A 55,670-nucleotide genomic window follows, 5' to 3' on the forward strand; every position below is an offset into this window, starting at 1 on the left:
TATCCTGAAGAAAAATTCGGGCGTACCATGTCCGAGACCTTTTATCGCGAAGCCGCACCTCTGGGGGGACGTATCAAGGGCATGCAGTCCTATCCGTCAAGAGAGCTCAAACAGTGGAGCAAGCGTGTGAGCAAGCTGCTCAAGGTGCCTGCCAACTTTAGTGAAAACAAGGATATTCCGTTGGAAATGCCCGATTTTGGGGCTGTGTTCATCCCGGATGGATGGAGTCAGGCGCAGACGCTGCTGCCTAATTTCTTCTTTTATGAAGGCGACCAGCTTGTCTTTCTCGGGCCTGGCCTGTGGAGTCGCGCATTGGATTCCACCAAGGGTATCGATGAGCATTACTATCGACTGGCAATCTGTCCCGGTGCATGGTGGGCGGATTCGGATGGCGGGCGCAACCTTCAGAACGCGCTCACTGAAGAAGGACTCGGCAAGGCCGATTTCTGGGTGGCGTTAGGCTATGACTTTATTCGCTTTGCCGGTCAGTTCGGCGTTCTGCCGTCAAACTGGGATGCCGATGATGTGAATACGCGCATCCAGTCGGCGCAGGGAATGGATTTCAGCATGGCTCCCATAACCTGGACCAAGTCCGGTGTGGCCAGCCAGGAGCTGTTCCTGTTCAGTCCCGTGAGAAACGGCAAACAGCTTGTTGATGTCGAGAAACTCAAGGTGCGTATCGCCAAGGCCAAGGCGCGTCGTGAAAGACGCATGAAAGCCTACGAAAAGCGTATTGATGCGAAAATGAAGAAATCCAGGCGCTCCTCGGCAACCAACCCGGATATTCCGCCGACACACTAGTCGGCGTATTACATAAGGAGAATAGAATGAAAATCAGTCCCGAAGAAGTGGCAAAGGTCGCCAAGCTTTCCCGGCTTGATCTGCCACAGGACAAACTCGAACTCTTCGCCGGTCAGCTCGGCGATATACTGGACTATATGGATAAGCTCGGTGAACTCGATACTGAGAGTGTCGAGCCCATGTACAGTCCGGTCAAACACACCACTGTCCTGCGTAAGGACGAGGTGAAAAAAGAATACACCCGTGATGACGTGCTTTCCAACGCTCCCGAGCAGGATGGCCAGTTCTTCATTGTTCCCCGTATCGTATAATTTACCGATAATATTCAGGATTGATTAATGTCTGAACTCTATACAAAGACTCTCACAGAGATAGCCGAACAGCTCCAGAGTGGTGCCGTGACCTCTGCCGAGGCCGTAAAAAACTGCCTGGGCCGCATCGAAACCACTGAGCCGCAGGTCAAGGCGCTTATCACCGTTTTGGGTGAAGATGCGTTGAAGCAGGCCGAGGCCATGGACGCTGACGGACCAGATGCATCCAGGCCGCTGTGGGGTGTCCCCATCGTCTTGAAGGATCTGTTGGCCGCAAAGGGCACAAAGACCACCTGTGCTTCGAAGATTCTTGAAAATTTCGTTCCCTTTTATGATGCGACAGCGGTTGTCAAACTCAAGGAAGCGGGAGCCATCATAATCGGCAAGGCCAACATGGACGAATTCGCCATGGGGTCCACCACCGAAAACAGCGCCTTTATGACGACCCGCAACCCCTGGGACAACGAACGTGTGCCGGGTGGCTCTTCCGGTGGCTCCGGGGCCACGGTTGCCGCAGGTCAGTGCTTTGGCGCGCTTGGTACCGACACAGGTGGGTCAATCCGCACCCCGGCTTCATTTTGCGGCATTGTCGGTCTCAAACCGACCTATGGCCGTATCTCCCGTTTCGGCCTTATCGCCTACGGGTCTTCCCTTGACCAGATCGGTCCCATGGCCCGCAGTGTCGAGGATGCCGCCCGTATGTTACAGGTCATGGCCGGATACGATCCCAAAGACTCCACCTCGGTGGATGTTGATGTTCCTGATTATCTGGCCGCCCTTGGCCGTGAGAATCTCGACGGCGTGAAGATCGGTTTGCCCAAGGAGTACTGGGGCGAAGGGCTGGACGAGGAAGTCGAAGTCGCTCTCAAGGCAGCCATTGCCAAGGCTGAGCAGCTTGGTGCCACCATGGTTCCCCTGTCCCTGAGCCTGACCGATTACGCTATCGCGACCTACTATATTATCGCCATGGCTGAGGCGTCTTCCAACCTGTCCCGTTTTGACGGTGTCCGTTTCGGTCATCGCAACAAGGATGCCGAAGAACTGATCGACATGTATACGTCCAGCCGTACCGAAGGGTTTGGCGACGAGGTACAGCGCCGCATTATCATGGGTACTTACGTCCTCTCCAGCGGATATTATGATGCCTACTATAACAAGGCCGCCAAGGTTCGTCGTCTCCTGCGGGAGGATTTTGAAAAGGCGTTCGAGCAGTGTGATCTCATCGCCGGTCCGGTGCTGCCCACCGTTGCGCCCAAGGTTGAGGACGAGATGACGCCGTTGCAGATGTATCTCATCGATATCTTTACGGTCTCCGCCAACCTGGCCGGTATTCCCGGTATGAGCCTGCCCGTGGGGCTCGGTAAGGACTCCGGCATGCCTGTGGGCCTTCAGCTCATGGGGCCGGCTTTCTCGGAAGCGGATATGCTTTCCGTGGCCGAGTGTCTGGAGAAGAATCTGGAGCCCATGCCGCTGGCACAGCTGTAGGGATTGATTGAAAAAGAAAAGCCGGTTGCATCTGTTTTGGATGCAACCGGCTTATTTCGTTTGAAAGAAATTATTTGTTTTTGTTTTCAGTCCACCGTTTCCGATTGGATTTGTTGACTGCACTATCTCTTTTGATCCAATTGAAATATGGGGCATACTTTCCCATTCCCCCGTTGTTCACAAAAATGATATCTTGATTGGAAGCGTGTCTGCCTGCCCATACAAGTGGAATAATGATTGCTCCGCAAGCGCTGGCGACCAGACCGGTTCCCAATCCGACATAGATATCATGAAATTGACCAACAAAGATATTGGCTAAAGGGACAAGCAGGGTACCGACTGTCACTCCGAGGAGTATGCGGAATCGGCCCAGGTAGCCAGCAAGAAAGAAGACGGCGAAGTGAAAGAACAATCCAACGCCTGTGTATTCAATGTCCATGGAATATTGTATGCTGGTTTAGGCATAAAGGTCAATCGATTGCTGGAAATGCCGGGCCAAGTCCTATACCATCATCCAAATATTTTTATAGAGAGGAACAGTTTATGATAATCGCCGTGGCCGTATCAGGTGGCATGGACAGCCTGCTCTCACTGGCTCTGCTCAAGGAGCAGGGGCATGATTTGATTGCTGTGCACGGTCATTTCCTGCCGCCCAATCCTGCCTGGCAGTCGGTGATCGAGGGATTGACCAAAGCGTGCGACATCCTTGGTGTGCCATTTCATGCTCTTGATTTACATAAGGAATTTGATTGTCGGGTGGTGGCCCCATTTGTGAAGGACTATCGTGCCGGACTGACACCCAATCCGTGCGCCATGTGTAATCCACGCATGAAATTCGGGGTGCTCTTTGACGCCGCTCGCCAACTCGGTGCAGACAGGCTGGCAACCGGACATTACGTCAGCATGGTGGCGCGGGAGCAGGGGCGTATGTTGGTGCGCGGGGCGGATATGACCAAGGATCAAAGCTATTTCCTTTCCCTGGTTCCCATCGAAAACCTGCGGCAGGCAGAATTCCCTCTGGCTGAAACCTTGAAGAAGGATGTCCTCGAAATTTTGGCCAAGCATGGTTTGACGCCGCCTATTCCCAGCGAGAGTCAGGAGATATGTTTTGTGCCGGATGACGATTATCAGGCCTTTCTGTTGGAGCGAGGTCCCATGCCTGAAGGCGGCCCGGCGATCCTGCCGGATGGGACGATCGTCGGTGAACACAAGGGATTGTGGCGGCACACGCAGGGGCAACGGCGCGGGCTTGGCATTGCGTGGACAGAGGCGCTTTATGTCCTGGACAAGGATGTGCACTCCAATACGCTCATTGTTGGCCCCAAATCAGCATTGCAGTCCGGCGGGTGTGTGGCCGGGCAGGTGAACCTCATGTCTCCCATGGATGCATGGCCGGAAATCGTCATGGTGCAGACGCGGTACAGGCAAAAGGCCAAGCCGAGCCAGGTGAAACTGGTTGGCGGCTCGTTGCGGTTTGAATTTCTGGAATCACACACGCGTCCCACACCCGGGCAGGTTGCAGCGGTCTATACCGAGGACGGCATGGTGCTGGGAGGCGGGATCATAGAGAAGCCCCTGCCGTTATAGGTCGCCGGAGCGCAGCTCCCAGCGTTGTTCCTGGTCGGCCTTGTAACCGTCAGAGCGGTTTTTGTTCAGCACCCTGTGAATTTTTTCAGGCGTCAGCTCCGGTTTTTTTTCAAGGTACGCTGCGGATTTCTGTACTTCCGTATACATGCGGTAGTTGTTTGAATCCTTGTATTGTTTGAGCAGGGAGAAGCCTGCTTCCCGTTCCTCGAGATAGATGAGGGTGATGCCGAGGTAATAGGTCGCGTCAGGGTGGTTGGGGTAGTTCTCCAGCGTGATCTCAAACAGTTCGCGAGCCGCCTGATATTTGCTCTCGTTGAGGGCTTTTACGCCGAGCTTGTTGGTGTCGTATGCCTCGTTCGGCCCGTTGCGCAGAAAGTCTCCATAGGAGTTTAAGGACACGCCAAAGCCACCGGTGGCTATGCCCACGCCGGACCGACCGTTGCCGACACCGACGCCCACACGCGTTCCGCTGCTCCCCATGCCGACGCCCACGGTGCTGTTGCACGCGGACAGCATGAGCATCACGGTCAGGAGTGTGACGGCCACAAGAGCGGGCAGGGCTACTTTTCGTTTTTTACATATGGTATTCGTTTGCGTCATGGGTCGACTCTCGGCTAGACTAAATAAATTCATCAGGAGTACTGCATCGTATCATGATTACCTTCTACACCGCTACCCTGGGGTGCAAGATCAACCAGTATGAGTCTCAAGCTATAGGTGAGGCCTGGGCCGCCAATGCGTCCGAAGGGCGCGCCAGTGAGGTGTCCGATCCCACAAAGGCGAATCTTATTCTGGTCAACTCCTGTGCTGTCACCGCCAACGCCGTGGCCGACCTGCGTCAGACCGTGCGCCGTTTTCATAGAGACAATCCGCAGGCCGAGATCATCATCACCGGCTGCGCGGCGCAGGTGATGCCCGACGAATTGGCCCAACTGCCTGGAGTTGTCCGGGTGGTGCGTCAGGAAGATAAACCCCAGCTGCTGAGCGGCCCGCAGGGCCAGGCCTCTGCCGGAGAAAAGCCCCGGTTCGCACCGTTTTCCATATCTGGATATGGCCGCGCCAGAGCCGTCGTCAAGGTGCAGGATGGCTGCTCCCATCACTGTACCTACTGCATCGTGCCGCTTACACGAGGCAAATCCGTCAGCCGTCCGGTCAATGAGGTGGTGGATGAAGTTGACAGATTGCTGGCTGCCGGGTTCCGTGAATTCATACTGAGCGGCATCAACCTCCGTCATTTTGGTCGTGACCTCGATGGCAAACCCGATTTTTGGGATCTGGTGGCCCGACTCGATACCGAATTCGGGCTGAACTGGGTTGGCAGGGCGCGTTTTCGTATTTCATCGGTTGAGCCGGGGCAGCTGAATGACAAGGCGCTTGCCGTGCTTTCCAACGCCTCCATGGTCTGCCCCCAGCTCCATCTGTCTCTGCAAAGCGGTGATCCGGTGGTGCTCAAAGCCATGGGGCGCGGACATTACAGCCCGCAATCCGCACTACAGTTCATGGAGCGTTTGGCGGAATTCTGGCCGGTAATCGGTCTGGGAGCAGACCTTATTACCGGGTTTCCGGGCGAAACAGAGGAACAATTTGAGAATACCATGGCCTTGTGTCGTGCTTTGCCATTGACATACGGGCATGTTTTTCCCTATTCCGAGCGACCCGGAACGCGTGCGGTGGAGCTGCCCGATGCAGTGGATGTTCCGATACGCAAGGAGCGGGCGGCTCGATTGCGGAAACTGGTGAATGCCAAGAAGCAGGCCTTTTTGGAAAGCCTTCTTGCGATTCCGCACCTTGATGTTCTGGTTCAGGACGACAAGGGACGTGGCGTAAGCGAGTATTATGCCGCCTGCCGTTTCATTTCCCTGCCAGAGAACGCAGAGCCGCGTTCGCTGGTGCGGGCGCGACCGGTCAAGCTGGAGAAGCACGTCCTCCTCGTTGAACCGCTGGAGAATGCATGAGTACGCCGACGATTCCTGATCCCGGACAACTGATCATATCGGTTCTGAGTTCGCAATGGGACGCTTTTTGGCCTGACCTGCTGCATGAGCTTGAAGAGGCGTATGGTCCGGCTGATACAGTGACAGAGCTCTTCGCCTTTGATCAGACCGCGTACTATGATGCTGAGTTGGGAACGCCCATCACTCGTCGGCTTGTCGGTTTCACAGGATTGCGTCCATTGGATGAGCTGGCAGACATCAAACAGTTTACCAACTCTCTGGAGGTCAGGCAGAGTGCTGAGGGAAACCGGCTTTTCAATCTTGATCCCGGTTTTATCACGCTACAAAGCCTGGTTTTGGCCACAGGAAAGAATTTTTCGCACCGGATATACCTTAAAGCGGGAATCTGGGCTGATCTGACATTGATTTGGCAGAAAAAACAGTGGGTTGATTTTCCCTGGACTTTCCCTGACTACGCGGGGGAAGAGATGAAATCCCGGCTGACAAAATTGCGTCAGTCGTATAGAAACAAGCTGAGCAAGCCGCAGACGTAAATCGATTGGAACACCACGCGGCTTCCAACAATAAGGAAGAAATATATGCCCGTTAGCATGACCGGTTTTGGCCGGTTCGAGACCAATGAAGACGCCTGGACTCATGTCTGGGAAGTAAAATCAGTCAATGGCCGCTACCTCGACGTCAAGTGGAGAATGCCCGGCTACCTTCGCTCCCTGGAGAATGGTTGGGAAAAAATCGTCCGCACCTACGCCTCGCGTGGTCGGGTGGATGTCTCCCTGAACCTTGAAGTGCTGGATTCCGGCATTCTCGGCATGACCTTCAACGAGACCATGGCCAATGCCATGTTCGAGCAGATGGAGAAGTTGGCCACAAGTCGTGGAGAGTCTTTCAGCCCCGATTATAACCGAGTACTCGGTATGTCCGCGCTGTGGCGCGACAACGGCTCCGAGCCTGATCCCGGCCTGACGGAGAGCCTGACCAGCGGCCTTGAAGCCGCCCTCAAGGATTGGGTGGATTCCCGTGGAGTGGAAGGGGACGCCATGGTGACTGATCTGACCAGCCGTCTGGAGACCCTGCGCGACCTTACGGAAAAGGTGAAGGTACGCATCCCTGAAATACTGGAGGCCAAGAAAACGGCGCTGCGTCAGCGTATCGTGGATATGCTGGATGCGGCCAATGCCGAATTTTCCGAAGACCGGATGTTGCAGGAAGTGGCCTACCTCACGGATAAGCTCGACGTCTCCGAAGAGTTGACCCGTCTGGATGCGCACCTGGACCGTCTGGACGAGGTGCTGGCTTCCGAAGGCAATGTGGGCAAGAAGCTCGACTTTTTGGTGCAGGAGACATTCCGCGAGATTAACACCTGCGGCAACAAGGCACAGGATACGGCAGTCAGTCGGTTGGTCGTGGATTTCAAGGCAGAGCTTGAGCGGTGCCGTGAACAGGTTCAAAACATCGAATAAAAGACAGGAGTAGCCATGCAGAAACAGGGATTACTCAATGTCGGCTTTGGAAATTTCGTGGTCCTCGACAGGGTCGTGTCCATCGTCAACCCCTCAAGTGCGCCCATGCGTCGCCTGAGGGAGGACGCCCGCGCCGAGGGCAGGCTCATCGACGCCACACAGGGGCGCAAGACCAGAGCGATCATTGTCACGGATTCAAATCATGTGGTCCTGTCCGCCATCCAGGCAGAGACTATCGGTCAAAGGTTCAGCGCAGATGAGGGGGAATAGGTGAGCCAGGACGATCATACATTCAGGCTGGGCGAGGTCCTCGTGGTCTGTGCGCCCAGTGGAACCGGCAAGAGCACGCTTATCAACATGCTACGGGAAGAGTTTCCGGATTTCGGTTTTTCGGTGTCCTACACGACCCGTGCCCCGCGTGGCGAGGAGCAGAATGGGCGCGAGTACAATTTCGTGACCCGCGAACAGTTCGTTGCCATGCGTAGTCGCGGTGATTTCTGCGAATGGGCAGAAGTGCACGGCAATTTTTATGGAACGGCGACCAAGCCTGTGGAAGCCATGTTGGATGCCGGGCGAGACGTGCTTTTTGATATTGACGTGCAGGGCGCGAAGCAGCTCAAGAAGACATTTTACAAGGGAACATATGTGTTCCTGCTGCCTCCGTCCCGCGAGGAGCTGGTGGCCAGACTGGAAGGACGCGGCACGGATTCAGCCGAGTCCATCTCCAAACGGTTGACCAACGCATCCGGTGAACTTTCTCAGGCAAAATGGTTTGACTACTGGGTGGTCAACGACGATTTGGAGTTGGCGTATCAGGAATTGAGGGCCGTGTATCTGGCCGGGCGGTGCAAGCCGTCGCTGCGTCCTGGTATTCTTGGTAATATTATGAAGACATGGGAAGACGATGGCTGAACTGGTAGTTGCGCTTGATTTCAAGGACGCCGAGTCCGCACTGGATATGGCCCGGACTCTTGCAGGATCTGCCCCGTGGATGAAGGTTGGTCTGGAGCTGTTCACAGCCGAAGGACCGATGGTTGTCAGGGAACTCAAGGGATTGGGATACAAGGTCTTTCTCGATCTGAAGTTTTTCGATATCCCCAATACCGTACAGGGTGCAGTCCGGTCTGCTGTCCGGTCCGGTGCAGACATGGTCAACATCCATGCTCTGGGTGGAGAACGCATGGCAAAGGCCGCCATGGAAGGGTGTGCTGAGGGCGTCGAGTCCGGGGCGCAACCGCCCATGGTGTTGGCCGTGACCATGTTGACCAGCATGGCTGCCGGAGACCTGCCGGTGGATAATGCGCCCGCTCCATCTGAAATGGCCCTTGACCTTGCTGTAAAAGCCAAGCAATATGGACTAAATGGAGTGGTTTGTTCCGGGCTTGAAGTGCAGCGAATCAAGGCTGCATGCAGTAACGACTTCGTATGTCTTACTCCGGGAATCCGTCCTGCCGATTCCGAGGCCGGAGATCAGCGGCGGGTTGTAACGCCTGCACAGGCCGTGCGGAGTGGCTCGGATTTTCTGGTGGTGGGGCGTCCAATCACCCAGGCTGTATCACCCAAGGATGCCGCATTGGCGATTATGCTGGAGATGGAGCAGGCCGGATAGGAGCAGTAGATGTCCGATCAGGAACACGGCGAAGCAGAACACGGAATCATCCGTGATGGTGCGGAAAAAATCAAAGGTGTTTTTTCCACTCAGACGGTTGCCAAGGTTGGCACCGGCACTACGCAGCGCAAAACGATCCAGAAGACATACTGGGACGCCGAAGAACTTGATAACGGCCAGATTTCCATCCAGCCTCTGAATAAGAACTATGTTCCGTCCGGTCCCAAGCGTAATATCGAGCGCGACGATTTCCTGACCAAATTCAATCCTGAACCCGAATTTTATGTCTCTACCGTGTTTCCGGCCATCAAGGAGATGGATGGCGCGATCGTGCGTGGCGAAAAGCACCGCGAACGTGGTGCGGCATACTCTGCTGAGTTCGAATATCAACAGGCCATGGACATCGACGAAGAGAACGTCCGTGCCAACTTCGGGTTGGGATTGACCTACCTCGACCGTGGAGACCAGGTGAAGGCCAACGATATCTTTGAGCGGTTGGTCGATCTGGAAGCTGCCTTTGACGTGGAGCACAAGCACTTGTTCAATGATTTCGGCATTAATATGCGTAAGAACAAGATGTACGATCAAGCTCTGCAATATTATCTTCGAGCTGAGGGACTGGTACAGAACGATGAGCACCTCTTTCACAACATCGCCCGTTGCTACTATGAGAAAGGCAACGTGGAGGGATGCAAGGAATATCTGATTAAGAGTCTGGAAGTGAACCCCAAGCTTGAAGCGAGCTTGCAGTTCTGGGAGTTTCTCAAGGGACAGGGACTGGTGAAAGCGGACGAGGGGCCGAATCTCTCCTCTGAACCCGCGAATGAAACGCCGCCCGAAACAGAAGAGGAAGAAAGTCCTCAAACCGACTCCGGTTCTTCTTCGGCCCCCATTAATCTGGACTAACGGCTTTTTCCACCTTTGACAGGGTGACACCTTGGTGTGCGCAGGAGTTCCCATGGACCAGAGCAAGATTCAGAATTTTCTCAAGGAATTGCCCCAGATGAGGGAGGACCTTCCCTTTTCCCCGGAAATACTCCAGCAATTGTTCGTGCAGACCAGTGGATACTCCTATGCTTCTCTGGAGGATGTCGGGGTGACTCTGAGCAGGGATCAGGGCTTGACCACGCGTATACTCAGTCTGGCCAACTCCGCCTATTACGGGCTTCAGGCCGAGGTGCAGTCTGTGCCGCGTGCGGCGGCAGTGCTTGGCATGTCGGAGATCCGCAATATTGTGCTGGCCCTGGGGGTCAATGGGCTGGCCAAGGCCTATGACATGCCGGAAGAGTTCACGTTGGAAGCATACTGGCTCCATCAGTTTAAAGTGGGCGCCGTTGCCAAAGAACTTTCCCGCATCACCGACATTGGCAAGCCGGATAATCTTTTTACCGCAGGGCTGCTGCACGACATCGGCAAGCTGATTACCGCCTTGAAGCGACCGTTTGATTGGGCTGCCATCCAGGATCTCGCAGAAACGGACGATATGCAGGATAATGAAGCCGAAGAAGCATACTGGGGCATGGACCATGCGGTGGTCGGTGCTCTGGTCCTCAATTCATGGGATCTGCCGGTCAATCTGGTGGAGCCGGTCAACTGGCATCATTCTCCGGCTCTGGCGCCGCAACATTCGGGTGAGGCAACGTTGGTCTCTCTTGCCAATGCGGTGGTTCATGTCATGGAAGACCCTGACAGTGCCTACATGGTGCGCGTTGAAGATCTGTGCCATGACATGGACGTTGAATTTGATGATCTGATGGAATTTGCCGAAGAGCTGGTCGAGTCTGATGACATCGAGCAGTTCGTAAAAACACTCTCCTAACATATTGGAATACTAGATTGCCTTGCATTTGGAAACCTCGCGGTGAAGAAACCGCGCCCGCTTGTGCCGCCGCCATGGCAGAAGAGTTGAACGTGTCTGAACTCATCGTGGAAATACTCTGGAACCGGGGATTGACCGATGTTGAGGAGATGGACAAGTTCCTCAGCCCGCTCCTGCGGCATATGGCCAACCCTGTGGAAATACCCGGCCTTGCAGAGGCTGTTGAGGTCATCGCGAAAGGTGTGGCCGAAGGGCGCACGCTGGGCGTGTGGGGTGACTATGATGTGGACGGCATCACGGCCACGGCTGTGGTCAAGGAATTTTTCGGCAGTCGGGGTATCGATATCCCGCATCACCTGCCCAACCGCATGGAGGAAGGGTATGGCATGAACACGGAGGGCGTGGAGCAACTCAGAGAGCAAGGGGTCGATATGCTGCTCACCGTGGACTGCGGCATCTCCGATCTGGAGCCTGTGGCCCGCGCAAAGGAGTTGGGCATGATCGTGGTGGTTTCGGATCATCACCTGCCTGGTGACGAGCTGCCCGAGGCCGATGCCATTTGCAATCCGCGACTCATTGAAGGCGGCTCCTGTGATGATCTGGCCGGAGTCGGGGTGGCGTTCATGCTCATGGTCGCGCTCAATAAATTATTGCCCGGTGATCCGGTGGACGTACGACCGCTCCTTGATCTGGTGGCACTGGGCACTATCGCCGATATCGTCAAACTCACCGGACAGAATCGTATTCTGGTCAAGAACGGCCTGTTGATCATCAAGGAAGCCAAACGCCCGGGCATGGCCGCGCTCAAGGTGGTCAGCGACTACGAGCGACAGGCGGAGCTTGGCGCCGGGCAGATCGGGTACAACCTCGCGCCCCGTATCAATGCGGCCGGCCGTATGGGTGACCCGACCAAGGCCCTCAATTTGCTGCTGGCCGACAGCTTTGACGAGGCCATGCCCATTGCCGAAGAGTTGAATTCCATCAATATGGAGCGTCGTCGGCAGGAGCAGGAGATCGCCGAGCAGGCATTTGCCCAGGCCGAGTCCATGAAACACATGGCCGGATTTGTGCTTCACGGAGAGGACTGGCATCCCGGTATCATCGGTATTGTCGCTTCTCGTGTGGTGGAGAAATACTATCGGCCCACGCTTATCCTGTGCACCTCGGAGACGGGCGAAGGGCTGCTGAAAGGTTCTGGGCGCAGTGTGTCGGAGTACAACCTGTACGAGGGCTTGCAGGCTGTCAGCGGTGTGCTCGAAGGATTCGGCGGACATAAGCAGGCGGCAGGCTTGTCGCTCAAGCCGGAGAATCTCACGGCCCTGCGTGAACAGTTCAATAACCATGTGGTTGATACGCTTGGACCTGAACCGCTTACACCGACCCTCAAGCTTGATCACGAGCTGGGTTTCTCCAACATCAATCACACGTTGCTCAAAGAGCTGGAACTGCTGCAACCCTTTGGCATGGGGAACCCGGAGCCGCTCTTTGCCACCAAAAAAGTGACCGTCGCCGAGCACCGCACGTTTGGCCGCGAACGCGAACACGTGAAAGTGGTCCTCAAGGACGAAGAGACCGGTACCAGATTGCCAGGCAAGGCATGGCGTATGGCCAGCACCCTGACGCATCAGGTGCGCGACAGAAAAATGCGCTTCGCCTTTTCGCCAAAGATCGATCGTTTTCGCGGCATACCCACCATCGATCTTCTGATCAAGGATTGGATTTTTTAAACAAAGTCGGCTGCGTTGTAGCTTGATCGGACCAGCGGCGCGCTGAACATGTGTCTGATGCCGCGCTGCTTTCCTTCTTTCGCATATTCTTCGAATTTTTCCGGTTCCACATATCGCTTGACCAGCGGGTGTTGACGGCTGGGCTGCATGTACTGGCCGATGGTCACGATATCGCAGGCAATGGACGCCAGGTCGTCTAGGACGCGCATGATCTGTTCATCGGTTTCGCCGAGTCCGACCATGATGCCGGACTTGGTGGGGATATCCGGCGCGATGCGTTTGGCGTTGGACAGAAAGTCCAGAGACTGCTGGTAGTTCGCTTGTGGGCGAATGGTGTCGTAGAGGGACGGGACGGTCTCAAGGTTGTGGTTGATCACATCCGGGCGGGCGTTGAGTACGGTGGTGAGGGCGGCTTCATCCCCCTGAAAGTCGGGAGTGAGCACTTCCACCGTGCAGTTCGACAGGACTTCCTTTACCGCACGGATGGTGGCGGCAAAATGCGCGGCCCCGCCATCGGGCAGGTCATCGCGGGTGACAGACGTGATAACCACATGTTTGAGCGCAAGACGTCTGGCTGCTTCGGCCACGCGGGCCGGTTCGGTCGGGTCCAGTTGCTCAAGATCGCCGGAGATGATGTTGCAGAATGCGCAGTTGCGCGTGCACACATTGCCCATGATCAGGAAGGTCGCCACGTTCTTGGAGAAGCACTCCCATTTGTTGGGGCATTTGGCCGATTGGCAGACCGTATTCAGGTTGAGGTCGTCTATCAGGTCTGCCGTGCTGGAAAAATTACGGCTTTCCGGGAGCTTGACCCGCAACCATTGGGGGATGCGTAAAGGCTTTTCTGAATTCGTTGCTGAAGACATATTTGGCGTCCTTCATGGTTATGTCATATCCGGCTTCCGTAGAAAGGGAGGTGGGAACCGCCCCCTGGATGCCACAGAGTGTGATGGCGTTGAACAGGCTGACGTCGCGGCCGACATTGAGAGCCAACCCGTGATAGGTGACCCAGCGGCGTACGCCGATGCCCATTGAGCATATTTTTTTGGTCTCGTCCACCCATACACCGGGGTGCCCCTGACGACGGATGGCGGCAACCCCGAAATGAGCGCAGGTGCGGATGACCGCTTCCTCCATGTCGCAGAAGAACTGCTTCATGCCGCCCGGTCGTTTTTCTACCCGCCAGATGGGATAGGCCACCAGTTGGCCCGGAAAGTGGCAGGTGATGTTGCCGCCCCGCGTGGTCTGGGCAACCTGAATCCCCTGGGCGGCGAGCAGGGATTCGTCCATGAGCAGGTTCTCGGCGCCGCCCTGACGGCCGAGGGTAATGACCTTGGGATGCTCCAGCAGAAAGACGGTGTTTTCTTCGTCTCCGGCAGTGACCGTTTCAAGGGTCTTGAGTTGCAGGGCTTCGGCTTCTTCGTATTCCATCAGCCCGAGATCGATGATCCGCATCAGCCTTTGGAAGCTTTTGGTTTGTAAGGAAGCATGACCGCCTTGGATTTGAGGTCGATCTTGGGATTGTCCGGCCAGGTGGGGGCAAAGATTTCTCCCGGAAAGAGGGCGCGAGACTTGGGCGGAATATCAATGAGCGTCAGTCCTTTGTCGGAGCATGCGTATTGTCCCTTGTTGCCGTGCAGTTTGAACGGCTCGGAGATGGCGCGCACTGCTCCCCAGCTGGCCGTGCCTTTTTGTGAGAGATACAGGAAGCTGAGGGTCACGTTGTCCTTCTCAAGCTGTGCCTCGTTGGACAGGGATTGCAGCCAGTCAGGGACATCCTTGACCGAGAAGTTGAAGTGACACCAGGGCGTTCCCGGCATCATGGCAGGCATGGGACATTCCTCGGCGTGCGGGCAGGGTGCGATGGGCTTGATCCCTCTGCTCAGAAAGCTGGAGCGCATTTCGGAGATGATGCGTCCGGTCAGGCGTACGCCGGTCTCGATAAGGAGAATACGGCCCGTGTCCTTTATGCAATTGGACAGGTGCGCGGTCAGCTTGTCAGCCTGAGGGCGTGTGGTCCGACCCGACCAGTCCAGCTCGTTGAAAGCGTTGCATACCATGAGCAGATCGGCTTTCTTGCGCAGATGGTCGGTGAACCCCGCCTTGACGGTCTTGATGCGCCAGGGGGAGTCCTTGCCAGCCATGGCCGTGAAGAGTTTCAATCCGGCCTGCATGGATTTGGGCGAGAGATCCAGGCAGGTGAAATTGAGCTTGCGGTCGCGCAGGTGAGGGCGCGACATCCACAGGGCGATAATGGCGGTCAGGGGACCGGAACCGAGGTCTGCTATTTCGGCACCATCCGGGATATCCAGCTCCAACCCGGAGAAGAGGCGGGACATACGGTAGAGATTCCATGGAAGGAAGTAATACAGATAGGGCGACAGAAACCTGTCATCTGTCATGTACTCCTTGCGCCGCTTGGTCCGTTCATTGGTTAGGCTGCGCGACATGTCACGGATGTCATATTTGAGTTGATCACGGTGTTTGCCCTTGAGCGGCCACGTCCGTTTCAGCAGTGTGCCGAATCGGGCCAATTCCGCCGCATTGTCTTCCGTAAGGTTGGGAAAGAGTCCATTAATCGACATAGCCAAACCGCATCCTTTTTATAAATTCATCGCCAAATGATGTGTCTCCGGTGAGTTCCAACCGGGTCAGGGTGTCGGCCAGCCCTTCTGCGAACACCCGACTTTCGGGGTCCACTGTCAGTATTTCGCTTCCCTTGAGGGAAGTGTTGCCAGCCTTTATCGTCCGTGCCTTGCCGCCGGGCGGCAGGAAGCCGATGGTTTCGAGATCGTTCAGGCTGACATGCTCGCCCAGTGCACCTGCAATGTGGATGGCCGCCAGCTTGCCCGGTGTCAGATCCGCTTCTTTCAGCAGGGTGGACATGGCCAGGTTGAAGGCGGCTTTGACTTTGAGAATTTCTTCTACATCCGAGGCCGGGAGACAGAGGTCGTCGCTGATGACAAAGGCGGGTTCGTCTCCCTCTGTGGTCACCTTGGCCGCCAGCTTGGCTGCCAGCGGAGTGTTGCCTTCGCCGAATTGTCCGGTGTCGGTCAGGATGCCGTGCTTGAGCAGGATGGCGGTGAGTGAAAGATAGCCCGTACCGGTCATGCCCGGTGTGCCGTCTCTCGGGCCTTCGAAATAGGTCGCCTCCAATCCTTTGGGCGTCAGGGTGAAACCGGTGATGGCTCCCGGTCCGGCTGTCCGTCCAAAGGAGAGTCCCACGCCTTCCAGAGCCGGTCCCATGGGAACGCTGGCGCAGATGCGTTTGTCCGGGGACAGGGCCAGAACGAACTCGCCGTTGGTGCCGAGGTCGGCCAGCAAAAATGGATAGTCCGGGGTGTCTCCGTACTCAATGGCAGTCAGCCCGGCAGACAGATCGGCTCCTACAAAAGGAGCGAGCAGGGGCGGAATGTAGGCTGGCGGCAACCCTGCTCCTATTCTCCGTTCATCGCCCCCCTCATAGGTCAGGGTGTAGGGCGCAGCAGCGAGGTCGTCCGGCTTCTTGCCAAGCAGGATATAGGTCATTGCCGGGTTGCCTGAAACCACCAGAGATGTGCACTGACCGCCGAGGTTGCGGGTCGCCAGCAAGGCCAGCTCCGTGATGCGGTCAGTGATGAGTGCGCGCAGGACAAACCGTCCCTCGGCTGTGGCGGCAACGGCCAGGCGGGACATGATCTCGGAGCCGAGTCCGGTCTGGGGGTTCAGCTCCTGTCCTGAGGCCACAGGGGTGCCGTCGACCAGTGCGGTCCAGTGAATGGAGGTGGTGCCGAGGTCCACGGCCAGGGCGAAGTCGCCGGCTTTTTCAGCCAGAGTGCGTATGGCCCGTTGCGAGCGCATGGGCTCGGGCAGTTCGATTTCGCACGGTTCAGACGGGTGCAGGCAGGCGAGCCTCCAGCCTTCGTCCACCTTTTCCTGACCGAGTTTCTTGCGCTCGTCGGCATTGGCTTCCGGGGCGTCCGAGAGGAAGCGCACGCGGCACAATCCGCATTTGCCGAGGCCGGAACACAGCGGTACGCCGTGCCACAGCCGGGACATGAAAATGGTTCGGGCCAGCGTGTCACCGGATTTGGTTTCCAGGGCAAACCGGCCGCCGTCATGGGTATGTATAAGTATGCTCATTGAATTCTCCGTTGTGCGCAGAGACTAGCTTATGGCCTGTGCCATGTAAATGTCGTTTCCCGCCCTTGGCAATGATGCCGAGTCCTGCTAGTTGCCGTGTTGGGCAGGTACATATATGGGCAACAATTCCTTTTCATTTTCCGTGAAATCCAATGCAGGCAACCGCAAGGCCTATCGCGCCAAGATAGATGGTCTGCACGTCAAGGTGGTCGGGCGTCCATCCGTCTATTCTGCTGTCGATCTCAGCCCTACCGGAGTGGGGTTGAATGGGGCCGCCGGTATGCGGGAAGGCAGAATCTTTGAAATAAGTCTGTTCCATAAAGGCAAGCAGCTTATTTCCGGTCTGCAGGTTCGGGTGATTCGGGCGACTGCGTCATTCACCGGACTGGTGTTTGTCGATCTTGATCCACGTCAGACCGACGCGGTCCATGCGTTGGTGTTGTCGGAGCAGAAACGGCAGGTCGATGAGCGGAACAAAGACCGATTTCGCATGGATTTCTAGCAGCGATTGATCCGCGTCAGGGCATCATCCAGATGCTTGAGCCAGACATCGACCAGTCTGTCGTATTCTCCAGCCCCTTTCAGCACCGCTTCACATTCGATTCCGGCGGCTTCAAGTTGGGTCTTCCAGCTTGTTTCGCCATCGCCGATCATGTCGCGGGCGACATGCCAGCCCGTGCCGAACAGGAAGGGCAGAAGGTACGCCTTTTTGACGTTGTCCGCCTTGAAGCGGTCAATGACGACATCGATTCCCGCCTCTTTCTGATGTTCCATGACGCCCATATGCACGTTGGGGTCGCGTTCTTGAAACGCCCGGTGCAGGGCTTCATAGTATATGCTGCCGTCGTGTCGGGTGCCATGTCCCATGAAGAGGACCGCGTCGTTCTCTCCCTTGCCTTCCTCGGCAATGGACAGGATCAGGTCGGCCACGTTTTCCAGATCAGCTTCGCCTGCCACCAGGGGGAATCCCACTTCCACCCGGTTGAAGCCGTCTTTTTTGAGCATCAGTTCGTTTGCCAGCGCAAGCAGCTCATGAAATTCGATGCCGGGGATGAGGTGCAGCGATTGGATCGCCACATGGGTGACACCGTCGGCCAGGAGCTTTTCCAGCGCGTCTGGCACGGAGTCAACGCTCTGGCCGGCTTTTTTCATATGGCCGCGAATAGTCTTTGACGTATAGGCAACCAGCACGGGCAGATCCGGATGGGCCGCACGTACTCGGGCGGTAATGTGATCCAGGGAGGCCTTGGCGTCCTTGTGGCGAGAGCCGAATGCGGCGAGAACAATGGCTGTTTTCATTATTGGGTATTCTTTTTCACCAGAGCCAGCGAGAAATAGTGCGGCTTGGATGGTGCGTCCTTAATATCCATGAGAATGGATTCGTTGTCCATGCCCAAGCGCGAGACCAGCACGGTTTTATCATTGAGGCGGAGTCGGGTCAGGGTCTCTCGTATTTCTTCAAAATTCTTGTACGCTTTCATGATGACCGCATTGTCAGCCACTTTGAGCTGCTCTTCCAGCTTTTCCGGGTCAGTGACGCCGGACGTGATGAGTAGCGACTCCTTGGATTCGGTCAGGACCAGGCCGATTTTCGCGGCTGCGGCATGAAAGGAGGTGATGCCGGGAATCGCCTGAAGTCGGGTGGACGGATCTGTCTTGAGCAGGGTCCGTTGCAGATAGCCATAGGTGGAATAGGTCAGAGGGTCGCCCAGGGTGAGGAAGGCGGCATTCTGTCCCTTGTTAAGCACTTCGGCAACAATGGTGGCATTGTGTTTCCATGCCGTTTCCAATTCGGTTTCGTCTTTTGTCATGGGGAAACTGAGCTGGATCACGCGCACGTCTTCCTTGAGATGCGGTTTGGCGATGCCATAGGCGGTCGAGTAGTCGTTCTTGGTGGAGGCTGCGGCGAAGATGACGTCAACTTCGCTCAATGCGCGGACCGCCTTGAGAGTGAGAAGCTCCGGGTCGCCGGGGCCGACGCCTATGCCGTAGAGAATACCTTTTTGTGTCACTGTGTGTCCTTTGAACTATGAATGCGGAACAGTGTCCCGTTGTTGTGCCCAGTTAATTCCCGGCTTCCAGATGCAGCAGTCGATGCACGGTTTCTATGCCGAGCAGGAGGCGCATGGTCGGGCGTGATACGAGATGTTCATCCACCAGAAATATGTTGCCGCTCAATGTGGCCTTGATGCGAGAGGCAGCCGGAAAGGTCCTGATCTGTTTGACGGAAACCTGATTCATGGCACCATATTGCGCTAGATACACGTCAATGTCTTTCCCCTTGTTCAGGAGACGTTCCAGCCCGTAGCTGGCGATATTGGTCCCGCGCTTCGGGCGTGCGTCAGTGGCCACGTTGATGCCACCGGCCATTTCCAGCACGAACAAGGGCATGGAACCGGGGGAGAACGTTGAAATATTGCGATGTACAGACTCGAAAAATACGTTGGGGCGGTCTTCCATGGGCACGGTTTCCAGTCGGGCTTCGGCCTGCATGATACGGCTTTTGAATTCTTCCACCATGGCTTCAGCCTGTACTTCCCGACCGGTCAGTCTGCCCAGGGAGCGCCAGTATGCATACATTTCCGGGATGGAGTTTGGCTGGAAAGAGAGAACCGTTATACCGTGTTTTTTGAGGGCAGCCCAGAGGCCGGGATATCCCCGTGACAACATGGGGCGGATAAGCACCAGGTCAGGCTTTGCGGCCAGCAGCTTTTCTACGCCGTCGCGGGCATTCAAGGTCGGTTTTTCAAGGGCGTTTGCAGGGTAGTCTTCGCCTTTGGAGACAGCGATGATCTCACGCTCCAGCCCGAGTTTGAACAGGTTTTCGGTATGGGCCGCATACAGCGAGATGATGCGCTTGAAGGGCGTGTTGAATGTAATGGTTTTGCCGGTACTGTCCGTGACGGTCTGGCCAAAGGCCGTTGTACAGAACAGCAGGGCAAAACAGAGCGAGAGAAAAAAACGGGTCACTATACTTCCTTTACATAGACGATCTGTAGTCCGGCTTTTGTCTCGTGCAGTGCAGCGCGGACTCTGAAGACGGTTTCAATGGAGTCTTGATTGAGCGTCTCGGTGACGTCTCCTTGAGCGTGGACGCGGCCCTTGTGCAGCATGACGATGCGGTCACAGAAACGAGCCGCCAGATTGAGATCGTGCAAGACCGCTATGATGGTCCGATTCTTTGTGTGGGCCAGACGTTTCAGCTCTGTCATGGTCGTCAGTGCGTGACGAATATCCATGGAGGAGGTGGGTTCGTCCAACAGCAGGGCAGGTGTCTCCTGAGCCAGTCCTCTGGCTACGACTGCGCGCTGTTTTTCGCCGCCGGAGAGGTCGGCTAGCACACGGTCATGCAGCTTGTCGAGGTCCATCTTGTCAATGCTCGCAGTGACCATGGCATAATCAGCGTCTGTGGGGCGTGCCAATCTGGGGATATGGGGGTGGCGTCCCATGAGCACTGTCTCATGGACTGTGAAGGGAAAATTGAAATCCAGCTCCTGAGGCACCAGCGCGCACAGCCTTGACAGTGTGGCCGGGGAAAGAGCGGTCAGGGGGATATCATTGAGGTGTATGGTCCCTGTGCCGGGTCTGAGGTGGCCTGAGAGCAAAGCAAGCAGGGTGGATTTTCCTGACCCGTTGGGGCCGACCACGCCATGTACCATCCCCGGTTCAAAGGTGAGGTCGAGGTTGCTCAGGACAGGGGTGTCGGCGTAGCCGAAATGGACCCCGTGTAATTTGAAGGTTGCGTTAGCCACGGCGCATCCTTCGTGTGCGAGTGAAAATCCAGCAGAAGATGGGGCCGCCGATCAGGGCCGTGAGGACGCCGATGGGCACCTCATGCGGCAGGATGGCGCGGGTGCATGTGTCTGCGGCCAGCAGGAGAATGGCGCCACCCAGGCCAGATGCCGGGAGCAGCCAGCGATTGTCCGGGCCAAGGATCATGCGCATGAGATGGGGGATGATCAGGCCCACGAACCCGATGACGCCGGATACCGAGACGCAGACCGCACTGATCAGGGAAGCCGTGATCAGGAGCAGGAGGCGAACCCGCCCTGTGTCTACCCCCAGGCTTTTTGCAGACCGGGAGCCAAGGCTCATGATATTCAGGTCGCGTCCGTAAAAAAGACAGAGTGTGAAGCCGACAAGCGTGATTCCGCCTGTGAGCATGGCATCCAGCCAGGAGCGGGCGGCAAAGCTCCCCATGAGCCAGAAGACGATGGCTGAAACCCGTTCGTCGGCCAGATATTTGATGAAGCTGATACCGGCGGACAGGATGGCCGAGACTATGACTCCGGCCAGAATGAGGTTGGCAGGAGAGAGCTCCCCGTCACGCCCGGACATGGCAAGGACCGCGAACAGCGTGGCGGTTGCGCCCAGAAACGCCATGAGGACCAGCGTGGACGGTCCGAGAAAGGAAAGCCCCAGAAGCAGGCTCACGGCCGCTCCCAGCGCGGCGCCGGACGACACCCCCAAAGTGAAAGGGTCAGCCAGCGGGTTGAGGAGCAAGCCTTGAAAGACCACGCCTGCCACGGCTAGGCCGAAGCCCACGAAGAGGGACGTCATGATCCGGGGGAGCCGTACTTCGAAGACGATGCTTGCCTTGAGGGGATCGACGGAATCCGCCGCCCCGCGCAATCCATCCAAAAATATGGTGATGATCTCACCGGGCGCGATGGAGATGAACCCCATGCTGGTGGCGAGGATCACCAGACCTGCCAGCCCAGAGGCCAGAAGCAGGAGGATGGATGTACGGGAGACGGCGGTCATTATTCGTTAAGGCAGCAGATGCGTCTGGCCCATGGCGTCTTTGAGGTGGCGCACATAGATGTCAGCCCAGGCATCCATCATGCCGAGGCCTTGCAAATCGGTCGTGACCGTGAATTTCTCCTTTTTCAACAACTGCAACCAGGAGTCGTCTTCGGGGCCGGCCATATCGTTGGTGGCGTGATCGCCTGCCACGATCATGAAGGGCTTGAGCAGGATCGCGGTCTTGCCTGCGTCCTTCAGCGCTGTGAGCATGTAATTGAAATCCGGGAATCCTTCGACGCAGGCAATGAAAATGGGATACTCGTAGGTGCGCTGCATTTCACGCTGGAATTCGGCATACGCTCCGGTGGAGTAGAAGTCGTTGCCATGCCCCATATACACGAGCGCTGCATTCATTTTCTTGGCTTTGTCGACATCCTGTTTGAGTGCTTTGGCGGCGATCTTGAGGTCTTCGGTGTACGGATAGACAGTGCCGGAAATGCCCAGCGCGGGGCGGCCCAGTCTCAGGCGTTCAAAGGGGGCGTTTTTGCTTTTGACGGTGCGGATGGAGCGCAGACCGATGAGCATCTCCTTGAGATCGGAGAATTCTTCGCCGGAATACACATGCAGGGATTGTACGGAGATGTCCTTGAAGCCCATATCGCTCAGCTCAGTGACGGTTGCCAGAGGGCTTTTTACGTACATGATGGTTTTGGGGATCCCGGGATGTTCCTTTTGCCAGGCCGGGTCGCCCTGCCGTTCATGCCAGATGTCGCGGATGATGCTGGAAGTGAAGGCCAGCTTGACGGGAATGTCTGGGTTGGCGGTCTGCACTTTTTTCTGAATGTTCAGGATGGACTCCAGCGCGCTGGGGTAGCTGGTGCCAAAGGCAGCCAGAACAATGGCCTTTTTGGTGGGACCATCCGTGCCATGACCGGCGAGAGCCGGGGTCATCAGCAAAAGAACAAGAGCGCAGGCGAGCAGGACTGCAGGGAGTCTGTTGAAGCTCATGATTTCTCCTTGAGGAGTGGGCAAGTAGGAAATGAAAAACCCCTCCCTCTGAATAATACGAGGAAGGGGAACCGTTTTTTCCCTTCAATGCCTGTGAGTGGTAAGCCCTCGTACCACCGAGGCAAAACCTGGACAATCGCACTGACTGCATGGAGATGCAGAGTCATGTCAGTGAGTCTAGGCAGGTCTTCCGGCTGGTTTCTCCTGCTTTCGCCTTCCCGGAATATATCCAGTGGCGCTATGAAAGCGGTTCAACGAAACGTCACGGCGGCGGGTCCGCTCCCGATTTGCACGGGATTCCCTATTAAGCCCACGGGGCACCAAGAAACTCGTAACTATGCTTGTCAGGCTTATGTTGTCAAGGATTCTCGGGCGTCTCGTTCAATGCGTGCCTGGAAGTGTTTGATCATTTCTTCGGTGTCGATGACCAGCGCGTCGGATTCACCCATCATGCCGTAGCCGAGGATGGGAATATGGAAAATCTGTTCTACCGGAACGGTGAATCCGGTGATGACGACCTGCTGTTGCTTGAGGACTTCATCCACCAGGATCGCCCCTTTGTAGTCGCCGACGCGCACGACAATTGCCTGTGTCATTTCGATGTTGTCGATCTCCGGCGTCAAGTCGAGAAGGTCGGCCAATCTGAGCAGGGAGTGAATTTCACCACGCACATCCACGGTTTCGCGGCCGTCCGGCAATTCCACGACATCGTTGAGGCGGGGCATATATATTTCCACGACATCCCGGCTGGGAACGATGAACGTATCACCACCCACCTTGCAGACCAGAGCGTCCACAATGCCTTCGTTGGCCGAGCGGTCCAGGGGGATGGATATGGTAAAGGCCGCCCCGTGTCCCAGTTCGCTTTCGATGGAGACATCACCATCCAGTGTGACCTTGATGGCGTTGACAACAGCATCCATGCCCACGCCTCGACCGGAAACGTCCGTGATTGTTTCGGCAGTGGAGAAGCCGCTTTGGAGCACGAACTGGAGTATTTCCTTGGGATCGTCGTATTCCTTTCCTTCTTCGGTCAGTCCTTTTTCCTCGGCTTTGGCGAGAATCCTGACAGGGTCGAGGCCTTTGCCGTCGTCCTTGACCTGGATATAGGCTGTGTCTCCCTTGCGCCATGCGGACAGCGTAACCACACCTGTCGCGTTCTTGCCGGCTGCCTTGCGACCTTCTGGGTCTTCAAGGCCGTGGTCGACAGCATTTCTGAGGAGGTGAACCAGCGGCTCGTTGAGAGATTCCACTATGGTCTTGTCCAGAGCCAGATCGTCTCCCTTGACCTGGAAGTCGAGTTTTTTGTTGATCTTCTGGCTGAGGCTTTTCACCAACCTGTGCATGGGCATGAAAATTTGTTTCAGCGGCACCAGTCGAATGGAATTGACTTCCTTCTGGAGTTTACTGATCACGTTGTCTAGTTCGCGCAGTGATGAGGCGACCTGACTCATGTTTGTTGCACCACCCTGCGCAATGACAGCGTAGGTGACCATGAGCTTGCCCACCAGTTCAATGACTCGATCCAGAGAGTCGGTTGCCACACGAATGGAGGCGATGGCAGAAGTCCCAGTCTTGGCATCTGCTTTTGGCTTGGGCTTTTCTTCTTTTTGCTTTTCCGGTTCGCTTGTCTCTTCAACCTCTGCTTCAGCCTCGGCTGTGGGCGGCTCTTCAAAGGCTTTTGCGGCTTCCTCTTCCGACTCTTCAATTTTAGGGGCGGCAGTGGACTTTGTCTCGATTTTGGCGAGGGCTTCAGCTCCTTCATCGAGCACGCCGCCCAGAGCGAAGAAAAATTTCTTGTGCGCTTCGCAGATGCCGAGCATGGCGGTAATGATTTCCTGGCTGGGCGGGGTGATACCGTCTTTGAGCATGTCCAGAATGGCAACGACGCCAACGGACGAGAGTCTAATGCTCGACAACCCGAGTGCATCGACGGCTTCTCCGGCTCCGTTGCCGGTAGTTTCCACGTCGAGGATTTGTTTTTCTATGTCCTCGATGCACTGAATAATGCTGTCTTGCATGTCGTCCCCTTATTGAGCAGTAAAATAGGTCTCTTCATCAGTGTAGATGGAGATTGTTTTGTCAAATCTCCACGCATATAAAGTCTGCTTGGCGTCCGGTGAAAGGTTGCAGGCTGCGATCTTGAACGTGGTGCCCATGCTTGCGACTGCGCCCCACGCACCGGACCCGAATGTCAGGACTTGCGCCAGGTCAAGCAAAATGGAGTCGCCCGGTTCGATGAACAGAATTGCCGAGATGATCGGTTTGAAATGCCCGTCCAGATGAACGCGGGGATCCTTGACCCTGATTATGGTCACGCCATCGCGCGTTTCCACATCCACACCGGCACCGAGCGCCTTCTCTTCAACCTGTCCGCTGGAGGAAGCTTCGGTGATAAGGGCAAGGACTTCTTCCTGCTCCTCTTCATCCAGGTTGCCCTCTCGCAATTGTTCAAGGACCTGAAAAATCATGTTGATGCCGCGCTGGAGCAGAGTGATGTTGTGCGAGTTGACCTCAACTTCGCCAGCCTGCACCTTTTTCAGAAAATCCTCAATCTTGTGAGTAAAATGCGAAGCTTCCTCAAAGCCCGGCATGAAGCCGGTCACGCCTTTGATGGTGTGCAACGGGCGAGCAAGAATTTCGATGCCTTCACCGAGGTCATCGCCCTCAAGCATTTCAAGCCCCTCCATCACCTGAGGGTAGTATTTGTCGTTGACCTCGGAGAAGAACTCCTCAACCATCGGGTCTTCGCTCATTTCTGATCCTTGTTTATTTGCTCAAAAGTCCGAGCTTTTCCAGTTCGTTGTACAGTTTGTCCTTGGCGACTGGTTTTACCAGATATGCTGATGCCCCGCCGTCATAAAATGTTTTGATGACTGTCTGCGGGTCATCCAGGGCGGTCGTCATGATGACTTTTGCCTTGGGCGTATAGTTGTTTTCTTCCTCAAGCGTTCGAATCTTTTGTAACGCCTCAATTCCATCAACCTCCGGCATCATGATATCCATGAGGATCAATTCATAAGGCCTGTTTTCGACATGGCTGAGTTTGAAGGCCTCCACGGCCTCCCGACCATTGACCACTATGTCGACATCAAAGAGGGTCATGAGAAATGAGCGCAACACTTTGCGACTTAAAAATTCGTCTTCAACTATGAGTGCACGCATTGCTTTCCTCGTTGGCGATCACTTTATTTAATTATTACATAATACTTTCTTACTAAAAATAAAAAAAAGTCAATATGATGATAAAATTTATCACAGGTTAAGATGGAAGCTGTGCTTTGCAGGTCTCTTGATAAATCAAAACAGATCACTTGCCAATCTACTTCATAATCGGTACCAACCCGTCATGACACGTGAAATCACTGACAAACGCAAAGCGCGTATCGATGCGGTTCTGGCCAAACGTCAGAAGGATCTGACTTTGGTAATAGATAATATATGGGATCCCCATAATGTCTCGGCTGTTTTGCGCAGTTGTGACGCTTTTGGCGTGGCTGGGGTGCATTTGTATTACACCACGTCTCAATGGCCGGACCTTGGAAAGAAGAGCTCCGCATCGGCCAAAAAGTGGATCAATCGCACCCGGCATTTGGATGCCTCAACCATGGTCGCGGGATTGCGCGATCAGGGGATGCAGGTTCTCAGGACCGGTTTTTCCGAAACGGCCCGTCCGGTCATGGATTTTGATTTCACTCGCCCGACAGCGATTATTTTGAGTAATGAACACAGGGGGACTTCCCCTGAATTGGCTGAACTCATTTCAGACGAGATATATATTCCGATGTATGGTATGGTGCAGTCCTTTAATGTGTCTGTGGCTGCAGCGATCATACTTTCCCAGGCTTCCTCACAGCGTGCTCAGGCTGGTATGTATGATACACCCTCATTCTCGGCAGAAGAACTCGAACAACTCAAAGCTGAATGGTACACACGATAGGAGATTGAAATGCACAATTTGCTCAAGACCCTTGAGGCTGGAGAACTGATAATTTATCCAACGGAAACATTGTATGGTCTCGGGTGTGATGCAACCAAAGAAAAGGCCTGTGCCCTGGTGGCGGATATCAAGGGGAGAGCCGGGAGCAAACCGCTGCCTCTGATCATAGGCAGCATGGAAATGCTCAATCTGGTCTCCAACGAAATTTCATCGTCTCTACTCAATCTGGCCAAGAACTTTTGGCCCGGTCCTCTCTCCATTCTGGTCAAAGCGGCTCCTGAGTTGCCCTCCCTGCTCTCCGATGAGGATGGGTATACCTCTGTCAGGTGGAGCGGGCATCCGTTTGCTGCAGAACTGTCCAGGCGGTTGAAGAAGCCCCTCGTGTCCACTTCTGCCAATTTTTCCGGCAAGCCGCCGGTGGCCCTGCCGGAAGATCTTGACCCCGAGTTGATCGATAAGGTGGGGGCCATCTATCTTGATCCGCCGTGGCCCAAAGGCGACAAGCCTTCGACCGTTGTCCGCCTGATAGGTTCCAGTCAGGTCGAGGTCCTTCGTCAGGGGGCGGTCACAGTCACCAAGTTGTGTGAAAAGGGTTTTACTGTCTCTGTGAAATAAATATAAGGGGCTGTATTTAGTCTTTATCCTGGGGTACGTTTCAATTCATGAGAGAAAAAGAACCAGTGATAATGAAAGAAGATGACTCCAGGTCAACCATTCTCATTGTCGAAGGCAGCCGTTACATCTGCGCCGAGCTCGAACGGCGGATTAGTCAAGAGCTTGGTTTTGACACGCACATTTGCCAGACTCAGGCAGCTGCGTTGGAATATCTTGACGCCCGCGCTGACACGGTCTTTCTGGCCATTCTCGGGCTGACACTGCCCGACTCCTCCGAAGGAGAGATCGTGGATCTCTTTTGCGGCAGGAATATTCCCACTCTCGTGTTTACGGCCAACATGGACTCGCTCATCCGCGAGGAGATGTTGTGCAAGAGTATTCTTGATTATGTCATCAAGGATCCCAACGCGGTATCCAACATTATCGAATATATCCGTCTGCTCAGAACAAACCAGCAGGTCAGGATACTTGTCGTGGAGGACTCAAAGAGTTTTCGCAAATTCCTCCATGATATTCTGAGTCGCCAAATGTATGACGTGGTGGCTGTGGAAGACGCTGAAATCGGTATGGAGCTTCTGAAAGACAACGATTTTACGCTTGCTGTTGTCGACTATGAATTGCCGGGAATGAACGGAGTGGAATTCACCAGACAGGCGCGCATGCAGTATCGCAAGGATGAACTTGCGATACTGGGGATATCCAATTCCGATGAACCCATGCTCACTGTCAGATACCTGAAAGGCGGGGCAAATGATTTTCTTGCCAAGCCGTTTGAGGTTGAGGAGTTGTTGGGTCGGGCAAGACAAAGCGTGGAAAATATCGTGACCATGCGTAATTATAAGAACGCCATTGCTGTCAAGAATCGCTTTCTTGGCATGGCGTCACACGATCTGCGTAGTCCGATCAACGGTATCAAAGGGTTCACCGAGTTGTTGCTGGAAGGGGTCTTTGGCGAGATGTCCGAAGAGCAGCGCGAGGCGTTGGAGAACATCAGGAGTGCCAATGAGCATATGCTTGCTCTTGTGGTGGATTTACTTGATCTCGTGGTTATCGAAGCGGGTGAACTGCAGCTCCATAAGACCCGGGCCAGTCTGATCGATAGTATCGCCTTGCGTATTCGCATACATTCCGTGAGCGCGAGGAAAAAGCATATTTCCATTTCTACAGAGTGTGATGATCCGGGCGAGTTCGAATTTGACACCAGCCGTATCGGTCAGGTCATGGACAACCTGTTGTCCAATGCCCTGAAGTTTACCCCGGATGGGGGCAGTGTGTTCGTGACGCTGTGCCAGCGCAACGGCATGGCCGAAGTGTGTGTGCGTGACAGTGGACAGGGCATTCCTCCGGGTGAGGAAGATCTGTTGTTTCAGTCATTTCAGAAGACCAGTGTTCGTCCTACTGCCGGGGAACAGTCTACCGGTCTCGGCCTGCCCATTGTCAAAACCATTGTTGAAAAGCACGGCGGGACCGTCTGGGTGGAGAGTGAATACGGTCAGGGCGCCGCTTTTTGTTTTTCATTTCCAATGGGTCTTGAGTCGTAAAAAATCCTGTACCGCCTCCTCCCGTAAAGAGCGGGTTTTCTCAGAAGAGTAAAAAAAGTTGTACGCATTTCTTTGGATAGTACTTTGGGGTTAGATTTTATTGTGTGTCGTATAGTGTTGTAATATATGGATTAAAAATACATATTGTAGAAGAGGAGAGCTTGGCACGGCCGTTGCTAATATAGCTGCATACTTCTTCTTTTCTTTTGCACACGAGAAATACAAGGCTTCACCGAATATATCGGTGGAGCCCTTCTCGTATGGTGTACGTTTTTTTTGCGGAGTGACAGAGCGGTGTTAAAAAAACTGTACCGCCTGTTACCGGAAACTGGGGGTTTTGGGTGAAAGGTTAAAAATCTTGTACTGATTGCATGCAGGTGAATCGGGGTACACATACTTTTCATAAAATATAAATCCTTGAAATAGAGTGTGTTAACAATAATATTGGTTGGAAATGTTGGCTTGGCATGACAGTTGCTTGTATAAGAGTATTCTACTTCCTTTCTTTTGCACACGAGAAACACAAGGCTTCACCGGTTGGACCGATGAAGCCTTTCTCGTATGGTTTTTGTTAAATATTTATTTCAAATAATATCAAGCAATTATCGTTATTCCACTTGTCGTGTTGAGTTCGTCAGGTAAGCCAATTTGCTGTGCTGAATAGACGCAATTCGAATATGTCGATGGGTTAAAAAAATTGAATTGCCCGCACATCCGGTTGACTTGACCGAGCGGTTCAGGGAGAGTCCGATAGTACTTTTGACCTGGAGACGAAGCATGGAAAGCAAGACGCCGTGTCCTCATTGCGGAAAGGATATTATCGGATACAAGAACCCCACCCCCACAGTGGATGTCGTCATTCATATGAAGAATGGCACGCCCGAAGGGGACGGAGTTGTCCTTATTGAGCGCATGAATCCTCCGTACGGATGGGCTTTGCCCGGTGGGTTCGTGGATTATGGAGAGACCTGCGAACAGGCCGCAGTGCGCGAAATGAAAGAGGAGACCGGCCTCGACGTGGAGTTGACCGGTTTGCTTGGTGTCTATTCGGACCCCAACCGTGACCCTCGCCAGCATACCCTGAGTGTGACCTACATCGGCATCCCGCTCAATCCTGACGAGCTGGCCGCTGGCGACGATGCTGCCAAGGCGCAGGTCTTCCCTTTGGGGAAGTGGCCTGAGCTGGCTTTCGATCACGAGGTCATCCTGAACGATTTCCTTGCCAGTTTGGCTAACTCATAGATTGTAATTGGATATGAATGTGAAAACGCTGTGTATAACCATTGGTGATCCCTGTGGCCTAGGTCCTGAATTGGTGGTCCGCCACTTTATGGATGAGCCGGAATCGATGGAACGTATTTTGTTGATTGGTCCCGGCGCTGCTTTGGATCGGGTCTCTGCCCGATTGGATGCGGATTTTTCCTATGAAGTCGTCGAGGTGCCTGGTGATGTCCGAAGCAGGGACGCGGGGTTGTATCTTTATGAACCGCCGCAGCTTGCGGGAGGGGATTTCCCGGAAGGTGTGGCCTGTACCGAAGGTGGACGTGCCGCAGGTGTCAGTCTGGATGTTGCGGTGGACGTGCTCAAGGGCGGGATCGCTGATGGTCTGGTCACATGTCCGTTGAACAAGGCCATGCTTCAATCCGCAGGGTTCAATTTCCCCGGACACACGGAATTTCTGGCTGAAAAGTTGGGCGTGGGGGCGGACAAGGTCTGCATGCACCTGTGCGGGCACGACCCGGAAGATGATGCGCCCAAACTCAGGGTCAGTCTGGTTACCACCCATCCGGCTCTGCGCGAAGTGCCGGGGCTGGTCACGCAGGAGCGCATCCTGCATTGCCTCCGACTGACCGCCGATTTTGTGCGGACACTGGGATTGTCCGGCCCGGTGGGCGTGTGCGGTCTTAATCCGCATGCGGGAGAGTCCGGGAAGATCGGCGACGAAGAGACGCGCATTGTCATTCCTGCCCTGGAGGCCGCCAAAGCAGAAGGCCTCGACGTGGTCGGCCCCATTCCGGGAGACACCATCTTTCATTTCGCTGCCAAGGGTGACTACCCGGCAGTGCTGGCCATGTATCACGATCAGGGACTCGCTCCACTGAAGCTGCTGCATTTTAGTCAGGCCGTGAACGTCACATTGGGCCTGCCGTATCCGCGCACATCGCCGGATCATGGTACAGGCTATGATCTGGTCGGCACGGGCAAGGCGTCCATAAAGAGTTTTCAGGCCGCCCTTGATATGGCGCGTGCTCTGGTCAGCAGCAAAGGGGGCCAGGCATGAGTAAGCGCTATATACTGCTTGATAGGGACGGGACCATCATTTTTGACAAGCACTACCTGAGCGACCCGGATGGCGTGGAGTTGTTGCCCGGAGCAGTGGAAGGGCTCAAGCTCATGCAGGCTATGGGATATGGGCTGGTCGTGCTGACCAACCAGTCCGGTGTCGGGCGTGGGTATTATGATGTGGCTTCGGTCAATGCCTGCAACGGGCGAATGATGGAACTGTTGGGCGAGTACGGGATTACTGTTGATGGCGTGTTTTTCTGTCCGCATGAGCCTGAAGCGCAGTGCTCATGCCGCAAGCCCGCATCCGGTCTTATGGATCAGGCTGCCGCAGCACACGGATTCAATCCGCAGGAAGCCTTCATGATTGGCGACAAGGAAGCCGATATGGGGGTAGGACGGGCCACTGGAGCGACCACCATTCTGGTGCGGACAGGTAAAGGCGCAGCCCATGAAGAGCGGTGCCGCGATAGCGCCGACTATGTGGTTGACGACCTGGTAGGCGCAGCAAATATTATCAAGTCACTTGGATGAGTGTTGTATTTCCGTCTCGTCTGGCTGATACAGTCAAAAAAAAGGGTTCCTGAACAGGAACCCTTTTGGGTGTAGTGCCGTTGGGAAATTATTCGCCCAATTTCTTTTGCGCGAACTTAAGCATTTTGACCGCTTCATCAAAGTCGGGATTAATGGCCACGGCTGCTTTGGCTGATTGCGCCATCTTCGACCATTTTCGCCAGTCATAGTAGAGTCTGCCGATGTTGTAATGCAGGTATTCATCCTTGCTCGTCAGGGTGAGCGCCTTCAGATAATATTTTTCGGCTGTCTCATAGTCTTTCATTTTCCGCAGGACCATGCCGATGCGGTTGTATAGGTGGATGGCATTGGGATCGTCTTTGAGCGCGCCATCCAGCATAAGGTAGGCTTCTTTGTACCTTCCGGCATTGAGATACCGGTCAGCGATGTCAGCCTTGAGGTCGGCATCTCCCTCAAAGTCTTTGACCAATTGGTCGAAGATGCTGGTGGCCTTGTCCCATTCTTCACTGTCCAGATGCTTTTGTCCCTGTTCAAGGGCGGCTTTCTTTTGCGCCTGGATTGCTTCAATGTCACCCTTTACGGATTCGTTCAGCGCTTTTTGCAGTTCCTGCAGGAGCTCGCGCATGGCGTCGAGCAACGCTCGTTCTTTTCCCGGTTCATAGCTGATGACCAAGGGATAGATCTTGCGTAGCTCCTTGTCGGAGTTGAGCGCATAGGTGACCTTGTGCAGAAGGTCTTCAAACTCTTCCCGTTCATTCTTCATGACCTGGGTCTTGAGGAAAAGGATGAGTCCGTCATGCACACCCTGAACGGCGGGCATATACTTGCCCTTTTTCAAAAGGGTTGTGACTGAGTTCAGCTTCTTGCGCGATTTTATTAGATCAGAGGACATGGTTGCTCCTGCCGTTTATTCGATCCGCTTGATTATAGACCTGTGGTTTCCCTGACCATATCACGAAATCTGGAAAAGAAATAGCGGCTATCGTGAGGACCGGGACCGGCCTCTGGATGATGCTGAATGGCAAGGATCGGCTTTTCGCGATGTCTGAACCCCTCAAGGGTGTTGTCATTGAGATTTGTGTGTGTGGGTTCCAGGAAATCCAACCCTTCAATATCGACACAGAAACCGTGGTTCTGAGAGGAAATCTCGATCTTTTCGGTGTGCAGATCAATGACGGGGTGGTTGCACCCATGGTGGCCGAATTTCAGCTTGAAAGTGGTGCCGCCCATGGCAAGGCCGAGAATCTGGTGGCCCAGGCAGATGCCTGCGGTGGGGTACTCCTCACAGAGTTCCCTGGTCGCTTCCACGGCAGTCGTCACGGCAGCCGGGTCACCGGGGCCGTTGGACAGGAACACGGCGTCCGGGCCGAGTTCGCGTACCTGGGCTGCGGTGTAATGGGAGGGCAGGACGATCATGTCAAACCCTTGGGCTTCCATGAGACGCAGGATATTCCACTTGATACCGAAGTCGTACACAGCCAGCTTGGGGCCGGTGCCGGACCAGGAGAAATCCTTCATGTTCTCAATGGTGACGGGCTTTTTGCCGTCCCACGTATAGGGCTTCTTGCAGGAAACGCGGTCAGCCAGGTTCAGGCCTTCCATGTTTTCGATTCCCTGTGCCTTTTTGACCAGCTCTTCAGGGTCGACATTGCCGGTGGCAATGAACCCGCGCTGTGCACCGTTGATGCGCAGGTGGCGGGTCAGGGCGCGGGTGTCGACACCTTCGATACCCATGACTCCGACCTCGGTCAGGTAGTCGGGCAGGGACATGGTGGAGCGCCAGTTGGAGGGACGCTTGCAGCATTCCTTGACGATGAAACCACCCACCTGCACCTTGTCCGACTCGATGTCGTCAGGGTTCACGCCGTAGTTGCCGATGAGCGGGTATGTCATGGTGACCATCTGGCCGGTATAGGACGGGTCGGTCAGGATTTCCTGATACCCGGTCATGCCGGTGTTGAAGATGACTTCACCGGAGGCTTCACCCTGTCCGGTAAAGCTTGTTCCCTTGAAAATGGTTCCGTCCTCGAGGGCAAGGATCGCTTTCATTGCTTAAGTCTCCAGAATTTCTTTGGCTTTGATGAGATCATCGGGCCTGTCCACTCCGTGGCAGGTGTGCCTTGTCTCGGTCACATAAATATCGATACCGTCTTCAAGCAGACGGAGTTGTTCCAGTTTTTCACGCAGTTCCAGCGGGCTGGGTTCCAGGCTGCCGAACCGCTCCAGGGCTTCCATGCGAAATCCGTAGAGTCCTATGTGGAGCAGGAATCCATGCACTTTCTCGTCGCGGTCATAGGGTACCAGCGAACGGGAGAAATATAGCGCCCGGCCATTCTGTGCCCGTACCACCTTGACCCGATCCGGTGACTGCGCGTCCGTTTCACTGATGGCTGTCGCCAGCGTTGTGACTCGGACTTTGCCGTTTTCAAATGGCGTGACCAGTTCAGTGAGCATCTCCGGCTCCAGACAGGGTTCATCGCCCTGAATGTTCACCACAACGGCTTCGGAGGAGATTTCAAGCTGTCGGGCGGCTTCCAGTACGCGGTCCGTACCGCTGGTGTGGTCGCTACGGGTCATGACCACTGGTACGTTCAGCGCCGTGGCTGCCTCAAATATCCTTTCGTCATCAGTCGCCAGTGTGACACTGGTCATCTGGGGGCATTGAGCCGCCCGACTGTAGACGTGCCAAAACATGGGTTTACCCTTGATCTCAACCAGGGGCTTGCCCGGGAATCGGGAGGATTCATACCTCGCCGGGATTATGCCGTGACACTCGGGAAATTCGTTCATCTCGTTCCGTGTAGGGGTATTTAATCTTTATTGAAGAAATCAGCAACCTGTTTACACACAGCTTTCGCGCCGCCTCTGCGGGTTTTGATATACTGTTTTGCCCTGGAGGCAACCCCGCGTCGGTCGGCTTTCGAATCAATTATTTTGATCAATGAATCCAGCGCGTCAGACCAGTCGCTGGCTTCAATTGCCAGGCCGGAATCGATGATTTCCCGTCCCACCCAGGCAAAGTTTTTCCAATGAGGACCGGTGACAGGAGTCACGCCGCATGTCAGCGGCTCAAGAAAGTTCTGTCCACCCAGGGGGGCGAGACTGCCGCCCACATAGGCTGCTTTTGACAGCCCGTAGGCCGGAACCAGCTCGCCGAAGGCGTCCCAGAGAATGACGGTACCGGGTTTGACCGGCCCGTTTATATGGGAGCGGAGGAGGGTGTTGAGCCCTGCCTGATTCAGGGATTTTCGCCACAGCTCGATGTGGTGCATGTGGCGTGGAAAGAGGCCCAGAATGGTGTCCGGTTTGGCGCGCATTAGTCCGGCCGCCAACTGTCGGATTTCCGGTTCCTCTTCCTTGCGGACGGATCCGAAGACCACGAATGTTTCCCCTTGCGGAATGAGGTCGCGCAACGGGTTGTCCTTGCGGGCACCGGGACCGGCTGCGCCCATGCGATCAAATTTGATGTTGGGCATGATGTGGATGTTATCCGAGCCGAACAGAGTGGAAAAGCGGCGGCCGTCCACTTCGGACATGGCCATGATGGAATCCGGGCGCAGGGCTTTGAACAGGCCGGGCCAGGAGAGATAGCCCGCAAGGCTTTTGGTGGTCATGCGCCCGTTGGCCAGAAGAATGTGTGTGCCGGCATTTTTGCAGGCGCTCAGGAAGCCAGGCCAGATTTCCGTTTCCAGAATAAGGGCCAGCTTCGGTCGTACATGGGCGACCATGCGATGCATGATGGCAGGATCGTCAAAGGGAAAATACCACGGCTGGACAGCCAGTCCGGCCTTGAGACCGTTGATCTCCTCGGCAGCGCGGGTCAGGGTCTGGTATCCCTGCAGCGTGTTGGTGGTTGCCAGAACGCGCAGGGTCTCCTTGAACGGGGAGGTAAGATTCTTCAATACTTCCCAGGCAAGATAGGCCTCGCCACCGCTGGCAGCCTGCATCCATATATCCGCTTGAGCGGGCATGCCTCCGGTGAGGGTGCGTTGTTCCCAGCCTTCCTTGAGGCGGGAGTTGAGCTTGAGGAGCGGGAGTGCGGCTTTCCAACCCAGGCCGTATGCTTTGAGCGCGAGGTTCACGCCTGTTGTCATTTATGTGTTCCTTTTTCAAGGCCGAGGCGGATGAGTTCTCCAATGAGTTCGGTGAAGGAAAATCCAACATGCCCGGCTGCCTGAGGCAGAAGGCTGGTCGGCGTCATGCCCGGGAGGGTGTTGACTTCCAGCAGATACGCTTCGCCATCCTTGGTGACCATGAAGTCGCCTCGGCTGTAGCCGGTGAGACCCAGCGCGTTGTGGGCAACGACCATCTGCGCCTGAATGGAATCGGACAGTTCCTCGTCAACCGGGGCAGGGCAGATCTCTTCTGCGCCGTCCTCTGCGTACTTGTTCGCATAGTCAAAGAACTCGGAGTCCGATCGGGGCTTGATCATGATAAGCGGCAACGGGTCGTCACCGAGGATGCCGCAGGTCAGTTCCACGCCGGGGATGAAGGATTCGACGAGCGCGGACTGGCACATGGCGAACACCTTTTCCAAGGCGGCGGGGAAGTCTTCTGCTCTCTTGACCAGTGACATGCCCAGCGACGAACCGCCCTTGTTGGGCTTGACGAATACCGGCAGCTCCAACTCAAGCGGCGTAGCAACGCCTTGAACGGGCGTGACCAACTGCCAGTCCGGGGTCTTTATTCCCCGATCCTCGAAGACCTCCTTGCTGGCCGCTTTGTTCAGGGCCAGATAGGATGCGGCGGGGCCAGCCCCCTGATAGGGACAATCCGCCTTGTCGAGTATGGCCTGGATGAGGCCGTCTTCCCCCGGGGTGCCGTGGAGGTTGATGAAAGCGAAATCCGCTTCTTTGGCTATGGTCAAAAGACTTTTGAAATCATCGGCCGGATCGAAAAAAGTGACAGTATGTCCAAGCTCTTCCAGGGCTGAATGGATTTTTTTGGCTCCGGAAAGCGATACTTCCCGTTCGTCAGACCATCCGCCCGCTATCAAAATCACATGCATTGAGGTCCACCTTCAGTGTGTTGCACAACATGGCTTCCAGGTTCAGGGCCTGCAGTTCGGTCTTGCGTATCCTGTCCTGATAGTGGTCGGGGATACCGTATCTGACGATGAGGTCTTGAAAGCGTTCGTGGATAGTCACCAGTGTGGTGTGGTTGACACGTTTGTCAGCGTAGATGACAACCAGTTGTGTGAAATATTTGTGTAAGTCCAGTTCAAAAGGCCAGTAGATGTGATGGGTGACACCTGCGGCAACAACAGGGTTGCCGGTCAACTCCAGTGTCCATGATCCACCCAGCTGGCTATGGCTGCCGCCATGCCGAATGCAGTATGTTTTGGCTATGTCATGCATGAGCGCGGAGGCGCGAACTGTCCCAACATCCACCGGAAGCCCGGCCTTCACGGCATGCTCGGCCAGAAACGTGGCCACTTGAGCAACCATGAGACTGTGCTCGGCAACGTTGTCAAGCATGTCGAACTGTTCCCAGAGGGCAAAGCAGGTCTTGTCATCAGGCACGGGTAAAACCGGATCATACAGTACGCCCGGGGGAGGTGGGAGCGGCGATCCGTAAGGGTTCATATTCGTCAAGGTTTGGTTGGGCATACCTGTGCACTACTGGTTGGGCTGTGATTAATGGGATGCCCTTTGCATCCGGATAGGGATAACCTACCAGCCTGGCGAGGAAAAATAAAGTGGATGTGCCAAGGAAAATCATACTCCTCTTAAAAGCAAAAATGTATGGTTTTGCAAGCGTATCCAGTATAATAAAACGTTGGTGTGTTGAGGCGACGATGTCCAAAGAGGTGATGATATTATAGTTTACCTGCAAATCCTTTTTTTCATGACGTGTATCCTCGCCGGGGGGATTGCCGTGAAGATGTGGCAACTGTATCGGACCTACCGCCTGCCGGGAGTGGGCTGGTGGATATTGGGTGCCCTTGGAGTCGCTTCGGCTTCATTGTTCGCCGCCATTGGCGTGTATGTCGGCGTGTGGGCCAGAGCTGTGGTGTCCCATATTCTTTTGATAGGCGGGGTAGGGGCGCTGTGGCTCGGTGCGCGACTGTTTTTCGGAGAGGGCGTGGATAAACGGCATTATGTCCTCTATGGGCTGCTGCTCATTGGTTCCACCTGTTCCTTTTATTGGCTCTGGGCCGTCAATCCGATGTATCAGGCGCGGTTGGCGCTCGACAGTATCCTGCTCCTCATCATCTCACTGGCCATATCCCAATCCTATTTTGCCTCCATGATAAAACACAGGGCGGTGGTGATCACCGGGGTTCTTTACAGCCTTTTTGCCCTGGCTAATGGGTTTCGCTGTGTAAACATCATTTTGTTCCCGAAAATGGATTCCTATTTCCTGTCGGGAATCGGTGCAATCGTCCTGACGTTCATCATGGCTCCCGTTCTGGTCGTGGCGCTTGCCAGCAAGGTTCTCATCATCCGGGAGAAGGTGCGCTTGTCAGCCGAAGATGAGCAGTAATCTTCCCTGTTTTTGTCTCCATCGCCGAATTGTGCGTCGTGTTCTCTTCTTCGTGTGGGATTTTCATTTGCCCACATCATTCAGAAGGTATATGTCTTTCGCTAACCCAACCGAATTGGACCCACTATTAGCATAAAGGATCCTGATTTGAGCTTCGAATTATTGGAGAAATTTCGCGACCCCGACCTGTGCCGCAAGATGCTCGACAAAATGCAGGGAGATCTCACTAACGACCTGCGTTTCATGGAAGTGTGCGGTACCCATACTGTTGCCATTTTTCAGAGTGGACTTCGGTCCCTCCTGCCAGAGAAGATCGTTCACCTGAGCGGTCCCGGCTGTCCCGTTTGTGTGACCCACGAGTCCGAGGTCAATGCTTTCCTGGATTTGGCCGGACACGATCGTGTCATCATGGCCACGTTCGGCGATCTTATGCGCGTCCCCGGCGATAACGGACGCAACCTGAAAAAAGCCATGGCCGATGGTGCGCGTGTGAAGGTGGTCTATTCCCCCTTTGATACGCTGAAGCTGGCCAAGGAAAATCCCGATGATCTGATTGTTTTTATCGGCGTCGGTTTCGAGACCACGGCGCCGACCATAGCCGGGACCATGAAGATGGCCCGGGCGCAGGGCATAGAGAACCTGCGTGTTCTGTGTTTTCACAAGACAGTACCCACGGCGCTGGAGGCCCTGCTCTCGGATGAAGCCATCAATATTGACGGGTTTATTCTTCCCGGGCATGTCTCCGCCATCATCGGAGTGGAACCATACAACTTCATCGCCGAGAAATTTGGCAAGTCCGCTGTGGTGACCGGGTTCGAGCCGCTTGATATTCTTCAATCCCTGACGCAGATGATAGACTGGCGCAACAAGGGAGAGGCCCATGTCGTCAACAACTACACCCGCATCGTGGGCGAGAACGGCAACCCCAAGGCGCTCGAAGTCATGTATGAAGTGTTCGAACCCACTGACGCCTTGTGGCGCGGGATCGGGTTGATTCCCGGTTCGGGGCTGGAGATTCGCCCTGAATGGGAACTGTTCGACGCCAAAAAGGAATTCGGCATCACCATTGAGGAAGGTCCGGCACTCAAGGGGTGCAAATGCGGGGATATTCTCAAGGGAATCAAGCAGCCTGTTGAATGTCCGCTGTTTGGCAAGGCATGTACTCCGGCCAATCCGGTCGGTCCGTGTATGGTTTCCACCGAAGGCTCATGTGCAGCCTACTACAAATACAAATTGGATTAGCAATGTCTGATAAGGTTCTTCTCGATTACGGCAGTGGCGGCCGCGCTTCTCAACGTCTCATTTCCGAGCTGTTTCTGAAGTATCTGGGCAATGATGAACTCAACCGTCTCAATGATGCGGCAGAGCTGGCCATGTCCGGGCGTCTCGCCATGTCCACCGACTCGTTTGTCGTGGACCCCATTTTCTTTCCCGGTGGCAATATCGGTTCTCTGGCCGTGCACGGCACTGTCAATGATGTGGCCATGATGGGAGCTATTCCGCGCCATATCACCTGTGCCTATATCATCGAAGAGGGACTCCCCATGGATGATCTGGAGCAGATCGTGGCTGCCATGGGCAAGGCTGCCGAAGAGGCCGGGGTGACCGTGGTTTCCGGTGATACCAAAGTTGTCCCCAAGGGGGCAGTGGACAAGATCTTTATCAATACCACCGGGATCGGCGATATCATCGTGGACCCGGCTCCGTCTGGCGATGCGGCCAAGCCGGGTGACGCTGTTCTCATTTCGGGTACGGTGGGCGATCATGGTTTGACTATTCTCGGTACCCGTGAAGGCCTTGATTTTGAAGCCAGGGTGGAGTCCGACTCCGCTTCGCTCAACCATCTGCTCATCAAGTTGGTAGAGGGGCTGCCAGAGGTTCATGTGTTACGTGATCCCACCCGTGGCGGGTTGGCCACGACGCTCAACGAGATCACCTCCAGCTCCAACGTCTGTTGTGAGTTGATTGAGAGCGATCTGCCGATCAAGGCCGAGGTCAAGGGCGGTTGTTCCATCCTTGGTCTGGACCCGTTGTATCTCGCCAATGAAGGCAAGTTCTTGTGCATTCTCCCCCAGGAACATGCCGACAAGGCTCTGGAGATCATGCGCGCCGATCCGCTGGGCGCAGGCGCGTGTCAGATCGGCACCATGACCGATGCCAATCCGGGCAAGGTGGTCCTGGTGACCCCGTTGGGCGGGAAGCGTCTGCTCGGAATGCTCGAAGGTGAGCAGTTGCCCCGTATTTGCTAGCAGGCAATACTTGGGAAATATTCAACCGCCATCGCCTGTAAAAGGGGGATGGCGGTTTTTTGCATTGACAGTGATCAGGTAATATGTTTGCCTAGGCAAATAAGTTGAGGAGAATATGCAGTATACCATTGAAGAAACAGCAGGCTATCTGGTCTATCGAGTTGGACGGTTGTTACGCTATCGTGCCGGGCAGTATTTCAAGCAGGAAGGACTCGACATCAGTCCTGAACAATGGATGCTGTTGTTGCTGGTGCATGAGAGGGGAGAGGCCATGTTAAGTGATTTGGTGGAGCCTGTGGTAGGCGATCATCCCAATGTCACCCGCATGGTCACCGGTTTGGAAAAGCTGGGATACCTGGAGCGGCAGAGGAATCCTGAAGACAAGCGCAGTCGTCTGGTGTCTTTGACCCCCAAGGCACAGGTTTTGGTTCATGATGTCCTGCCCAATCTGATTGAGGCCAAGGCAGCCTATTTTGAGGGATTGGATCAAACCGATGTCAGCCGGATGATCAGCAGCCTGCAGGTTGTCCTCGCCAATCTGGAAGCGTAGTTTTTTTTATCCAAATACTTGCCTAGGCAAATAAAATGAGGAGGACGTTCGATGCAACACCAACAGTATGAACAGGTAGTGGAGGAGGCCGTGCAATATGGTCTGGATGGCTGTACGTGTTCCGAATCCATAGGGGCGGCGTTCGGGGCATGGTTGGGGTTTGACCAAGGCTCCATGGTCGGAATGTGTGGTGGATTTGCTGGTGGCATGGGGTTTTCAGGCGAGACCTGTGGTGTCGTGGCCGCGGCCTTGCTTGTCATCGGTGTGACGTTCGGTCCGGTCTCTGTAGAGGATGCCGAGGCAAGGGGGCGGATCAAGCGTCTCGCGTCAGAATTTGTTGAATCGTTCTTGCGTCAGAACGGGTCCCTAGTTTGCCGCGATTTACGCGGGGATGTAGACATGCGTTCGTCAGACGGGCGGGAACAGCTCATCCGGAGTGGCAGACCTCAGGAGTTGATTCGCAGTGGCGCTGCCTTACTGGCGGAATTGGTGAGCAGGGAAAAGGAGAGACAAAGGGCATAAAGAAAGGCCCTTGGTTTTCCAAGGGCCTTGATTGTGCTGTGAATGATGTCAGCGTTTGGCTTTTTCTTGCCGGTCCTGAATGAGTAAGGCAGCCTTCTGAGCCAGATAGGTGATCTCCGGCTTGGAGACCTGATCGTCGGCGCCCACTGTTTCGCCGCGGTGGCGCAGTTTGTCCGTGATGAGAGATGAGAAGAGAATTACCGGCAAATCGGCGAGGACCGGATCTTCCTTGATGAGTTTGCACAGGTGGTGGCCATCCATCATGGGCATCTCGATATCCGAGACAATAACCTGGACGTAATCGGTGATGGGGCGGTTGTTTTCCGCAGCCATTCTTTTGATTTCCTTGAGGCGGTCCCAGCATTCCTTGCCGTTGTTGGTTTTTTCTACCAGAAAACCGGCCTGTCCGAGCATATCCTTGATCATCTCGCGGATGAGTGGAGAATCGTCTGCAATGAGCGCTTTGTAGTTGGAAATATTGTCGAAGACCACGTTGTCATCAAACTGGAGGCGCATTTCCGGGTTGAGTTCGGACACGATGCGTTCCAGGTCGAGGATAAACACGATGCGGTTGTCAAATTTAACGACACCGGTGATGGAACCGGAAGAGAGGGCGGAAACGTATTTGTTGGGCGCTTCGACATCTTCCCATGAAATACGGTGAATACGTGTTACACCAGAGACCATGAATGCGGACGTGATCTGATTGAATTCCGTGACAATAACTTTGGGCGGCTCATTTTCCACCCGTTTTTTCTTGAGCCACGTGCAGAGATCAAGCAGCGGAATGATGCGCGAGCGGAGATTGAAGGCCCCGAGCACAGATTCGTGTGAAACTTCAGGCATTTCAGTTACATCTGGCATCCTGATGATTTCAAGAACCTTGGCGACATTAACGCCGTAGTACCCTTTGCGACTTGGTTTGAGTCCCTTCTTCGAGTCTTGAATTTCCTCATTGAGCTCTATTTCTTCTTGAGCCTTGGGCTCTTCTTCAAGATAGAACTCGACGATTTCAAGTTCATTGGTGCCGGCTTCGAGCAGAATGCCATTGGATTCGGAGGCCATGGAATACCGTACCTTTGCAAAATGATGAAATTATTCAAATACACTGGAGACTGTGTAAACGTTATTGGCAAATTTCGTCAACATCCAGATCGTGGGCTGTGTCAGCCGGTTCGAGGGTGGCGATGACAGCGGCTGTGGCTTCCAGATCTTCCCAAGTCTCACATTGAAGCAGGGAGCCGCGCAGTGCACGGATGCCACGAAGCCCCTTTGCATACCGGGGGATGATGGAGCGAATCTTGCGAAATGACCGGCTGTCACCTTCGTACTGCCGTGTCAGGCGTATGTGTTCGCGGACGATCTGCGCCAGAAATGCACCGTCGCGTTCAGGGAGTTCGGTACCGGAACGAAGGGCCACAAAGCGGTCGAAAATTGAAGGATCATAGAGTGCGCCACGAGCAAACATGATGGCATCTATTCCGGTCTCGTCAATGCATTGAACACCTGCTTCGGCTGTGAATAGATCGCCGGAGCCGACCACTGGTATGGAAATGGCCTTCTTCAATTCGGCGAGCTTGGACCAGTTGGCCTGTCCGGCAAACATCTGTTTTCCATAGCGGGGGTGCAGGGTGACCCAGTCGACGCCGATGTCTTCCAGGCGCTTGGCCAGCTCGATAAAGACCTCTTCGCCCTTGTTGAAGCCCAGGCGAAATTTGACGCCGACACGGCCGCCATCAGGATGCTCAGCGGCTTTCCGAACCATGATGGCAGCGAGGTTGACCAGCTTGTCGAGATCGTCCATGAGCTTGACGCCGGAACCGGACTTCAGGACCTTGCGGACAGGGCAGCCTGCGTTCAGGTCGTAGTTGCGGTAGCCCATGCCGAGGAGTTTATCCATCACCGGTTCGAAATATTCCGCATCGGCTCCAAAAAGTTGAAGAACCATGGGGTCGTCCTCCGGGCAGGTGGCGAGCAGACGTTTCGTCCCTGCGTTCTTGAATGCCAGTCCCTTGACCGAAACCATTTCCGAACAGCAGACGCCACATCCAAATTGTTTGGAGAGAAGTCTGAAAGGGAGATCGGAGTATCCGGCCAATGGTGCAAGCCAGGGCGAATCGGGTGTGATGGTGAATGTGCTCATGATGGGAAGGACATAATTATTGCCGGGGTGAGAGTCAAAGGAATTAAAAAGTTCAATGAGCGTTTGACTATTACTTAATATAAGATGGGCTGGATGTGAGCGGTAAAATCTCTTTGCAGAAAGGGAGTGCATGAATGTATGCAAGGATGTGTGGTCATGGTGGGGAGCTTTTCAGATTGCGCGGTAGATCGGGAAAGCCCGGTATTAGAGGGTTCATCAGGCATAAACGCTTTGTCGACGCCATCAAGTGCCTCAGCGTGGGATAGCAAGTTGAGAACGTTGAGTATTATGGTGATAATATATTTTTGAAAAATCTCAAAAACAGGGTTGACAAAAGTCCGGTTAAAAACTTAAACCTGCCCGTCTTCGAGCGGAAGGCGAGCGCAGAAGCGGTCGCAAAGAAAGTTCGAAAAACCACTTGCTTTTTGAAATATTGGCGTTTATAGACTTCGTTCCCGAGAGCTGGCGTAGCTCAATTGGTAGAGCAGCTGATTTGTAATCAGCAGGTTGCGGGTTCAAGTCCCATCGCCAGCTCCATATATAAATGGTGGGGTTCCCGAGTGGCCAAAGGGAACAGACTGTAAATCTGTCGGCGTACGCCTTCGGAGGTTCAAATCCTCCCCCCACCACCATATTTTTTCGAATCACGCTGTAGGAGGCAGGTCCAAGAGACCGCTGATGGACTACAAGGAGTGAGCGGGAATAGCTCAATTGGTAGAGCATCAGCCTTCCAAGCTGAGGGTTGCGGGTTCGAGTCCCGTTTCCCGCTCCACTAAAATCTCTCCATCCATCTACATTATAATACAGCGAGATTTTGTCTCACGTAGCTCGACAGTATGCGAAAATTCCTATAAGGGGATGAGTTCACTGACCGATGCGAAGCGTGAGCTTCATCGGCGAGTTTTTATTGTTAGATTTGTTAACAAGTATTTAGAAATAGAAACCTACACAACTTTATTGATTTAGGGGGTAAATGAAATGGGTAAAGCTAAATTTGAACGTAGCAAGCCTCACGTAAACATTGGTACCATCGGTCACATTGACCATGGTAAAACCACTCTGACTGCAGCTATCACCAAGCTGGCCGCCATGGCTGGTAACGGTGAGTTCATCGCTTTCGACGAAATCGATAAGGCTCCTGAAGAGAAAGAGCGCGGCATCACCATTGCTACCGCTCACGTTGAGTACGAGACCGAGAACCGCCACTACGCACACGTAGACTGCCCCGGTCACGCTGACTACATTAAGAACATGATCACTGGTGCTGCCCAGATGGACGGCGCTATCCTCGTCTGCGCCGCCACTGACGGTCCCATGCCCCAGACTCGTGAGCACATCCTGCTCGCTCGTCAGGTTGGTGTCCCCGCCATGGTCGTCTTCATGAACAAGTGCGACATGGTCGATGACGAAGAGCTCCTCGAGCTGGTCGAAATGGAAGTTCGCGAACTTCTCGACAAATACGAATTCCCCGGCGACGACATTCCGGTCATTCAGGGTTCCGCTCTGAAGGCTCTCGAATGCGAATCCGCTGATGATGAAGCTGCAAAGCCCATCTTCGAGCTGCTGGCTGCTTGTGACTCCTACATCCCCGAGCCCGAGCGCGACATCGACATGCCTTTCCTCATGCCTGTTGAGGACGTTTTCTCCATCTCCGGTCGTGGTACCGTTATCACCGGTCGTGTTGAGCGCGGTGTCATCAAGGTTGGTGAAGAAATCGAAATCGTCGGCATCAAGGACACCATCAAGACCACTTGTACTGGTGTTGAGATGTTCCGCAAGCTGCTCGACCAGGGCCAGGCTGGTGACAACGTCGGTCTGCTGATTCGTGGCGTCAAGCGCGAAGAAGTTGAGCGCGGTCAGGTTGCTGCAAAGCCCGGTTCCATCAACCCGCACACCAAGTTCAAGGCTGAGGTCTACGTCCTCTCCAAAGACGAAGGTGGACGTCACACCCCGTTCTTCACCGGCTACCGCCCGCAGTTCTACTTCCGTACAACTGATATCACCGGTGTCGTCACTCTGGACGACGGTGTCGAGATGGTCATGCCCGGCGACAACGCCACTTTCAACGTCGAGATGATTCACCCCATCGCCATGGAAGTCGGTCTGCGCTTCGCTATTCGCGAAGGTGGCCGTACCGTCGGTGCCGGTGTTGTCACCGAGATCGTGGAGTAATCATGCGAATCAATATTCAACTGCAGTGCACTGAGTGCAAGCGTAAGAACTACGCTACGCAGAAGAACAAGAAGAATACTACCGGACGTCTGGAAGTGAAGAAGTATTGTCCCTGGGACAAGAAACACACTGTCCATAAAGAGTCTAAGTAGTTTCGATAGAGCAGGGGTATAGTTCCAACGGCTAGAACGCCGGTCTCCAAAACCGGATGTTGGGGGTTCGAATCCCTCTACCCCTGCCAACTAAGTCTTTGATAGCGACGCGGGGCCTTGCGTAAGCAGGGCCCCGCAACCCGCTCAATAATTTGGGAAAGAGAATATGGCCAGGAAGAAAAAAAAGAGTGCGGACAAACAGAACGCACAGGTTCAGGCTGCAGGTCTGATGGGCAAGATCAAAGAGCTCAGACAGTTTTTTGATGAGTCCTTTATCGAGATCAAGAAAGTGGTCTGGCCTACCAAGAAGGAAACTATCACCACGTGTGTAGCCGTGTTGGTCGTCTCTGTGGTTATTGCTCTCTACCTGGGTGTGGTGGACTTCGCTTTTTCTAAAATAGTCGAAGCTATCCTCTAGGCCCAAAGCTACTTGCAAAGGCTGGAATAATACATGGATGCCACAATGGAAAACGTTTCGCCTCGCGCACGATGGTACATCGTTCACACCTACTCGGGTTTCGAGCAGCGTGTTGAGTTGACTGTCCGCGAGATGATGCGCACCGGACAGGACAAGGGCCTCATTGAAGAGGTCGTCATGCCCACCGAGAAGATCGTTGAGATGGTCAAGGGTGAGCGCAAGACGTCAACCCGCAAGTTCTATCCGGGTTACATCATGATCAAGATGATCTTGACAGATGACTCCTGGCATCTGATCCAATCCATCCCGCGTGTGACAGGGTTTGTCGGTGGTAAGAACCGTCCGACCCCCATGCGTGACAGCGAGGCGGAAAATATCCTCAACATGATGGAGAGCCGCCAGGAAAAACCGCGTCCCAAATTCAACTTTGATCGTGGTGATGAGGTTCGGGTCATTGACGGCCCGTTCAGCGGCTTCAACGGTGTTGTGGAAGAAGTCAATTATGACAAGGGTAAACTGAAAGTATCCGTTTCTATCTTTGGACGTCAGACTCCGGTGGAGCTTGATTTTGTTCAGGTAGACAAGGGTTAGCCCGGATATACTCGCGAACAGCGAAATTTCTCATCGAGGAATACAATGGCCAAGAAAGAATTAGGAAAGATCAAACTGCAGATTCCCGCAGGCAGTGCAAATCCCTCTCCCCCGGTCGGTCCGGCTCTGGGTCAGCACGGCGTGAACATCATGGAATTCTGTAAGGCGTTCAACGCCAAGACACAGGACCAGAAAGGCCTGATCATTCCGGTGGTTATCACCGTATATGCAGACCGTTCCTTCGATTTCATCACCAAGACTCCTCCTGCTGCAGTGCTGCTGCTTAAAGCCGCCAAGCTGGAGAAGGGTTCCGGTGAACCCAACAAGGAAAAAGTCGGCAAGGTCACCAAGGCTCAGATCCAGGAGATCGCCGAACTGAAAATGGTCGATTTGAACGCCAATGATATCGAGAAAGCCATGCTCCAGATTGCGGGCACCGCTCGTAGCATGGGTATCGAAGTCAAGGGTTAGTGAGGAAATACAAATGCCTAAGCATGGAAAAAAATACCGTAACGCAGTCGGTGATCGTGATGCCGCCGAGCGTATCGGTGTCGAGGAAGGCGTCAAGGTAGCAGTCGAAAATGCATTCGCAAAGTTCGACGAAACCGTTGATGTCGCTATCAACCTCGGTGTTGATCCCAAGTACTCTGACCAGATGATTCGTGGTGCTGTCAGCCTGCCCAATGGGCTTGGCAAAGACGTTCGCGTCGCAGTCTTCTGTAAGGGCGAAAAGGAAAATGAGGCCAAGGAAGCCGGTGCCGATTTCTACGGTTCCGATGAATTGGTCGAAAAAATTCAGGGTGGCTGGCTTGATTTTGACAAAGCCGTTGCAACACCTGACATGATGGCTCTGGTCGGTAAGATTGGTCGTGTGCTCGGTCCTCGTGGCCTGATGCCTAACGCCAAGACCGGAACCGTTACCATGGACGTGGCCACCGCCGTATCCGAACTCAAGGCCGGTAAGGTCGAGTTCAAGGTCGACAAGGCCGGTGTACTCCACGCTCCCATCGGCAAGGTTTCTTTCGGCGCTGACAAGCTCCTTGAGAACCTGAGAGCCCTGCTGGACACTGTCATGCGTATGAAGCCTTCCTCTGCGAAGGGTACCTACATGAAAGCACTGGCTGTTTCGTCCACCATGGGACCTGGTGTCAAAATTGACCCCCTGACTGTCCGGAAATTCCTGGACGTCTAAAACATTATTGGAATGCCGGACTCCCTCTGGGGAGTCCTGTAGATAATCGCACGGAAGGTTGAGTCAGAGACGGTAGGTGAGGGTTGTGACCCTCTTAATATCCTGCTTAGACAACGCTTTGACCTGCTTTCCGGGCCGAACGACGAGGAGTGGTAGATGAAAAGGCAAGAAAAAGCCCTGATCATCGAGCAGCTGCACGAAAAAGCTTCGCGCGCTAGCATCGCCGTCGTCACCGATTTCAAGGGCCTTTCCGTTGAGGAAATGACCCAGTTGCGCGCCAAGTGCTACGAAGTCGGTGTTGACTACCAAGTCGTCAAGAATACCCTGGCCCGGTTGGCTCTCAAGGATACCGATCACGGTGAATTGAGCGAACACCTTAAAGAGAACTGCGCTGTTGCGCTTGGGTACGACGATCCCGTCGCCCTTGCCAAGACGCTTGCCGAGTTCGACAAGGAGAACAAAAAGTTCTCCATGCGTTACGGCACTCTCGAAGGCCAATTTCTTGACAGCGATGCAGTAAAAGAACTCTCCAAGATGCCCAGCAAGCCTGAGCTTCTGAGTTCCGTACTCGGCACAATGCAAGCCGTACCGCGTAATTTCGTGTGTCTGTTCGCAAACATCGAACGCAAATTCCTGTATGCCTTGACTGCGATCAAGGATCAGAAAGAAGCTGCGTAAACTAGGTTCAAAGCGAATCAATTTTTAAGGAGATTTACAATGGCTGATATTACCAAAGAACAGGTCGTCGAGTTCATCGGCGCCATGACCGTCCTGGAACTGTCCGAATTCATCAAAGAACTCGAAGACGTCTTCGGCGTCGAGGCTGCTGCTCCTGCCGCAGCTGTCGTTGCAGCTCCCGCTGCTGGCGGTGACGCTGGTGGTGCTGATGAGCAGACCGAATTCAACGTTGTTCTGGCCGGCGCAGGTGGCAACAAAATTGCTGTCATCAAAGCTGTCCGCGCTATCACCGGCCTGGGCCTGAAAGAAGCCAAGGCTATCGTTGATGAAGCTCCCAAGGCTATCAAGGAAGGCGTTTCCAAGGAAGAAGCTGATGAAGCCGCCAAGCAGCTTCAGGAAGCCGGCGCCGAAGTTGAAGTTAAGTAACTTCAGCTACTTAAGCTAACAAAGCAAAGAGCGCTCGCCCTTGTAATAAGGGCGTTGCGCTCTTTGCTCTGTATGTATATATACTAGAGTAATCATCGTTCGATTACTGGGTTAATTCGCTGTAAGATATACGTCTGCTCCTCGTCGGTTTGCCGGGGTTTTGGTTCCGGCTACAGCATATCTACCCTATTTCCCGCACCGACCGTTTTCTTCGGTCGATGCGCCCGACAGAGGGTAAGGGCTCCCCAAGGCCCCGCGCCCCAACCATCAACCGCTCATGCATGAGGGTACAATGGGTCAACTGAGAAAAAAATTCGGCAAAATCGTCAACACGCTTCCGATTCCACACCTGCTGGAACTCCAGGTGGATTCGTACAATCGTTTCCTCCAGGTGGACACTCCTCCGGCCAGTCGTGGTGACTTCGGTCTCGAAGGCGTGTTTCGGTCCGTGTTTCCCATTGAAGATTTCAACAAGACCGCAAGCCTTGATTTCGTATCTTATGAAATCGGCGAACCAAAATACGACGTCGATGAGTGCATCTCGAAAGGCCTGACCTACGAGACACCCATCCGTATCACCGTCCGTCTCGTAGTTTTTGACGTGGATGAAGAGACTGGCAACCGTACGATTCGCGATATCAAGGAACAGGACATTTATTTCGGTACACTTCCGCTGATGACGGAAAAGGGAACATATGTCATCAACGGCACCGAACGTGTCATTGTCAACCAACTCCAACGCTCCCCCGGTATCATCTTCGAGCATGATTCCGGTAAGTCCCATTCCAGCCGCAAGGTGCTTTATTCAAGTCGCATTATTCCCATGCGCGGCTCCTGGCTGGACTTCGACTTCGACCACAAGGACATCCTCTACGTGCGCATTGACCGCCGTAGAAAGATGCCGGTCACCATCCTGCTGAAAGCCATGGGACTGTCTCGTACTGACATTCTCGATTACTTCTACGACATTGAATCCTACACCATTTTGAAAACAAAGGTGCAGCGGAAGGTCGTGGCAGAGCAGTACAGGAAGGAACTTGCTTTCGCCAATATCAAGATCGGTGACAAGGTCACGGTCAAGAAGGGCGAGAACATCACCAAGGGTGCCTGGAAGAAGCTCGTCAGGAACGAGGTCAAGAATATTGAGGTCGATCCGGCTTCGCTGCTCGGCCTTTTCCTGGCCAAGGATATTGTGGACAAGCAGGGTGAGGTTATCGCCGAAGCTGCTGAAGAGGTTACTGCAGATCTTCTCGAAAATCTGCGTCTTCATCAGATCAAGGATCTGGAAGTGCTGCATACCCGCGGCATGGACGTTTCCGATGCGCTCCGCAATACGTTGCTTCTTGACAAGACCACAGACCTGGAAACAGCGCAGATCGAGATTTATCGTCGCCTGCGTCCCAGCTCTCCGCCCACGCCCGAGATCGCGTCCAACTTCTTCGAGAATTTGTTCCGGTCTTCCGATTACTACGATCTGTCCAGCGTGGGTCGCTACAAACTTAACTCTCGTCTGAATCAGGACGTGGACCTGAATACGCGCACCTTGACCAACGAAGATATCCTTCTTGCGGTCAAGGAACTGATGCGACTCAAGGATTCCCACGGTCCTGCCGATGATATCGACCACTTGGGCAACCGTCGTGTGCGCCCGGTGGGTGAGCTGGTGGAAAACCAGTACCGCATCGGCCTCGTCCGCATGGAACGCGCGATCAAGGAGCGCATGTCCCTGCAGGAAGTCGCCACCCTGATGCCTCATGACCTGATCAACCCCAAACCGGTTGCCGCTGTCCTGAAGGAGTTCTTCGGAACTTCCCAGCTCAGCCAGTTCATGGACCAGACCAACCCGCTCTCTGAAGTCACGCACAAACGCCGTCTGTCCGCTCTCGGACCCGGTGGCCTGACTCGTGAACGTGCTGGTTTTGAGGTGCGCGATGTGCACACCTCTCACTACGGTCGTATTTGTCCTATTGAGACTCCTGAAGGACCGAACATCGGTCTGATCGTCTCGCTGACCACCTATGCCAAGGTCAACGATTACGGTTTCATTGAAACACCGTATCGCATGGTCAAGGACAAGCAGACCACTGATGAAATCTACTACATGGACGCTTCCAAGGAAGCCAAGGAAGTGGTGGCGCAGGCCAATGCTCCCCTGGATGCCAAGGGCGTGTTCGTGAATCCGCGTGTCAATGCGCGTCTTGCCGGTGATGTTCAGCTGACCGCAGCCGAAGATATCACCTGTATGGATATCAGCCCCAGCCAGACGGTTTCCATCTCGGCTGCACTGATTCCCTTCCTGGAGCACGATGACGCCAACCGTGCGTTGATGGGCTCCAACATGATGCGTCAGGCCGTGCCTTTGCTGCAGGCCGAAGAACCCCTTGTCGGTACTGACATGGAAGGCCCGGTCGCTCGCGACTCTGGCGCTTGCGTGCTTGCGGAAGAAGACGGTGTCGTGCACTTTGTCGATGCCGAGCGCATCATTATCAACTATGATAATGGTATCTATTCCACTTCCGGTGGTGCCAAGCACTACGAACTGCAGAAGTGGCATAAGTCCAACCAGAACTCCTGCTTCGGCCAGACGCCTCGCGTGCAGGTCGGTCAGCGTGTCCAGAAGGGCGCGGTTCTGGCAGACGGTCCCGGCATTGACCATGGCGAGCTCGCTCTCGGTAAGAACCTGCTCGTGGCGTTCATGCCCTGGTGCGGATTCAACTTTGAGGACTCCATCCTCATCTCTGAACGCATGGTCAAGGAAGACGTGTTCACCTCGATTCATATTGAGGAATTCGAACTGGTCGCCCGAGACACCAAGCTCGGACCCGAAGAAGTGACCCGCGATATCTCCAACGTCTCCGAAGAAATGCTTCGGAACCTGGATGAATGCGGTATTATCCGTATCGGTGCCCGTATCAAGCCCGATGATATCATGGTCGGTAAGATCACGCCCAAGGGCGAGACACAGCTGACTCCTGAAGAGAAGCTCCTTCGTGCCATCTTTGGTGATAAGGCGCGCGATGTGAAGAACACCTCCCTGAAGGTGCCGCCGGGAATTTCCGGTACCATCGTTGACGTCAAGGTCTTCAACCGTCGTTCCGGCGACAAGGATGACCGCACCAAATCCATTGAGGACAACGAGCTTGCAGCATTCGACGTCAAGGAAATGAAGCATATTGCTGCCTTGACCGACGCTGTCCGCGATAAGATCTGGAGCTACGCCGAAGGCGCCAAGCTCAAGAAAGATCTTGTCGGCTCCAAGAAGATCAAACTTGGTGCCACCGGAGAAGTCGTCGAACGTGAAGCCATTGACGGCATGCCCGTCAAGAAGCTTATCGGTGTCTTTGACAAGGAAATCAATGATCAGATCAAGCTGACTGTTGCCGATTACGAGCAGCAGATCGCTTTTATTAAGAATATATATGACGTCAAGCGCGAGAAAGTCACTGAAGGTGACGATCTGCCTCCGGGCGTCATCAAGATGGTCAAGGTCTACGTCGCCGTGAAGCGTAAGCTTTCCGTGGGCGATAAGATGGCTGGCCGTCACGGTAACAAGGGTGTTGTGTCCTGTATCCTTCCGGAAGAGGACATGCCGTTCTTTGACGATGGTACTCCCATGGACATTGTCCTTAACCCGCTTGGCGTTCCCTCCCGTATGAATATCGGGCAGATCATGGAAACGCACCTGGGTATGGCAGGGCGTAAGCTCGGTCAGCAGGTCACTGCCATGATGGAAGAGTCCGGTAACGCACTCAAGGATATCCGCGAGTCCGTGAAAGACATTCTGGATACGCCCGACATGTACGAACTCATTGACACAATGAGTGATGAAGAGTTCGTCAACGCGCTCAAGAAGCTCAAGAATGGTATCGTCGCCAAGACTCCGGTCTTTGACGGAGCCAATGAAGATGGCATCTGGGGTTGGCTCGAAAAGGCCGGTCTCGCTTCAGACGGTAAGTTTATTCTTTATGATGGACGTACCGGTGAGCCGTTCCATAGTCGCGTTACCGTGGGTATTATGTACATCCTCAAACTGCATCACCTCGTTGATGAGAAGATTCACGCCCGTTCCACGGGCCCGTACTCGCTTGTCACGCAGCAGCCTCTGGGTGGTAAAGCTCAGTTTGGTGGTCAGCGTCTTGGTGAAATGGAAGTCTGGGCCCTTGAGGCCTACGGCGCCGCCTATCTTCTGCAGGAATTCCTCACCGTCAAATCTGACGATGTGCAGGGTCGTGTGAAGATGTACGAGAAGATCGTCAAGGGCGACAACTTCCTGGAAGCCGGTTTGCCGGAATCCTTCAACGTTCTGGTCAAGGAACTCATGTCGCTGGGTCTGGATGTGACCCTGCACTACGAGGATCGGAAGCGTCCTGCATCGCAGGCTCCCGCTTTCCCCGCAGCGCCCAAGCCGCTGGTGGACTAAGGCCGGACTGTTACAAGGTAATATGCTTGGCCGGTCGAATGGCCGGCCAAGCTTGAGATAACTTTTTACGATAGGGGATATCCATGACGTTGGACGATCTGTTCACATTACGTGGAGCGCCGAATGCTGCTGCCCAAGGGCGTAACCTGAAGGCTATCCAGATATCCATCGCCGCACCTGAAACCATTCGTGAATGGTCTTTCGGTGAGGTGAAAAAACCGGAAACAATCAACTACCGCACCTTCAAGCCGGAGCGTGATGGCCTTTTTTGTGCCAAAATCTTCGGCCCGGTGAAGGATTACGAATGCAACTGCGGCAAGTACAAGCGCATGAAGCATCGCGGCATCGTCTGCGAGAAATGCGGTGTTGAGGTTATTGCCTCCAAAGTACGCCGTGAGCGCATGGGCCACATTGAGCTGGCCGCGCCGGTTGCACATATCTGGTTCCTGAAGACGCTGCCGTCCAAAATCGGTACGCTTCTGGACATCACCATGGCTGATCTGGAGAAGGTACTCTATTTTGATTCCTTCATTGTTCTTGATCCGGGAGAAACTCCCCTCAAGACGCACCAGGTTGTCAGTGAGGACCAGTACTTCCAGGTCATCGACCACTTTGGCGAAGACGCTCTGGAAGTGGGCATGGGTGCTGAAACCGTGCGCACCATGCTCCAGGCTCTGGATCTGCCGACCCTGCGTGCTGAACTGCGTGACGAGTCACAGACCACCCGGTCCCAGACCAAGAAGAAAAAAATCACCAAGCGTTTGAAGATCGTCGAGGCCTTCCTCGAATCCGGTAATAAGCCGGAGTGGATGATCATGGAAGTGATTCCCATCATCCCGCCCGAACTTCGCCCGCTGGTACCTCTTGATGGCGGTCGTTTTGCGACGTCCGACCTCAACGATCTCTACCGTCGTGTCATCAACCGCAACAACCGTCTGAAAAGATTGTTGGAGCTGGGCGCGCCCGAGATCATTATCCGCAACGAAAAACGCATGTTGCAGGAAGCCGTTGACGCCTTGTTCGACAACGGTCGCCGCGGCCGTGCCATTACCGGCACCAACGGTCGTCCGCTGAAATCCCTGTCCGACATGATCAAGGGTAAGCAGGGCCGCTTCCGCCAGAACCTTCTGGGTAAGCGCGTTGACTACTCCGGTCGTTCCGTTATCGTTGTCGGTCCCAAGCTCAAGCTGCATCAGTGCGGTTTGCCCAAGAAGATGGCACTGGAGCTCTTCAAGCCGTTTATTTATTCCGAGCTTGAAAAACGTGAGCTTGCCACCACCATTAAATCAGCGAAGAAAATGGTCGAGCGCGAAGATCTGGTCGTCTGGGATATCCTGGAAGACGTGGTCCGCGAGTACCCGATCATGCTCAACCGTGCACCGACCCTGCACAGACTTGGCATCCAGGCTTTCGAGCCGCTGCTGGTCGAGGGTAAGGCCATTCAGTTGCACCCGCTCGTTTGTTCCGCCTACAACGCGGACTTTGACGGTGACCAGATGGCTGTGCACGTCCCGCTCTCCGTAGAGGCGCAGATCGAATGCCGTGTTCTCATGATGAGTTCCAACAACATTCTGAGCCCCTCTAACGGTACGCCCATTATCAACCCCTCGCAGGATATCGTTCTTGGTCTGTACTATCTGACCACGCCGCGCTCCTTCGAAAAGGGTGAGGGCATGATCTTTGCCGACAAGGGCGAGGTCATTTCCGCTTACGACTTTGGTGCCGTCGGCATTCACGCCCGTATCAAGGTTCGTATTGATGGAGAGATTGTCGAGACGACCACCGGACGTATCATCGTCAGCGAACTGCTGCCGAAAAACGTTCCGTTCGAGCTGGTCAACTGCGTGCTCAACAAGAAAAACATCGCAGCCCTGGTCACCGGCGCCTACCGTTTGGCAGGCACCAAGGCCACGGTCATTCTTTGCGACAGGATCAAGGATCTGGGTTACGAATTCGCAACCCGCGCTGGTGTGACCATCGGCGTCAAGGACCTCAAGATTCCTGATGCCAAGGCAAAGATGCTCGCTACCGCCAACTCCGAAGTTGACGAGATCGAAAACCAGTTCCAGGACGGTATTATTACCCGTACTGAGAAATACAATAAGGTGGTTGACGTTTGGACCAAGGT

At 54.5% G+C, this 55,670-nt stretch carries 58 protein-coding genes, 4 tRNA genes and 1 riboswitch (2 of these 63 only partly in view); of the genes, 39 read left to right on the forward strand and 23 right to left on the reverse strand.

What is annotated here, in order from left to right:
• The 3 genes in view from SRBAKS_RS17175 to gatA are tightly spaced (at most 27 nt apart) and all read left to right on the forward strand, a layout consistent with a single transcriptional unit that may run on beyond the window.
• Positions 1–801, forward strand: the final stretch of a protein-coding gene (locus SRBAKS_RS17175) for a type 1 periplasmic-binding domain-containing protein (protein ID WP_229592116.1). Its footprint begins 1,272 nt before the window's first position; the window shows 801 of its 2,073 coding nt (coding positions 1,273–2,073); the start codon falls outside the window, past its left edge; it ends in the stop codon at positions 799–801.
• Positions 802–827: 26 nt separating this feature from the next.
• Positions 828–1,112, forward strand: coding sequence for an Asp-tRNA(Asn)/Glu-tRNA(Gln) amidotransferase subunit GatC (gatC, locus tag SRBAKS_RS17180; RefSeq protein WP_229592117.1), 285 nt, complete (start codon positions 828–830; stop codon positions 1,110–1,112).
• A gap of 27 nt (positions 1,113–1,139) precedes the next feature.
• Entirely contained in the window at positions 1,140–2,597 is a 1,458-nt protein-coding gene (gene gatA, locus SRBAKS_RS17185; protein ID WP_229592118.1) for an Asp-tRNA(Asn)/Glu-tRNA(Gln) amidotransferase subunit GatA, read from the forward strand.
• 70 nt (positions 2,598–2,667) lie between these two features.
• Here the strand turns inward: gatA and SRBAKS_RS17190 are convergent, their stop codons facing one another.
• A complete protein-coding gene (locus SRBAKS_RS17190) occupies positions 2,668–3,036 on the reverse strand; it encodes a hypothetical protein (protein ID WP_229592119.1) in 369 nt (122 codons plus the stop codon).
• A gap of 104 nt (positions 3,037–3,140) precedes the next feature.
• Here SRBAKS_RS17190 and mnmA point away from each other — a divergent pair, with 104 nt between their 5' ends.
• Positions 3,141–4,184, forward strand: coding sequence for a tRNA 2-thiouridine(34) synthase MnmA (gene mnmA / locus SRBAKS_RS17195; protein WP_229592120.1), 1,044 nt, complete (start codon positions 3,141–3,143; stop codon positions 4,182–4,184).
• On the opposite strand, the gene SRBAKS_RS17200 is transcribed toward mnmA, so the two are convergent.
• On the reverse strand, positions 4,179–4,784 hold the full coding sequence (locus tag SRBAKS_RS17200; RefSeq protein WP_229592121.1) for a tetratricopeptide repeat protein: 606 nt from the start codon (positions 4,782–4,784) through the stop codon (positions 4,179–4,181). The two genes, mnmA and SRBAKS_RS17200, sit on opposite strands and share 6 nt — an antisense overlap.
• Positions 4,785–4,837: 53 nt before the next feature.
• Here SRBAKS_RS17200 and SRBAKS_RS17205 point away from each other — a divergent pair, with 53 nt between their 5' ends.
• From SRBAKS_RS17205 to recJ, 9 genes are all read left to right on the forward strand, one after another.
• The gene (locus tag SRBAKS_RS17205; RefSeq protein ID WP_229592122.1) at positions 4,838–6,139 is read left to right on the forward strand and encodes a MiaB/RimO family radical SAM methylthiotransferase; all 1,302 of its coding nucleotides are present in this window, start codon (positions 4,838–4,840) and stop codon (positions 6,137–6,139) included.
• The gene (locus SRBAKS_RS17210) at positions 6,136–6,672 is read left to right on the forward strand and encodes a DUF4416 family protein (RefSeq protein WP_229592123.1); all 537 of its coding nucleotides are present in this window, start codon (positions 6,136–6,138) and stop codon (positions 6,670–6,672) included. The genes SRBAKS_RS17205 and SRBAKS_RS17210 overlap by 4 nt, the downstream gene beginning before the upstream one ends.
• Positions 6,673–6,717: 45 nt before the next feature.
• Positions 6,718–7,599, forward strand: coding sequence for a YicC/YloC family endoribonuclease (locus tag SRBAKS_RS17215; protein WP_229592124.1), 882 nt, complete (start codon positions 6,718–6,720; stop codon positions 7,597–7,599).
• A gap of 15 nt (positions 7,600–7,614) precedes the next feature.
• The gene (locus SRBAKS_RS17220) at positions 7,615–7,869 is read left to right on the forward strand and encodes a DUF370 domain-containing protein (protein ID WP_014323977.1); all 255 of its coding nucleotides are present in this window, start codon (positions 7,615–7,617) and stop codon (positions 7,867–7,869) included.
• Entirely contained in the window at positions 7,870–8,511 is a 642-nt protein-coding gene (gene gmk / locus SRBAKS_RS17225) for a guanylate kinase (RefSeq protein WP_229592125.1), read from the forward strand.
• Positions 8,504–9,208 carry an orotidine-5'-phosphate decarboxylase gene (gene pyrF / locus SRBAKS_RS17230; protein WP_229592126.1) on the forward strand — a complete coding sequence of 235 codons (705 nt, stop codon included), beginning with the start codon at positions 8,504–8,506 and terminating at the stop codon, positions 9,206–9,208. Before gmk ends, pyrF begins: the two co-directional genes overlap by 8 nt.
• 9 nt (positions 9,209–9,217) lie before the next feature.
• Positions 9,218–10,114 (forward strand): tetratricopeptide repeat protein, encoded by an 897-nt coding sequence (locus SRBAKS_RS17235; RefSeq protein WP_229592127.1) that lies wholly within the window; start codon positions 9,218–9,220, stop codon positions 10,112–10,114.
• A gap of 52 nt (positions 10,115–10,166) precedes the next feature.
• Positions 10,167–11,027: an HDOD domain-containing protein gene (locus tag SRBAKS_RS17240; protein WP_229592128.1), complete on the forward strand. Its 861-nt coding sequence runs from the start codon at positions 10,167–10,169 to the stop codon at positions 11,025–11,027.
• Between the two features lie 74 nt (positions 11,028–11,101).
• Positions 11,102–12,754, forward strand: a complete 1,653-nt coding sequence (gene recJ, locus SRBAKS_RS17245; protein WP_229597015.1) for a single-stranded-DNA-specific exonuclease RecJ — start codon at positions 11,102–11,104, stop codon at positions 12,752–12,754.
• Here recJ and lipA read toward each other — a convergent pair.
• The 4 genes from lipA to SRBAKS_RS17265 are packed head-to-tail and all read right to left on the reverse strand — an operon-like array spanning position 12,751 to position 16,876.
• Positions 12,751–13,620 carry a lipoyl synthase gene (lipA, locus tag SRBAKS_RS17250; protein ID WP_229592129.1) on the reverse strand — a complete coding sequence of 290 codons (870 nt, stop codon included), beginning with the start codon at positions 13,618–13,620 and terminating at the stop codon, positions 12,751–12,753. The two genes, recJ and lipA, sit on opposite strands and share 4 nt — an antisense overlap.
• Positions 13,544–14,209, reverse strand: coding sequence for a lipoyl(octanoyl) transferase LipB (gene lipB / locus SRBAKS_RS17255; RefSeq protein ID WP_229592130.1), 666 nt, complete (start codon positions 14,207–14,209; stop codon positions 13,544–13,546). The genes lipA and lipB overlap by 77 nt, the downstream gene beginning before the upstream one ends.
• Entirely contained in the window at positions 14,209–15,339 is a 1,131-nt protein-coding gene (locus tag SRBAKS_RS17260; RefSeq protein ID WP_229592131.1) for a small ribosomal subunit Rsm22 family protein, read from the reverse strand. The genes lipB and SRBAKS_RS17260 overlap by 1 nt, the downstream gene beginning before the upstream one ends.
• Positions 15,329–16,876, reverse strand: coding sequence for an ASKHA domain-containing protein (locus SRBAKS_RS17265; protein WP_229592132.1), 1,548 nt, complete (start codon positions 16,874–16,876; stop codon positions 15,329–15,331). Before SRBAKS_RS17265 ends, SRBAKS_RS17260 begins: the two co-directional genes overlap by 11 nt.
• Before the next feature lie 115 nt (positions 16,877–16,991).
• Between SRBAKS_RS17265 and SRBAKS_RS17270 the strand changes: the two genes are divergently transcribed.
• A complete protein-coding gene (locus tag SRBAKS_RS17270) occupies positions 16,992–17,378 on the forward strand; it encodes a PilZ domain-containing protein (RefSeq protein ID WP_229592133.1) in 387 nt (128 codons plus the stop codon).
• Here SRBAKS_RS17270 and SRBAKS_RS17275 read toward each other — a convergent pair.
• From SRBAKS_RS17275 to SRBAKS_RS17315, 9 genes are all read right to left on the reverse strand, one after another.
• A complete protein-coding gene (locus SRBAKS_RS17275) occupies positions 17,375–18,175 on the reverse strand; it encodes a sirohydrochlorin cobaltochelatase (protein ID WP_229592134.1) in 801 nt (266 codons plus the stop codon). The two genes, SRBAKS_RS17270 and SRBAKS_RS17275, sit on opposite strands and share 4 nt — an antisense overlap.
• Positions 18,175–18,888: a precorrin-2 C(20)-methyltransferase gene (cobI, locus tag SRBAKS_RS17280; RefSeq protein WP_229592135.1), complete on the reverse strand. Its 714-nt coding sequence runs from the start codon at positions 18,886–18,888 to the stop codon at positions 18,175–18,177. Before cobI ends, SRBAKS_RS17275 begins: the two co-directional genes overlap by 1 nt.
• 52 nt (positions 18,889–18,940) lie before the next feature.
• Positions 18,941–19,846: an ABC transporter substrate-binding protein gene (locus SRBAKS_RS17285; protein WP_229592136.1), complete on the reverse strand. Its 906-nt coding sequence runs from the start codon at positions 19,844–19,846 to the stop codon at positions 18,941–18,943.
• Positions 19,846–20,628 (reverse strand): ABC transporter ATP-binding protein, encoded by a 783-nt coding sequence (locus SRBAKS_RS17290; protein ID WP_229592137.1) that lies wholly within the window; start codon positions 20,626–20,628, stop codon positions 19,846–19,848. Before SRBAKS_RS17290 ends, SRBAKS_RS17285 begins: the two co-directional genes overlap by 1 nt.
• The gene (locus SRBAKS_RS17295; RefSeq protein ID WP_229592138.1) at positions 20,621–21,640 is read right to left on the reverse strand and encodes a FecCD family ABC transporter permease; all 1,020 of its coding nucleotides are present in this window, start codon (positions 21,638–21,640) and stop codon (positions 20,621–20,623) included. The genes SRBAKS_RS17290 and SRBAKS_RS17295 overlap by 8 nt, the downstream gene beginning before the upstream one ends.
• 6 nt (positions 21,641–21,646) lie before the next feature.
• A complete protein-coding gene (locus SRBAKS_RS17300; RefSeq protein ID WP_229592139.1) occupies positions 21,647–22,630 on the reverse strand; it encodes a sirohydrochlorin cobaltochelatase in 984 nt (327 codons plus the stop codon).
• Between the two features lie 163 nt (positions 22,631–22,793).
• Positions 22,794–22,970, reverse strand: a riboswitch (cobalamin riboswitch).
• Positions 22,971–22,980: 10 nt separating this feature from the next.
• Positions 22,981–24,651: a chemotaxis protein CheA gene (locus tag SRBAKS_RS17305; RefSeq protein WP_229592140.1), complete on the reverse strand. Its 1,671-nt coding sequence runs from the start codon at positions 24,649–24,651 to the stop codon at positions 22,981–22,983.
• Between the two features lie 9 nt (positions 24,652–24,660).
• Positions 24,661–25,386: an Hpt domain-containing protein gene (locus SRBAKS_RS17310; protein WP_229592141.1), complete on the reverse strand. Its 726-nt coding sequence runs from the start codon at positions 25,384–25,386 to the stop codon at positions 24,661–24,663.
• A gap of 13 nt (positions 25,387–25,399) precedes the next feature.
• Positions 25,400–25,795, reverse strand: coding sequence for a response regulator (locus tag SRBAKS_RS17315; RefSeq protein ID WP_229592142.1), 396 nt, complete (start codon positions 25,793–25,795; stop codon positions 25,400–25,402).
• A 184-nt stretch (positions 25,796–25,979) separates the two neighbouring features.
• Between SRBAKS_RS17315 and SRBAKS_RS17320 the strand changes: the two genes are divergently transcribed.
• The 6 genes from SRBAKS_RS17320 to SRBAKS_RS17345 all read left to right on the forward strand — a co-directional run bounded on the left by SRBAKS_RS17320 (position 25,980) and on the right by SRBAKS_RS17345 (position 31,543).
• The gene (locus SRBAKS_RS17320) at positions 25,980–26,570 is read left to right on the forward strand and encodes a TrmH family RNA methyltransferase (protein ID WP_229592143.1); all 591 of its coding nucleotides are present in this window, start codon (positions 25,980–25,982) and stop codon (positions 26,568–26,570) included.
• A 9-nt stretch (positions 26,571–26,579) separates the two neighbouring features.
• On the forward strand, positions 26,580–27,185 hold the full coding sequence (locus tag SRBAKS_RS17325; protein WP_229592144.1) for an L-threonylcarbamoyladenylate synthase: 606 nt from the start codon (positions 26,580–26,582) through the stop codon (positions 27,183–27,185).
• A 71-nt stretch (positions 27,186–27,256) separates the two neighbouring features.
• Positions 27,257–28,726: a hybrid sensor histidine kinase/response regulator gene (locus SRBAKS_RS17330; protein WP_229592145.1), complete on the forward strand. Its 1,470-nt coding sequence runs from the start codon at positions 27,257–27,259 to the stop codon at positions 28,724–28,726.
• 777 nt (positions 28,727–29,503) lie between these two features.
• Positions 29,504–29,968 (forward strand): NUDIX domain-containing protein, encoded by a 465-nt coding sequence (locus tag SRBAKS_RS17335; RefSeq protein WP_229592146.1) that lies wholly within the window; start codon positions 29,504–29,506, stop codon positions 29,966–29,968.
• 13 nt (positions 29,969–29,981) lie between these two features.
• On the forward strand, positions 29,982–31,007 hold the full coding sequence (gene pdxA / locus SRBAKS_RS17340; RefSeq protein WP_229592147.1) for a 4-hydroxythreonine-4-phosphate dehydrogenase PdxA: 1,026 nt from the start codon (positions 29,982–29,984) through the stop codon (positions 31,005–31,007).
• Positions 31,004–31,543, forward strand: a complete 540-nt coding sequence (locus tag SRBAKS_RS17345; RefSeq protein ID WP_229592148.1) for a D-glycero-alpha-D-manno-heptose-1,7-bisphosphate 7-phosphatase — start codon at positions 31,004–31,006, stop codon at positions 31,541–31,543. The genes pdxA and SRBAKS_RS17345 overlap by 4 nt, the downstream gene beginning before the upstream one ends.
• An 88-nt stretch (positions 31,544–31,631) precedes the next feature.
• On the opposite strand, the gene SRBAKS_RS17350 is transcribed toward SRBAKS_RS17345, so the two are convergent.
• Genes SRBAKS_RS17350 through SRBAKS_RS17375 form a run of 6 tightly spaced genes read right to left on the reverse strand, consistent with a single transcriptional unit; the run spans position 31,632 to position 37,152 of the window.
• Positions 31,632–32,435, reverse strand: a complete 804-nt coding sequence (locus SRBAKS_RS17350) for a tetratricopeptide repeat protein (protein WP_229592149.1) — start codon at positions 32,433–32,435, stop codon at positions 31,632–31,634.
• Between the two features lie 32 nt (positions 32,436–32,467).
• Complete coding sequence (carA, locus tag SRBAKS_RS17355) at positions 32,468–33,592, reverse strand: glutamine-hydrolyzing carbamoyl-phosphate synthase small subunit (RefSeq protein WP_229592151.1); 1,125 nt, start codon at positions 33,590–33,592, stop codon at positions 32,468–32,470.
• A gap of 3 nt (positions 33,593–33,595) precedes the next feature.
• The gene (kdsB, locus tag SRBAKS_RS17360) at positions 33,596–34,333 is read right to left on the reverse strand and encodes a 3-deoxy-manno-octulosonate cytidylyltransferase (protein WP_229592153.1); all 738 of its coding nucleotides are present in this window, start codon (positions 34,331–34,333) and stop codon (positions 33,596–33,598) included.
• A gap of 20 nt (positions 34,334–34,353) precedes the next feature.
• The gene (locus SRBAKS_RS17365; protein ID WP_229592155.1) at positions 34,354–35,637 is read right to left on the reverse strand and encodes a 3-deoxy-D-manno-octulosonic acid transferase; all 1,284 of its coding nucleotides are present in this window, start codon (positions 35,635–35,637) and stop codon (positions 34,354–34,356) included.
• Complete coding sequence (locus tag SRBAKS_RS17370; protein ID WP_229592157.1) at positions 35,634–36,551, reverse strand: D-alanine--D-alanine ligase family protein; 918 nt, start codon at positions 36,549–36,551, stop codon at positions 35,634–35,636. Before SRBAKS_RS17370 ends, SRBAKS_RS17365 begins: the two co-directional genes overlap by 4 nt.
• Positions 36,517–37,152, reverse strand: a complete 636-nt coding sequence (locus SRBAKS_RS17375; RefSeq protein WP_229592159.1) for an HDIG domain-containing metalloprotein — start codon at positions 37,150–37,152, stop codon at positions 36,517–36,519. Before SRBAKS_RS17375 ends, SRBAKS_RS17370 begins: the two co-directional genes overlap by 35 nt.
• Positions 37,153–37,420: 268 nt before the next feature.
• Here SRBAKS_RS17375 and SRBAKS_RS17380 point away from each other — a divergent pair, with 268 nt between their 5' ends.
• The 5 genes from SRBAKS_RS17380 to SRBAKS_RS17400 all read left to right on the forward strand — a co-directional run bounded on the left by SRBAKS_RS17380 (position 37,421) and on the right by SRBAKS_RS17400 (position 41,350).
• Entirely contained in the window at positions 37,421–38,029 is a 609-nt protein-coding gene (locus tag SRBAKS_RS17380) for a hypothetical protein (RefSeq protein WP_229592161.1), read from the forward strand.
• Between the two features lie 147 nt (positions 38,030–38,176).
• Positions 38,177–39,271, forward strand: coding sequence for a hydrogenase formation protein HypD (gene hypD / locus SRBAKS_RS17385; protein ID WP_229592163.1), 1,095 nt, complete (start codon positions 38,177–38,179; stop codon positions 39,269–39,271).
• 2 nt (positions 39,272–39,273) lie between these two features.
• The gene (gene hypE, locus SRBAKS_RS17390) at positions 39,274–40,278 is read left to right on the forward strand and encodes a hydrogenase expression/formation protein HypE (RefSeq protein ID WP_229592165.1); all 1,005 of its coding nucleotides are present in this window, start codon (positions 39,274–39,276) and stop codon (positions 40,276–40,278) included.
• 115 nt (positions 40,279–40,393) lie between these two features.
• Entirely contained in the window at positions 40,394–40,828 is a 435-nt protein-coding gene (locus tag SRBAKS_RS17395) for a MarR family winged helix-turn-helix transcriptional regulator (RefSeq protein ID WP_229592167.1), read from the forward strand.
• Positions 40,829–40,879: 51 nt separating this feature from the next.
• Positions 40,880–41,350, forward strand: a complete 471-nt coding sequence (locus tag SRBAKS_RS17400) for a C-GCAxxG-C-C family protein (RefSeq protein WP_229592169.1) — start codon at positions 40,880–40,882, stop codon at positions 41,348–41,350.
• 48 nt (positions 41,351–41,398) lie between these two features.
• Here SRBAKS_RS17400 and SRBAKS_RS17405 read toward each other — a convergent pair whose 3' ends face one another.
• Both SRBAKS_RS17405 and SRBAKS_RS17410 read right to left on the reverse strand, forming a co-directional pair.
• The gene (locus tag SRBAKS_RS17405; RefSeq protein ID WP_229592171.1) at positions 41,399–42,415 is read right to left on the reverse strand and encodes a chemotaxis protein; all 1,017 of its coding nucleotides are present in this window, start codon (positions 42,413–42,415) and stop codon (positions 41,399–41,401) included.
• 61 nt (positions 42,416–42,476) lie between these two features.
• Positions 42,477–43,493, reverse strand: coding sequence for a tRNA dihydrouridine synthase (locus SRBAKS_RS17410; RefSeq protein ID WP_229592173.1), 1,017 nt, complete (start codon positions 43,491–43,493; stop codon positions 42,477–42,479).
• Positions 43,494–43,954: 461 nt separating this feature from the next.
• Between SRBAKS_RS17410 and SRBAKS_RS17415 the strand changes: the two genes are divergently transcribed.
• The 14 genes from SRBAKS_RS17415 to rpoC all read left to right on the forward strand — a co-directional run.
• Positions 43,955–44,030 (forward strand) — tRNA-Thr (locus SRBAKS_RS17415).
• 9 nt (positions 44,031–44,039) lie between these two features.
• Positions 44,040–44,125: transfer RNA gene (locus tag SRBAKS_RS17420), tRNA-Tyr, on the forward strand.
• A gap of 64 nt (positions 44,126–44,189) precedes the next feature.
• Positions 44,190–44,265 (forward strand) — tRNA-Gly (locus SRBAKS_RS17425).
• Positions 44,266–44,471: 206 nt separating this feature from the next.
• Positions 44,472–45,665, forward strand: a complete 1,194-nt coding sequence (gene tuf, locus SRBAKS_RS17430; RefSeq protein ID WP_229592175.1) for an elongation factor Tu — start codon at positions 44,472–44,474, stop codon at positions 45,663–45,665.
• A gap of 2 nt (positions 45,666–45,667) precedes the next feature.
• Positions 45,668–45,817 (forward strand): 50S ribosomal protein L33, encoded by a 150-nt coding sequence (rpmG, locus tag SRBAKS_RS17435; RefSeq protein ID WP_128326856.1) that lies wholly within the window; start codon positions 45,668–45,670, stop codon positions 45,815–45,817.
• A gap of 12 nt (positions 45,818–45,829) precedes the next feature.
• A tRNA-Trp gene (locus SRBAKS_RS17440) sits at positions 45,830–45,906 on the forward strand.
• A 77-nt stretch (positions 45,907–45,983) separates the two neighbouring features.
• Positions 45,984–46,235, forward strand: a complete 252-nt coding sequence (secE, locus tag SRBAKS_RS17445; RefSeq protein WP_229592177.1) for a preprotein translocase subunit SecE — start codon at positions 45,984–45,986, stop codon at positions 46,233–46,235.
• 33 nt (positions 46,236–46,268) lie between these two features.
• Positions 46,269–46,826 carry a transcription termination/antitermination protein NusG gene (gene nusG, locus SRBAKS_RS17450; RefSeq protein WP_229592179.1) on the forward strand — a complete coding sequence of 186 codons (558 nt, stop codon included), beginning with the start codon at positions 46,269–46,271 and terminating at the stop codon, positions 46,824–46,826.
• Positions 46,827–46,871: 45 nt separating this feature from the next.
• Complete coding sequence (rplK, locus tag SRBAKS_RS17455) at positions 46,872–47,297, forward strand: 50S ribosomal protein L11 (protein ID WP_229592181.1); 426 nt, start codon at positions 46,872–46,874, stop codon at positions 47,295–47,297.
• 13 nt (positions 47,298–47,310) lie between these two features.
• On the forward strand, positions 47,311–48,018 hold the full coding sequence (gene rplA / locus SRBAKS_RS17460; protein WP_229592183.1) for a 50S ribosomal protein L1: 708 nt from the start codon (positions 47,311–47,313) through the stop codon (positions 48,016–48,018).
• A gap of 156 nt (positions 48,019–48,174) precedes the next feature.
• Positions 48,175–48,696, forward strand: coding sequence for a 50S ribosomal protein L10 (rplJ, locus tag SRBAKS_RS17465; RefSeq protein WP_229592185.1), 522 nt, complete (start codon positions 48,175–48,177; stop codon positions 48,694–48,696).
• Between the two features lie 39 nt (positions 48,697–48,735).
• Complete coding sequence (gene rplL, locus SRBAKS_RS17470; RefSeq protein WP_229592187.1) at positions 48,736–49,122, forward strand: 50S ribosomal protein L7/L12; 387 nt, start codon at positions 48,736–48,738, stop codon at positions 49,120–49,122.
• A 292-nt stretch (positions 49,123–49,414) separates the two neighbouring features.
• Positions 49,415–53,542, forward strand: a complete 4,128-nt coding sequence (rpoB, locus tag SRBAKS_RS17475; protein WP_229592189.1) for a DNA-directed RNA polymerase subunit beta — start codon at positions 49,415–49,417, stop codon at positions 53,540–53,542.
• 83 nt (positions 53,543–53,625) lie between these two features.
• A protein-coding gene (rpoC, locus tag SRBAKS_RS17480; protein WP_229592191.1) for a DNA-directed RNA polymerase subunit beta' crosses the window boundary here: on the forward strand, positions 53,626–55,670 show its 5' portion. 2,110 nt of this gene lie beyond the right edge of the window; only the first 2,045 of its 4,155 coding nucleotides appear in the window; the start codon lies at positions 53,626–53,628; its stop codon lies off the right edge, out of view.

This window comes from Pseudodesulfovibrio sediminis (genome assembly GCF_020886695.1).
Classification (GTDB): domain Bacteria; phylum Desulfobacterota; class Desulfovibrionia; order Desulfovibrionales; family Desulfovibrionaceae; genus Pseudodesulfovibrio; species Pseudodesulfovibrio sediminis.

Bases quoted from the DNA above. Each gene is read 5' to 3' on its own strand.
- tuf (WP_229592175.1), top strand. From the start codon at position 44,472: ATGGGTAAAGCTAAATTTGAACGTAGCAAGCCTCACGTAAACATTGGT.
- recJ (WP_229597015.1), top strand. From the start codon at position 11,102: ATGGCAGAAGAGTTGAACGTGTCTGAACTCATCGTGGAAATACTCTGG.
- SRBAKS_RS17400 (WP_229592169.1), top strand. From the start codon at position 40,880: ATGCAACACCAACAGTATGAACAGGTAGTGGAGGAGGCCGTGCAATAT.
- SRBAKS_RS17200 (WP_229592121.1), bottom strand. From the start codon at position 4,784: ATGACGCAAACGAATACCATATGTAAAAAACGAAAAGTAGCCCTGCCC.
- rplL (WP_229592187.1), top strand. From the start codon at position 48,736: ATGGCTGATATTACCAAAGAACAGGTCGTCGAGTTCATCGGCGCCATG.
- lipB (WP_229592130.1), bottom strand. From the start codon at position 14,209: ATGCGGATCATCGATCTCGGGCTGATGGAATACGAAGAAGCCGAAGCC.
- rpoB (WP_229592189.1), top strand. From the start codon at position 49,415: ATGGGTCAACTGAGAAAAAAATTCGGCAAAATCGTCAACACGCTTCCG.
- SRBAKS_RS17275 (WP_229592134.1), bottom strand. From the start codon at position 18,175: ATGAAAACAGCCATTGTTCTCGCCGCATTCGGCTCTCGCCACAAGGAC.
- SRBAKS_RS17410 (WP_229592173.1), bottom strand. From the start codon at position 43,493: ATGAGCACATTCACCATCACACCCGATTCGCCCTGGCTTGCACCATTG.
- SRBAKS_RS17220 (WP_014323977.1), top strand. From the start codon at position 7,615: ATGCAGAAACAGGGATTACTCAATGTCGGCTTTGGAAATTTCGTGGTC.
- SRBAKS_RS17270 (WP_229592133.1), top strand. From the start codon at position 16,992: ATGGGCAACAATTCCTTTTCATTTTCCGTGAAATCCAATGCAGGCAAC.
- SRBAKS_RS17240 (WP_229592128.1), top strand. From the start codon at position 10,167: ATGGACCAGAGCAAGATTCAGAATTTTCTCAAGGAATTGCCCCAGATG.
- SRBAKS_RS17345 (WP_229592148.1), top strand. From the start codon at position 31,004: ATGAGTAAGCGCTATATACTGCTTGATAGGGACGGGACCATCATTTTT.
- SRBAKS_RS17335 (WP_229592146.1), top strand. From the start codon at position 29,504: ATGGAAAGCAAGACGCCGTGTCCTCATTGCGGAAAGGATATTATCGGA.
- SRBAKS_RS17300 (WP_229592139.1), bottom strand. From the start codon at position 22,630: ATGAGCTTCAACAGACTCCCTGCAGTCCTGCTCGCCTGCGCTCTTGTT.
- gatC (WP_229592117.1), top strand. From the start codon at position 828: ATGAAAATCAGTCCCGAAGAAGTGGCAAAGGTCGCCAAGCTTTCCCGG.
- SRBAKS_RS17305 (WP_229592140.1), bottom strand. From the start codon at position 24,651: ATGCAAGACAGCATTATTCAGTGCATCGAGGACATAGAAAAACAAATC.
- SRBAKS_RS17325 (WP_229592144.1), top strand. From the start codon at position 26,580: ATGCACAATTTGCTCAAGACCCTTGAGGCTGGAGAACTGATAATTTAT.
- rplA (WP_229592183.1), top strand. From the start codon at position 47,311: ATGCCTAAGCATGGAAAAAAATACCGTAACGCAGTCGGTGATCGTGAT.
- hypE (WP_229592165.1), top strand. From the start codon at position 39,274: ATGTCTGATAAGGTTCTTCTCGATTACGGCAGTGGCGGCCGCGCTTCT.
- SRBAKS_RS17370 (WP_229592157.1), bottom strand. From the start codon at position 36,551: ATGCATGTGATTTTGATAGCGGGCGGATGGTCTGACGAACGGGAAGTA.
- SRBAKS_RS17215 (WP_229592124.1), top strand. From the start codon at position 6,718: ATGCCCGTTAGCATGACCGGTTTTGGCCGGTTCGAGACCAATGAAGAC.
- SRBAKS_RS17405 (WP_229592171.1), bottom strand. From the start codon at position 42,415: ATGGCCTCCGAATCCAATGGCATTCTGCTCGAAGCCGGCACCAATGAA.
- SRBAKS_RS17315 (WP_229592142.1), bottom strand. From the start codon at position 25,795: ATGCGTGCACTCATAGTTGAAGACGAATTTTTAAGTCGCAAAGTGTTG.
- pyrF (WP_229592126.1), top strand. From the start codon at position 8,504: ATGGCTGAACTGGTAGTTGCGCTTGATTTCAAGGACGCCGAGTCCGCA.
- rplK (WP_229592181.1), top strand. From the start codon at position 46,872: ATGGCCAAGAAAGAATTAGGAAAGATCAAACTGCAGATTCCCGCAGGC.
- gatA (WP_229592118.1), top strand. From the start codon at position 1,140: ATGTCTGAACTCTATACAAAGACTCTCACAGAGATAGCCGAACAGCTC.
- SRBAKS_RS17295 (WP_229592138.1), bottom strand. From the start codon at position 21,640: ATGACCGCCGTCTCCCGTACATCCATCCTCCTGCTTCTGGCCTCTGGG.
- SRBAKS_RS17320 (WP_229592143.1), top strand. From the start codon at position 25,980: ATGACACGTGAAATCACTGACAAACGCAAAGCGCGTATCGATGCGGTT.
- SRBAKS_RS17235 (WP_229592127.1), top strand. From the start codon at position 9,218: ATGTCCGATCAGGAACACGGCGAAGCAGAACACGGAATCATCCGTGAT.
- secE (WP_229592177.1), top strand. From the start codon at position 45,984: ATGGCCAGGAAGAAAAAAAAGAGTGCGGACAAACAGAACGCACAGGTT.
- SRBAKS_RS17190 (WP_229592119.1), bottom strand. From the start codon at position 3,036: ATGGACATTGAATACACAGGCGTTGGATTGTTCTTTCACTTCGCCGTC.
- mnmA (WP_229592120.1), top strand. From the start codon at position 3,141: ATGATAATCGCCGTGGCCGTATCAGGTGGCATGGACAGCCTGCTCTCA.
- rpmG (WP_128326856.1), top strand. From the start codon at position 45,668: ATGCGAATCAATATTCAACTGCAGTGCACTGAGTGCAAGCGTAAGAAC.
- pdxA (WP_229592147.1), top strand. From the start codon at position 29,982: ATGAATGTGAAAACGCTGTGTATAACCATTGGTGATCCCTGTGGCCTA.
- SRBAKS_RS17310 (WP_229592141.1), bottom strand. From the start codon at position 25,386: ATGAGCGAAGACCCGATGGTTGAGGAGTTCTTCTCCGAGGTCAACGAC.
- SRBAKS_RS17350 (WP_229592149.1), bottom strand. From the start codon at position 32,435: ATGTCCTCTGATCTAATAAAATCGCGCAAGAAGCTGAACTCAGTCACA.
- SRBAKS_RS17365 (WP_229592155.1), bottom strand. From the start codon at position 35,637: ATGACAACAGGCGTGAACCTCGCGCTCAAAGCATACGGCCTGGGTTGG.
- carA (WP_229592151.1), bottom strand. From the start codon at position 33,592: ATGAAAGCGATCCTTGCCCTCGAGGACGGAACCATTTTCAAGGGAACA.
- SRBAKS_RS17375 (WP_229592159.1), bottom strand. From the start codon at position 37,152: ATGCCCAACCAAACCTTGACGAATATGAACCCTTACGGATCGCCGCTC.
- SRBAKS_RS17210 (WP_229592123.1), top strand. From the start codon at position 6,136: ATGAGTACGCCGACGATTCCTGATCCCGGACAACTGATCATATCGGTT.
- kdsB (WP_229592153.1), bottom strand. From the start codon at position 34,333: ATGAACGAATTTCCCGAGTGTCACGGCATAATCCCGGCGAGGTATGAA.
- rplJ (WP_229592185.1), top strand. From the start codon at position 48,175: ATGAAAAGGCAAGAAAAAGCCCTGATCATCGAGCAGCTGCACGAAAAA.
- nusG (WP_229592179.1), top strand. From the start codon at position 46,269: ATGGATGCCACAATGGAAAACGTTTCGCCTCGCGCACGATGGTACATC.
- SRBAKS_RS17330 (WP_229592145.1), top strand. From the start codon at position 27,257: ATGAAAGAAGATGACTCCAGGTCAACCATTCTCATTGTCGAAGGCAGC.
- SRBAKS_RS17260 (WP_229592131.1), bottom strand. From the start codon at position 15,339: ATGTCGATTAATGGACTCTTTCCCAACCTTACGGAAGACAATGCGGCG.
- SRBAKS_RS17265 (WP_229592132.1), bottom strand. From the start codon at position 16,876: ATGAGCATACTTATACATACCCATGACGGCGGCCGGTTTGCCCTGGAA.
- SRBAKS_RS17205 (WP_229592122.1), top strand. From the start codon at position 4,838: ATGATTACCTTCTACACCGCTACCCTGGGGTGCAAGATCAACCAGTAT.
- lipA (WP_229592129.1), bottom strand. From the start codon at position 13,620: ATGTCTTCAGCAACGAATTCAGAAAAGCCTTTACGCATCCCCCAATGG.
- SRBAKS_RS17395 (WP_229592167.1), top strand. From the start codon at position 40,394: ATGCAGTATACCATTGAAGAAACAGCAGGCTATCTGGTCTATCGAGTT.